Below are 41,724 nucleotides of genomic sequence, written 5' to 3'. Positions count from 1 at the left end.
TTGGACGGGGTACATATCCGTTTCTGCAGTCACGGCCGCTTATGGTTCCGCCCTTACGGCGGGTCACTTTTGGCAAACGCCCGGAATGCCGGCCCAGCCAAAAGTAACCAAAAGGTCTCGCCCCTGGCGTATGGCCTTCGCTGCGCTCAGGTTCCCTCGCTCCGGCGTCCCTCAGGGGGCATCGACTCCGGTCGGCTTCGCTTCGACCTCCATACGATGTCCTCGACTGCGTCGAGGGGCGCTGCGCGCCATCCCCCTGATGAACGCCTCCACTCGGCCTCCCGATGGGGCGGGTGGATCAAAGGCCAAAGCCAAAGCACAGCAAGAGCAAAGGCCAGGGCGGTTCGGTTTAAGGCTCTGGCAGCTCCATCGCCCGTTGTTCAACCACGTGCAACACATCGCATCCGTCCTGCAACAACAAGGTTGCCACGCTGGAGAAGCGCATCAGGTCGAGATCGTCGGCGTTGCGGCTGGTCATGCCGGACACGCTGTCCAGCATGTCCCGGGCAGCGCGGATACGCAGGCCGGCGTAGGTCAGCAGGTCAAGCAAGGGGGCTTGCGGGTTGATAAAGGCGACGGGGTGGTCGGTGGTGTTGGAGGAGGTGAGAGGTTGGAAATCCATAACGGTGACGCTCCATGAAGGAATTTTAGGGTGTGCTCATGGAGATTCGGACGGCCAAATCCGGTCGCAGCGTTGGGAGCGACGAAACGGAATATAGGAGGCGTATCGCGGGGTAACAAGCCTGGAGGGCATGTTTACACCAGATACAGAAACGCCTTACACGAACCATCATTAATGGCCGAATAAATGGGGGGGAGTAGCATTTATTTCAGGCCTGTTCTCTATCTCCTTGGTTCCAGATGTGTTGCCTATCCTCTGTTATCCCTCTCTTTCCCATGGCACACTCTTCGTGATTTTTCCGTTGTTATATATTTTGATCCGTTATAGCGGAATAAATGTCTCCTGAAATTACGCGAGGCGCCTTTTTAGGAACGGCTTATTCTGCTCAACCTTCCCTTTACTTAGGAGAACACCCCATGAGCATCACTCGCTACGGCACTGGCAGCACCGCAGGTGGTGGCCAGCCTCGTCCTTTCGCTCGTGCCGTTGAGGCCGATGGCTGGTTGTATGTGTCCGGCCAGGTGCCGGCGCTGGATGGTGAAATTATTCATGGCGGGATCGTTGAGCAGACCCATCAGACGATGCGCAATGTGGTGGCGATTCTGGAGGAGGCGGGGTATGGCCTGGAGGATGTGGTGCGGGTTGGGGTATGGCTGGAGGATCCGCGGGATTTCTGGAGTTTCAACAAGGTGTTCGGTGAGTATTTCAAGCCGGAGCACGCGCCGGCGCGGGCCTGTGTGCAGGCCGGCATGATGGTGGATTGCAAGGTTGAGATTGATTGTGTGGCTTACAAGAAGAAGTAGGACTGTGGACCGCTGATCGCGAGCAAGCTCGCTCCTACAGGGGCGGGTGGGGTTTGTTGTAGCCGCTGCCGAGCTTTGGCGAGGCTGCGATCGACCCCGTAGGGGGCGCGACGACTTCAAGAGCCTGCGCCCGCGTTGCGGTCGATCGCAGCCTCGCGGGCTCGGCAGCGGCTACGGGGATAGGGGCAATGCCGGGGTTTTGGGGCGCCGGAAATTTCGCAGTTTTTTGCAAAAGGCACAAAGATGACCGAAGACACCATCAAGCGTCGGGCCAAGGGGTTGGACCGGGCGTTCGATATTCTCGATTTCCTCAAGGAGATCGGCCAGCCGTTGCGGCCCCACGATATCGCCAAGGGTATCGGCAGCCCCAAGTCCACGGTGTACGAGCTGGTGGCGTCCTTGCTGGAGCGGCGGGTTCTGGAGCCGGTGGGCCAGGATGGGCATGTGTACCTGGGGCGGCAGCTGTACTTCCTGGGGCAGGCCCATCTGCGCCATTTCGACCTGACTCGCGAGGCCGACTCGGCCTTGCAGGAGATCGTCAGCCAGACCCGCGAGACCGCGCAGATGTGCCTACTCAATGGGCGCAAATACACGGTGGCGCTGATGAAGGAGGGCGAGCGGCATTTCCGCATCTCCTCGAATATCGGCGAGAACGCGCCGATTCCCTGGACCGCTTCCGGGCGGCTGCTGCTGGGGCATTTGAGCGATGAGCAGATCGTCGAGTTGATCGACGAGCGCGACTTCATTCTCCCTGACGGGGAGCGTCTGCCTGTGGCGACCTTCTTGAAGGAAATCCGCCAGGCCACGCAGGACGGTTTCTTTTCCTTCGACAGTGTGGCCGACACCTTTACCCATTGCTTCGCCGCTCCGGTGCGGGACGAGCGCGGGGTGTGCATCTGCACCCTGTGCATCGTCGCGCCACGGGCCGATGCCCAGAACAATTACGCCGACTACCGCCGGGTGCTGATCGACAGCGCGAATCGCCTGGCCCGTCGCATCAACGACTAATGCCAGCCCCTGTGGCTGCGCCGTAAGGAGTTCGAATATGTCTTCTGCCTTGATCAATGCCGCGGTGGAAAAGGGCGCCGCCCAACCGGGCGTCAGCCTGGTGCGCGATGTCAGCCTGCCGGCCCTGGTGCTGCACCGCGCGGCGCTGGAACACAACATCCGCTGGATGCAGAAGTTCGTCAGCGACAGCGGCGCCGAGCTGGCGCCCCACGGCAAGACCAGCATGACCCCGGCGCTGTTCCGTCGGCAGCTGGAGGCTGGCGCCTGGGGCATCACCCTGGCCACCGCGGTGCAGACCCGCGCGGCCTACGCCCACGGTGTGCGTCGGGTGCTGATGGCCAACCAGTTGGTGGGCACGCCGAACATGGGGCTGATCGCCGAGCTGCTGGCCGAGCCGACGTTCGACTTCTATTGCATGGTCGATCACCCGGACAACGTCGCCGACCTCGGGCAGTTCTTCGCCGCGCGCGGGGTGCGCCTGAACGTGATGATCGAGTACGGCGTGGTCGGCGGCCGTTGTGGCTGCCGCAGCGAGCAGGAAGTGCTGGACCTGGCGCAGGCGATCAAGGCACAACCGGCCCTGGCTTTGTGCGGCATCGAGGGCTACGAAGGGGTGATCCATGGCGATCACGCGGTGAGTGGCATTCGGGAGTTTGCCGCGTCCCTGGTGCGCCTGGCGGTGCAGTTGCAGGACGACGGGCTGTTCGCCATCGATAAGCCGATCATCACCGCGTCGGGGTCGGCCTGGTATGACCTGATCGCCGAGTCCTTCGAGGCGCAGAACGCCCAGGGGCGTTTCCTCAGCGTGCTGCGCCCCGGCAGTTACGTGGCCCACGACCATGGCATCTATAAAGAGGCGCAGTGCTGCGTGCTCGACCGGCGCAGCGACCTGCACGAAGGCCTGCGCCCGGCGCTGGAAGTCTGGGCCCATGTGCAGTCGCTACCGGAGCCTGGGTTCGCGGTGATCGCCCTGGGCAAGCGCGACGTGGCCTATGACGCCGGCTTGCCGGTGCCGTTGCTGCGCTACAAGCCGGGCGTGCTGCCGGCCAGGGGCGATGATGTCAGTGCCTGCAAGGTCACGGCGGTGATGGACCAGCATGCGTTCATGACGGTGGCGCCGGGGGTTGAGTTGCGGGTGGGGGACATTATTGCCTTCGGTACTTCGCACCCGTGTTTGACCTTTGATAAGTGGCGCACCGGGTTGCTGGTGGATGAGCGGCTGGATGTGCTGGAGAGCATGGAGACCTGTTTCTAAGGTGGGGCTGGCACCTGCTGCGCAGGTGATCGCGGGCAAGCCTCGCTCCTACGGATATGAGGCGTACACGCCTTGGCAAACGACACCAACCTTGTAGGAGCGAGGCTTGCCCGCGAAGACGTTCTTTCTCACAACAAAAAACTCTCAGAGACACCCCACCATGAACACCTGCACCACCGGGAAACGCATCGCCCTGATCGGCGAATGCATGATCGAACTGCAACACCGCGCCGACGGCAGCCTGCAACAGAGCTTCGGCGGCGACACCCTGAACACCGCCGTGTACCTGGCCCGAGAACTGGGCGAGGGCGCTTGCGTCGACTATGTCACCGCCCTCGGTGACGACAGTTTCAGCGATGCGATGTGCCACAGCTGGGCCGAGGAAGGCATCGGCCTGGGCATGGTCCAGCGCCTGCCGGGGCGCTTGCCCGGGTTGTACTGCATCCAGACCGACGCCAAGGGCGAGCGGCGCTTTCTTTACTGGCGCAACGAAGCGGCGGTGCGCGACTGTTTCACCACCCCCGCGGCCGAGCCGATCCTCGCGGCGTTGCCGACCTACGCGGTGCTGTATTTCAGCGGCATCACCCTGGCGGTGCTCGGCGAGTTGGGGCGCAAGAAGCTGATCGAGACCTTGGTTGAAGCACGCAAGCGTGGGGCGCAGATCGTCTTCGACAACAACTACCGGCCACGGCTCTGGGCCTCGGTGGAGCAGGCGCAGGCGGCTTATCGCGAGGCGCTGGCCTATGTCGATCTGGCGCTGTTGACGGTGGATGACGAGCAGGCGCTGTTCGGTTATGCCGACAGCCAGGCGGTATTGGCGGCCTACGCGGACACGCCGGAAGTGGTGCTCAAGCGCGGCGCCGAAGCGTGCCTGATCCGCTGTGGCGGCGAGTCGTTCGAGGTGCCGGCGCAGCGGGTGGAGCAGGTGGTGGACACCACGGCGGCGGGGGATTCGTTCAGTGCGGCGTATCTGGCGTGCCGCTTGAAAGGCGGCAGTCCGCAGCAGGCGGCGCAGGCCGGGCATCGCTTGGCGAGCCGGGTGATCCAGGCGCCGGGGGCGTTGATCCCAAGACCCTGAGGCCCCCCTGTAGCCGCTGCCGAGCCTGCGAGGCTGCGATCGGCACCGCAGGGGCCGCAAAACCTGGCGGCGCGGTCTACCTGAAAGATTGGGGATACCGCCCTTGCGCCGGCTGCGCCGTCGATCGCAGCCTCGCAGGCTCGGCAGCGGCTACAGGGGCGTGGTCGAAGCGTGGTGAGCGACGCGGTCAATCGCGGTAGAACACCTGCACCAGGTGATAGCCGAACTTGCTCTTGATCGGCCCGTGCACGGTGCGCAGGGGCTTTTTGAAGATCACCTGGTCGATGGCTCCGACCATCTGCCCCGGGCGCACTTCACCCAGGTCGCCGCCGCGTTTGCTGGAGGGGCAGGTGGAGTATTTCTTCGCCAGCACGTCGAAGGCTTCGCCCTTGGCGATGCGCTGCTTGAGCTGTTCGGCCTCTTCGGCGGTTTTCACCAGGATGTGGCGGGCTTGGGCTTTCATGGGGCAGTTACCTTGGAACGGTGCGGGCGGCGGGGGCGGATTATGCCTGAAATCAGCCCTGCCGGCCGATCATCTGACGAATCTTCTGGGCCAGCGCCTCGATGGAAAACGGCTTGGCGATCAGGTCCATGCCAGCGTCGAGAAAGCCTTGGCGCTCGGCGGCCTTTTCCGCGTAACCGGTCATGAACAGCACCTTGAGTTCCGGCCGCTGCTGGCGGGCGATCTCCGCCAGCTGCCGGCCGTTCATGCCCGGCAGGCCGACGTCGGTCACCAGCAGGTCGACGCGCCGCTCGGACTCCAGCAACGGCAGGGCGCTCTTGGCGTCCTCGGCTTCGAAGGCGCTGTAGCCCAGTTCGCTCAGCACGTTAAGCACCAGCATGCGCACCGCCGGGTCGTCCTCCACCAGCATCACCGATTCGCCGGCCACCGCGTACGGCGCTTCGACGCTGGCCGGTGCCGGGCTGGCGGTTTGGGCACCGCTGTACAGGCGCGGCAGGTACAGGCGCACGCAGGTGCCCTGGCCCGGTTCGCTGCTGATGGTCAGGTGGCCGCCGGATTGCTGGGCGAAGCCGTAGATCATCGACAGCCCCAGGCCCGTGCCCTGGCCGATGGGCTTGGTGGTGAAGAACGGGTCGAAGGCCTTGGCCAGCACTCGCGGGGTCATGCCGGCGCCGTTGTCGCTGACGCCGAGCATCACGTAGTCGCCGGCCTTGACCGGTTCCAGGGTGCCCAGGTCGCTGCCGTTGAGGTAGCTGTTGGCGGTCTCGATGGTCAGCACGCCGCCGTCGGGCATGGCGTCGCGGGCGTTGATCACCAGGTTGAGCAGGGCGTTTTCCAGCTGGCTGGCGTCGCTGTTGATCGACCAGACGTTGGCGCCCAGGTTCATCTTCAGCTCGATATGCTCGCCCTTGGTGTGGTTGAACAGATCGTGCAGCGAACGCACCAGCTGGTTCGGCTCCAGCGGCCGGCGGTCCAGCGACTGGCGCCGGGAGAACGCCAGCAGGCGGTGGGTGAGGGCGGCCGCGCGCTTGGCCGAGGACATCGCGGCCTCGGTGAAGCGGCCGATCTCCGCGCTGCGGTCGGCGTCGATGTAGCGCTGCATCAGCTCCAGGCTGCCGATGATGCCGGTGAGCATGTTGTTGAAGTCGTGGGCGATGCCGCCGGTGAGCTGGCCCACGGCTTCCATCTTCTGCGCATGGCGCAGGGCGTTTTCGGCGCGCTCGCGTTCGAACATCTCGCTCTGCAGGCGCTGGTTGGCGGCGGCCAGCGCCTGGGTGCGCTCGGCCACCCGTTCTTCCAGGGTTTCGTTGAGGTGGCGCAGGGCTTCCTCGGTCTGTTTGCGCTCGGTTTCGTCGATCACGAAGATGTAGAAACCATTGATCGCGCCGTCGGCGCCGTAGCGCGGCAGGTACTTCATCAGCGCATGCCGCGCGCGCCCGTCGCGGTGCGGCGAGTTGGCTTCGAAGCTGCAGGGTTTGCCGGCCAGGGCGGCGGAGATCTTGTCGGCGCGGGTGGCGTAGATCTCGTCCCCCACCACTTCGCGGATGGTCCGCCCGTACAGCTCCTGCGGGGTCAGGCCGTACCAGTCGAGGTAGGCGCTGTTGTTCAGGCGAAAGCGCTCTTCGTGGTCGACGTAGCCGATCAGCACCGGCATGGCGTTGATGATCAGCTGCAATTCGGTCTGGCTCTGGCGCAGCGCCTGTTCCATCTGCTTGCGGTCGGTCAGGTCCAGGGCGGCGCCGAGGAAGCGCACCGGCCGGCCGTGGTGATCCTTGTAGCAGCGCCCGCGGGCGAAGACCCAGCGGATCTGCCCGTCGGGCTGTTGCAGGCGGTATTCCTCGGCGTATTCGGTGCCGTGGGTGATGCAGTGCTTGATGCTGCGCGCCACCATGCCACGGTCTTCCGGGTGCACGCCCTTGAGGTAGTCGCTGATGGGCAGTTGCCCGGCCTGGGCCGGGTCGATGCTGTGCAGTTGGGCGAAGTGGGCGTCGGCGATAAAGCGGTCGTCGCCGATGTCCCAGTCCCAGGTGCCGACCGCGTCGGTCGCTGCCAGCGCCAGTTGCAGGCGCTCTTCGGTTTCGTGCTGGGCCTTGAGGCTGGCTGCCGAACGCTGCTCCAGTTCCAGGGCGATGCGCCGGCGCTCGTTGGTTTCAATACTGGTGACCAGGATCCCGGCGACTTCGCCGCTTTCGTCGCGGATCGGGCTGTAGGTCAGGTCCAGCCAGACGTCCGACTCGCGGCCCTGGCGCAGCAGGGTGAAGGGTTTTTCGCTGAAGGTGCGCACCTGGCCTTGCAGCACGGCGTGGTAGATCGGCGCGGTGAAGTCCTGGAGTTCCGGCCAGGTCAGGTGGGTCGACTGGCCGAAGGCGCCAGGGTGCTTGTTGCCGGCCAGCAGGGCGAAACCGTCGTTGTAGATCTGTGTCAGCTGCGCGCCCCACAACAGCAGCATCGGCATCGGCGAGTGGATCACGATGTCCACTGCGGTGCGCAGGCTCTGCGGCCAATGGTCGACCGCGCCCAGCGGCGTGGCGGCCCAGTCCAGCCGGGCAATCAGGGTTTCGGCTTCGCTGCCGGAGGGGGAGGCGTTCATGTCGGGGGTGTCCTGAGCGTGCATCACGCCGGCATTGTAGCCGCTGCCGCAGGCTGCGATCGACGGTGTAGCCAGCGCGAGGGCGGTTTTCCCGATCCAGCAGGTAGACCGGATCGCCCGGTTTGGCGGCCCCTGCGCAGCCTGCGGCAGCGGCTACAACTGGCACCGCGCCCAGCCCTTGTAGCCGCTGCCGAGCCTGCGAGGCTGCGTAAAGGCCCGCAGGGCCTTCAGCGGTCCTGAGATCGCGCCCCTGCGGGTCGTTCGCAGCCTGCGGCAGCGGCTACAGGGGCAACGATCAGTCGCGCAACTCAGGGCGATCGCGAAACTGCTCCAGCGCCTCGGGGTTGGCCAGGGCGTCGGTGTTTTTCACCGGCAGGCCGTGCACCACGTTGCGCACCGCCAGTTCGACGATCTTGCCGCTGATGGTCCGCGGGATGTCGCTGACCGCGAGGATCTTCGCCGGCACGTGCCTTGGCGTGGTGTTGGCGCGGATCACCTGGCGAATCTGCTCCTGCAGGGCGTCGTCCAGTTGCACGCCGTCCTGCAGGCGCACGAACAGCACCACCCGCACGTCGTTGTCCCATTGCTGACCGATGGCCAGGCTTTCCAGGACCTGCTCGAGCTTCTCCACCTGGCGGTAGATTTCCGCGGTGCCGATGCGCACGCCGCCGGGGTTGAGCACGGCGTCCGAGCGGCCGTGAATCAGCCAGCTGCCATGGGCCAGTTGCTCGGCGTAGTCGCCCTGGGCCCAGACCCCGGGGAACTGGCTGAAGTAGGAGGCGCGCAGCTTCTCGTGCCGCGGGTCGTGCCACAGGCCGATGGGCATGGCCGGGAAATGCCGGGTGCAGACCAGTTCGCCCTTTTCGCCGACCACCGCCTGGCCCTGGTCGTTCCATACCTCGACGGCCATGCCCAGGCCCTTGCCCTGCATTTCGCCGCGGTGCACCGGCAACAGCGGGTTGCCGATGATGAAACAGGAAATGATATCGGTGCCGCCGGACATCGAGGCCAGGCACAGGTCCTGTTTGAACGCGCGGTACACGTAGTCAAAGCTCTGTGGCGACAGCGGTGAGCCGGTGCTGAGCAGGGTCTTGAGGCTGGCCAGGGAATGGCTCTGGCGCGGCTCGATGCCGGCCTTTTCCAGGGCCACCAGGTACTTGGGGCTGGTGCCGAAGACGCTGATGCCTTCCTGGTCGATCAGGTCGATCAAGTGTTCGGGCGCCGGGTGGAACGGCGAGCCGTCGTACAGCAGCACCGTGGCGCCCACCGCCAGGGCGGAGACCAGCCAGTTCCACATCATCCAGCCGCAGGTGGTGTAGTAGAACAGCACTTCGCCGGCGCGCAGGTCGGTGTGCAGGCCGTGCTCCTTGAGGTGCTGCAACAGCACGCCGCCGGTGCTGTGGATGATGCACTTGGGCACGCCGGTGGTGCCGCTGGAATAGAGGATGTACAGCGGATGGGCGAAGGGCACGGCGACGAACGCCGGCTCGCCGCCGGGGCGGTAGAAGTCGTCCCACAGCGCGCCGCTGGCCGAGGTGCGAAAGTCTTCGGCGCGGGCTTCGGGCCGCGCGTACGGCACGATGATCAGCTGTTGCAGGGACGGCAGGCGTTCGAGGATCTCGTTGACCTTGGCCGTCTGGTCGATCTGTTTGCCGGCGTAGCGGTAGCCGGCGCAGGTGATCAGCACCTTGGGTTCGATCTGGCCGAAACGGTCGATCACCCCCTGGGTGCCGAAGTCTGGCGAGGAGCTGGACCAGACGGCCCCGAGGCTGGCGGTGGCGAGCATACCCACCAGGGTCTGCCAGGTGTTGGGCATGCAGGCCGCGACCCGGTCGCCAAGGCCGACGCCGGCGGCCCGCAGGCTCTGTTGCAGACCGGCGACATGGGCCGCCAGCTGGTTGTAGGTCAGCTGTTCGCGCTGGCCGTTCTCGTTGATCGCCACCACCGCGACGCCGTCGTCACGCCGCTTGAGCAGGTGCTCGGCGAAGTTCAGGGTGGCGTCGGGGAACCACTGGGCGGCGGGCATGCTGCGACCTTCGATCAGCACCGCGCTGGGGGGCGCATGGAACTCGACATCGAAGAAGTCGACTATGGCCTGCCAGAAGTCCTCGCGCCGCTCGATGCTCCATTGGTGCAGGGCGGGGTAGCCGTCGAGGTCCAGGTCGTGACGGTGATTGATCAAGCGCCGGAAGGCTTCCATGCGGGTCTTGCTGATGCGCTCGGCACTGGGTTGCCAGAGTAATTCGGACATGGGTGGCCTCTTGTTTTTCTAATGCACGCAAAGCGATTTTCAAACGCCCTGTAGCCGCTGCCGCAGGCTGCGATCGACCGGAACGGTCGTGGCGGTCTCAAGGTCGCGGAGGTCCTTCGGACCTATCGCAGCCTGCGGCAGCGGCTACAACGGTTTACTGCGCCAACCAGCCGCCATCGATATTCCACGCCGCGCCACGCACCTGGCTGCCGGCCTCACTGCACAAGAATAGGACCAACTCGCCCAGCTGCGAAGGCGTGACGAACTCCAGGGACGGCTGTTTTTCCGCCAGCAGGTCGTGCTGTGCCTGCTGCGGGTCGACCCCCGCGGCGATGCGGTCGTCGATCTGCTTTTGCACCAGCGGGGTCAGGACCCAGCCCGGGCAGATGGCGTTGCAGGTGACGTTGCTGGTGGCGGTCTCCAGGCCGACCACCTTGGTCAGGCCGATCACCCCGTGCTTGGCCGCCACATAGGCGGCCTTGCCCACCGAGCCGACCTGGCCATGCACCGAGGCGATGTTGACGATCCGCCCCCAGCCCTTGGCGCGCATGCCGGGCAGGCTCAGGCGGGTGCTGTGGAACACCGACGACAGGTTGATGGCGATGATCGAGTCCCAGCGCTCCACCGGGAATTCCTCGACCGCCGCCACATGCTGGATGCCGGCGTTGTTGACCAGGATGTCGACGCCGCCGAACTCGCGCTCGGCGTAGGCGAGCATGTCGGCGATCTGCGCCGGGTCGCTGACGTCGGCCGGGTGATGGCCGACCTTGCCGCCGCTGTCTTTGTTGAGGCGCGCGACCTCGGCGAGCACCGTCGAGGCATCGCCGAAGCCGTTGAGGATCAGGTTGGCGCCGGCCTTGGCCAGGCTCAGGGCGATCCCCAGGCCGATGCCGCTGGTGGAGCCGGTGACGAGGGCGGTCTTGCCCGCAAGATTGCTCATGAATACCTCACACAATGCCGGTGGCGTAGAAAGTGGCGATCACGACGAAGACGGCCAGGGTCTTGATCAGCGTAATGCAGAAAATGTCCTTGTAGGCTTGGCGGTGGGTCAGCCCGGTGACCGCCAGCAGGGTGATCACCGCGCCGTTGTGCGGCAGGGTATCCATGCCGCCGCTGGCCATGGCGGCCACGCGGTGCAGCACTTCCAGCGGGATGTTGGCGGCGTGGGCGGCGCTGATGAAGGTCTCCGACATGGCCGCCAGGGCGATGCTCATGCCGCCCGAGGCGGAGCCGGTGATGCCGGCCAGCAGGGTCACGGTAATGGCCTCGTTGACCAGCGGGTTGGGGATGCTTTTCAGCCAGTCCGACAGCACCAGGAAGCCCGGCAAGGAGGCGATCACCGCGCCGAAACCGTATTCCGAAGCAGTGTTCATCGCCGCCAGCAGGGCGCCGCTGACCGCGCTCTTGCTGCCCTCGGCGAGCCTGCCGCGAATGGCCGAGAAGCCGAACACCAGGACCATGATGATGCCCACCAGCAAGGCGGCCTGGACCGCCCAGATGGCGGTGAGCTTGGCGACGTCGGTCTGCACCGGGGCGGCCATGCCGGCCAGGGCCAGGCTGTGGGTCTTGCCGTACCACTGGGGAATCCAGTGGGTGAACAGCAGGTTCATCAGGCCCACCAGCAGCAGCGGCGACAGGGCGATCCAGGGGTTGGGCAGCTGGATGTCGGCGGCGGTTTCCGGCTCGTTGCGCAGGTCGCTGCCGTAGCCTTCACCAGCTTTGTGCGCCTTGTTGCGCTGGCGCTGGAGGAACAGCATGCCGGCGCAGAACACGAAAATGGTGCCGATCACCCCCAGCCAGGGCGCAGCCCAGGCGGTGGTGTTGAAGAAGGTGCTGGGGATGATGTTCTGGATCTGCGGGGTGCCGGGCAGGGCGTCCATGGTGAAGGAGAACGCGCCGAGGGCGATGGTCGCCGGGATCAGGCGCTTGGGGATATTGCTCTGGCGGAACATCTCCGCGGCGAACGGGTAGACCGCGAACACCACCACGAACAGCGACACGCCGCCGTAGGTCAGCAGGGCGCAGACCAGCACGATCACCAGCATCGCCTGGCGGGTGCCGAGCAGGCGGATGGCCGCCGCGACGATGGAGCGGGAGAAGCCCGACAGCTCGATCAGCTTGCCGAACACCGCGCCGAGCAGGAACACCGGGAAGTAGAGTTTGATGAAGCCGACCATCTTCTCCATGAACACGCCGGTGAAGGCGGGCGCCACGGCGGACGGGTCGGTGAGCAGGACGGCGCCGAGGGCGGCGATGGGGGCAAAGAGGATAACGCTGTAGCCACGGTAAGCAGCCAACATCAGCAGCGCGAGGGCTGCTAGGGCAATGATCACACTCATGGTGTGTCTCTCCAGGATTGTTATTTTTGTAGGGTGTTGCGGGTGTGGGAGGGGCTATAGCGAGTTTTGTGCCATATGGTTAAGTGTTTGATTTATAAGGGTATTATTATTTTTATTAGAAGGCTTTTAGGATTTTTGTCTCTGATCCGGGACGTGTTGGCCGGGAAATTTCTATCGCGAGCAAGCTCGCTCCTACAGGTACGCTGCAAACCCCCGTAGGAGCGAGCTTGCTCGCGATGAGCACGAAGCGCTCAAGGCTGTCTCTGCATAGAGATTGTTGTCTCTTTATTGAGACTCTTCGATCCCCAGCGCCGCCATCTTCTTGTACAGGGTCGAGCGCCCCAGCCCCAGGCGCGCCGCGGCTTGCCCCACTTTGCCGCCACAGTGCGCCAGGGCCGACTCGATCACCTGGCGGTCGAAACGCTCCCGCGCGGCGGCGAAGGTTTCGTCGGGCTGCACTTCGGCGGCCTGGGGGCTGGCCGCGCGCGGCACCGGGCTGAAGGTGCCGATGGCCGCGCGCAGGTCGTCGGCGTTGAGCATCAGGTCGTCGCTGAGCAGGGCGGCGCGTTCCAGGACGTTGCGCAGCTCGCGGATATTGCCCGGCCAGGCGTGCTGGCCGAGCAGGGCCAGGGCGTCGGGGGTCAGTTCGTGCTGGCTGCGCAGTTCTTCGAGGATGGCTTCGCTGAGGGCCGGCAGGTCGTCCAGGCGTTCGCGCAGCGGCGGCACCTGGATCGGCAGCACATTGAGGCGGTAATACAGGTCGGCGCGGAATTCACCGCGCTTGATCGCCGCTTCCAGGTCGGTGGAGGTGGCGGCGATCACCCGCACGTCGCTCTGGATCACCTCGTTGGAGCCCACCGGCTCGAACTCTTTCTCTTGCAGCACCCGCAGCAGCTTGCTTTGCAGCGGCAGGGGCATGTCGCCGATCTCGTCGAGAAACAGCGTGCCGCCCTGGGCGATCTGCAGCTTGCCGGCGCGGCCCTTGCGGTCGGCGCCGGTGAAGGCGCCGGGGGCGGTGCCGAAGAACTCGGCCTCCAGCAAGGCCTCGGGAATCGCCGCGCTGTTGATGCTGACGAAGGCCTTGTGCGCCCGTGGCGACGCGGCGTGGATGGCCTGGGCCAGCAACTCCTTGCCGGTGCCGGTCTCGCCTTGCAGCAGCACCGGCGAGTCGGCGCTGGCGCTGCGCCGGGCGCGGCGTTTGACTTCCAGGCTGGCGGCGCTGGTGCCGATGAAGTGGGCGAAGTTGTATTTGGCCTGCCGCGCCCGCAGCAGCGAGCGCGTGGAAGCAAGCTCTTCCTGCATGCTCAGGTAGCGCTTGAGCATCGGCGACAGGCTGCGCAGCTCGTCGAACAGGGCAAAGCCGATGGCGCCGATCACCGCCCCGGCGTCGTCGTGGATCGGCAGGCGCATCACCACCAGCGGGTCCTTGGGGGTGTCCTGCATGTCCAGCAGGATCGGCCGCCCGGTGCGCACCACTTCGCGCAACAGGCTGCCGGGGATCACGCTTTCGCAGGCCTTGCCGATGGCGAACGCCGCCGACTCCAGGCCGAAGCGCCGGGCGTAGCGCTCGTTCATCCAGACGATGTTGGCGTCGCGGTCGACGATCACCGTGCCCTCGCTGGATTGCTCGATGATCTCGAACAGCGAACGGATCGCCAGTTGGCGGACCCGCTGGTAATCCTTGAGGCTTTCGGTGTCGTTCATGGGGGAGGTCCTGAAGGGAGCGCGGCGCCGATTATGCCGGGAATCTTCACAGCGACGCGACCATCAGGGTTGCCGCTATCCCTGTAGCCGCTGCCGCAGGCTGCGATAAGACCCGCAGGGTCTTCCGGCGGCCTCCAGACCCTGCGCCCGCTTCGCGGTCGATCGCAGGCTTCGCCAGCGGCTACAGAGTGGTGCTTCTGTAGAAGTGAGGCTTGCCCGCGATGGGTTCGGCGCGGTGGGCCTGCAATACCGCGGTGCTTGCATCGCGAGCAAGCTCGCTCCTACAGGGGAATGCGGGTTCAGGCCGGGTGGGCGGCGGCCAGCAGTTCTTGGGTGTAGGGATGTTGCGGCGCGTCGAACACTTCGTGGCTGGGGCCGCGTTCGACCACCTTGCCGTCCTTGATCACGATCATGTCGTGGGCCAGGGCGCGCACTACCGCCAGATCGTGGCTGATGAACAGGTAGGTCAGGCCATGCCGCTCCTGGAGCTGACGCAACAGCGCCACCACCTGTTTCTGCACGGTGCGGTCGAGGGCCGAGGTCGGTTCGTCCAGCAAAATCAGCGCCGGCTTGAGCACCAGGGCCCGGGCAATGGCGATGCGCTGGCGCTGGCCACCGGAGAACTCATGGGGGTAGCGATGGCGGCTGGCCGGGTCGAGGCCGACTTCTTCCAGCACCTGGATCACCTGCTGCTCGCACTGCTGGGCGGTGGACTGGCTGTGCACTTCCAGGCCTTCGCTGATGATCTGCGCCACCGACATCCGCGGGCTGAGGCTGCCGAACGGGTCCTGGAACACCACCTGCATCTGCTTGCGCCACGGCCGCAGCTGCTTCTGGTTGAGGCCGTCGAGGGCCTCGCCCTGGAAGCGGATGCTGCCTTCGGAATCCAGCAGGCGCAGGATCGCCTGGCCGAGGGTCGACTTGCCGGAGCCGGACTCGCCGACGATGCCCAGGGTCTTGCCCCGTTGCAGGCTCAGGCTGATACCGTCCACCGCCCGCAGGTAGTGCTTGCGGCGGAACAACCCGCCGCCGATCTGGAACTGCACATTGAGGTCGTCCACCTGCAACACCACCTCGCGCTCGTCGCGGGGCAGGGCTTCGCCTTCCGGCTCGGCATTGAGCAGCACGCGGCTGTAGGGGTGCTGGGGCGCGCTGAACAGGGTTTCGCACGGCGCCTGCTCGACAATCTGCCCGGCCTTCATCACACAGACGCGCTGGGCGATGCTGCGCACCAGGTTGAGGTCGTGGCTGATCAGCAGCAGCGACATGCCCAGGCGCTGTTGCAGGGATTTGAGCAGCAGCAGGATCTTGCGCTGCACCGTCACGTCGAGGGCGGTGGTCGGTTCGTCGGCGATCAGCAGTTCCGGCTCGCAGGCCAGGGCCATGGCGATCATCACCCGCTGGCGCTGGCCGCCGGAGAGCTGGTGCGGGTAGGCCTTGAGCCGCTCCTCGGGTTTCTGGATGCCCACCAGGCGCAGCAGTTCGAGGATCCGCGCCTGGGCCGCCTTGCCGCCCAGGCCCTTGTGCAGCAGCAGGGTTTCGCCGATCTGCTTTTCGATGCTGTGCAGCGGGTTCAGCGAGGTCATCGGCTCCTGGAAGATCATGGCGATGCGGTCGCCGCGCAGCTTCTGCAAGGTCCGCGCTTCGGCGCCGAGCAACTCCTGGCCACGGTAGCGGATGCTGCCGCTGCTCTGGGTGTCGCAGTCGGGCAGCAGTTGCAGGATCGAATGGGCGGTCACCGACTTGCCCGACCCTGACTCGCCGACCAGGGCCAGGCACTCGCCGGGGCGGATATCCAGGCACAGGTCGCGCACCACTTTCTGACCGTTGAAGGCCACATTGAGGTCGCGGATTTCGATCAGGTTGTCAGTCATTTAACAGTCCGCTTGATTCAGGAGCGTGGATCGAAGGCATCGCGCAACGCCTCGCCGATAAACACCAGCAGCGAGAGGATCAGCGCCAGGGTGAAAAACGCCGTCAGGCCCAGCCAGGGCGCTTGCAGGTTCTGCTTGCCCTGGCCGATCAGCTCGCCCAGGGAGGCGCTGCCGGCGGGCATGCCGAAGCCGAGGAAGTCCAGGGCGGTGAGGGTGGAAATCGCCCCGGTGAGAATGAACGGCAGGTAGCTCAGGGTGGCGTTCATCGCGTTGGGCAGGATGTGCCGCACGATCACCTTGCGGTCGTTGAGGCCCAGGGCCCGGGCGGCCTTGACGTATTCCAGGTTGCGCCCGCGCAGGAACTCGGCGCGCACCACGTCCACCAGGGCCAGCCAGGAGAACAGCGCCATGATCCCCAGCAGCCACCAGAAGTTCGGCTCGACGAAGCCCGAAAGGATGATCAGCAGGTACAGCACCGGCAGCCCCGACCAGACCTCCAGCAAGCGTTGGCCCAGCAGGTCGACCCAGCCGCCGTAATAGCCCTGCAGGGCACCGGCGGCGATGCCGATCAGGGCGCTGATAAAGGTCAGGGCCAGGGCGAACAGGATCGACACCCGGGCGCCGTAGATCACCCGGGCCAGCACGTCACGGGCCTGGTCGTCGGTGCCCAGCCAGTTGACCGCGGTCGGCGGGCTTGGGGCCGGGCGGCTGAGGTCGTAGTTGGGTGTGTCTTCGCTGAACGGGATCGGCGGGAACAGCAGCCAGCCGCCGTCCTGGCGGATCAGCTGCTGCACGTAGTCGCTGCGGTAGTCGGCCTGGAACGGCAGCTGCCCGCCGAACTCCTGCTCGGTGTAGCGCTTGAACACCGGGAAATACAGCGAGCCCTGGTAGCTGACCACCAGCGGTTTGTCGTTGGCGATCAGCTCACCGCCCAGGGTGAGGATGAACAGGCCGATAAACAGCCACAGCGACCACCAGCCACGGCGGTTTTTCTTGAAGCGGTCGAAGCGCCGGCGCGCCAGCGGGGAGAGCTTGAGCATCAGGCGTTCCTCGCGGCGAAGTCGATACGCGGGTCGACCAGGGTGTAGCAGAGGTCGCCGATGAGTTTTATCAGCAGGCCGAACAGGGTGAAGATGAACAGCGAGCCGAACACCACCGGATAGTCCCGCGACACCGCGGCCTCGTAGCTCATGCGGCCGAGGCCGTCGAGGGAGAAGATCACCTCGATCAGCAAGGAGCCGGCGAAGAACACGCTGATAAAGGCCTGGGGAATGCCCGAGACCACCAGCAGCATGGCGTTGCGGAACACATGGCCGTAGAGCACCCTGCGCTCGCTCAGGCCCTTGGCCCGGGCGGTGACCACGTACTGGCGGGTGATCTCGTTGAGGAACGAGTTCTTGGTGAGGATGGTCAGGGTGGCGAAACCGCCGATCACCAGGGAGGTCACCGGCAGCACCAGGTGCCAGAAGTAGTCGACGACCTTGCCCAGGGTGCTCAGTTGCTCGAAGTTCTCCGAGACCAGCCCGCGCACCGGGAACCAGTTCAGCGAGGTGCCGCCGGCGAACATCACGATCAGGAACATGGCGAACAGGAAGGCTGGCATGGCGTAGCCGATAATGATCGCGGTGCTGCTCCAGATATCGAAATGGCTGCCGTGGTGCACCGCCTTGCGGATCCCCAGGGGGATCGACACCAGGTAGGTGATCAGCGTCGCCCAGAGCCCGAGGGAGATGGTCACCGGCATTTTCTGCAGGATCAGCTCGGTGACCGTGGCGCCGCGGAAGAAGCTCTTGCCGAAGTCCAGCTGCGCGTAGCTCTTGAGCATCAGCCACAGGCGTTCGTGGGCCGGCTTGTCGAATCCGTACTGTTTCTCGATGTCCTTGATCAGCTGCGGGTCGAGGCCACGGCTGGCCCGCGAGTTGCCGCTGATGCCGTCGCTCGAACCGCCGAGGTTGCCGCCACCGCCTATGCCTTGCAGGCGGGCGATGGCCTGTTCCACCGGGCCGCCGGGGGCGGCCTGGACGATGGCGAAGTTGACCAGCAGGATGATCAGCAGGGTCGGGATGATCAGCAGCAGGCGCCGCAGGATATACGCCAGCATCAGTGCGGCCCTCCGGGCTTGCCGCGCTGGACGCGCTCGGCCGCCATTTGCTCGTTGGTCAGGGGCGTGCGGCTCATTTCCCACCAGCTTTCGATGGCTTCGTCATTGCTGGCGGGAATGGCCGGCATGCCGAAGCGGTTCCACCACACGGTGGAGGTGCCCGGCGGGTAGTAGTTGGGGATCCAGTAGTAATTCCATTGCAGCACCCGGTCCAGGGCGTGGGCGTAACTCAGCATCTGCGGCTGGCTGGTGGCCTTGACCAGACCGCTGATCAGGCTGTCCACCGCCGGGTTTTTCAGCACCATCAGGTTGCTGGAGCCGGGGTCGTTGGCCGCCGCCGAGCCGAAGTAGTTGTACAGCTCCAGCCCCGGCGAGGTGGTCACCGGGTAGCCGGTGACGATCATGTCGTAGTCGCGGGCCATCAGCCGGTTGACGTACTGCGAGGCGTCGATGCGGCGGATCTCCAGGGTGATGCCGATCTGCGCCAGGTTGCGCTTGTAGGGCAGCAGCAGGCGTTCGATGCCGTTCTGGCTGTTGAGGAAGGTGAAGCGCAGCGGCTCGCCGTCGGCGTTGACCAGCTGGTCGCCGTCGGGTTTCCAGCCGGCCGCTTCGAGCAGGGCCAGGGCTTGCAGCTGTTTATCGCGGATCAGGCCGCTGCCGTCGGTTTTCGGCGCCTCGAAGACCTGGGTGAAGACTTCGTCGGGAACCTGCCCGCGCAGCGGTTCGAGGATCTTCAGTTCTTCGGCATCCGGTAGCGCCCGCGCGGCCAGGGCACTGTTGGAGAAGAAGCTCTGCTGGCGGATGTACAGGTCGCGCATCATCTGCCGGTTGCTCCACTCGAAGTCCCAGAGCATGGCCAGGGCCTGGCGCACGCGGCGATCCTGGAACATCGGCTTTTGCAGGTTGAACACGAAGCCCTGGGCCGGTTGCGGCGCTTCCTTGGCCAGGTGGGCCTTTTGCAGGCGGCCGTCGCTCAGGGCCGGGCTGTCGTAACCGATGGAGAAGCCGGTGGCGGAGAATTCGCGGTTGTAGTCGTAGGCGCCGCCGCGCAGCACCTGGCGAGCGACGTCGGTGTCGCCGAAGTACTCGATGCTGAAGCGGTCGAAGTTGTACAGGCCGCGGCTGACCGGCAGGTCCTTGCCCCACCAGTCGGCATCGCGGGTAAAGGTGATGCTGTTGCCGTTATCGACCTTGCTCACCTTGTACGGGCCGCTGCCCAGGGGGGCTTCGTAGCCACCGCCGCCGGCGAAGTCGCGACTCTTCCACCAGTGCTCGGGCAGTACCGGCAGGGTCGCGATATCCAGGGGCAGGGTGCGATTTTCATTGCTCTTGAAGTCGAAGCGGATCACCCGCGGCGACTCGACTTCGACGTCCTTGACGTCGGCGAACTGGGTGCGATAACGCAGGCTGCCCTGGGTCATCAGCAGGTTGTAGGTGTAGAGCACGTCTTCGGCGGTGATCGGCTGGCCGTCGGCGAAGCGCGCCTTGGGGTTGAGGTAGAAACGCAGCCACAGGCCGTCGTCGGCGCGCTCCATCTTTTGTGCCACCAGGCCGTACACGGTGTAGGGCTCGTCCAGCGAACGCTGGGCCAGGGGGGAATAGATATAGCCGTCGAGTTGCGAGACGCCGATGCCTTTGTCGATGTAGGGCAACACATGGTCGAAGCGGCCGATCTCGATGGCCGAGCGGCGCATGCTCCCGCCCTTGGGCGCTTGTGGGTTGGTGTAGGCGAAGTGGCTGAAGCCGGCGGGGTACTTGGCCGGTTCGCCATAGACGGTCAAGGCGTGTTGCGGTGCGGCGTCGACACTCGCGGTGCCCAGCAGCAGGGCCAGGGTGGTGAAGAGCAGGGAGGGGAAAAGCAGTCGCATTGTCAGCCTTAAGAGCCGGGTGATCGATGATCACGATTTGTACGCTACCGGCGCGCTGCTGACCAGCGCGGGCCGTAGCCCAAACACAACGGCCCACCAAAGGGCGGGCCGTCGTTCACGCAAATCGCGACAGGATCAGTCCTGGCGGCTGGTCACTTCCAGCAGGTGATAACCGAACTGGGTTTTCACCGGGCCTTGCACGACATTGACCGGGGCGCTGAACACCACGGTGTCGAATTCCTTGACCATCTGGCCTGGGCCGAACGAGCCGAGGTTGCCGCCGTCACGGCTGGATGGGCAAGTGGAGTTCTTCTTGGCGACTTCGGCGAAGTCGGCGCCGGCTTCGATTTCGGCTTTCAGTTCGTTGCACTTGGCTTCGCTGGCAACGAGGATGTGACGGGCAGTGGCTTTGGCCATGGGGAGTTGCTCCTTTCAAGAAAGTGGTGAGCCTACCGGATTGTGTAGCCTATTTCTCGTCAAAGTTCCGTCAAGGCATTGCAGCAAGGGATGGTCGGTCGATGGCATTTATTCTGTAGGAGCGAAGCTTGCCCGCGATAACGATGACGCGGTGTACCTGACTTGCCGCGTCGCCTGTATCGCGGGCAAGCCTCGCTCCTACGGGGGCGGGATCAGGCGGAGGCCGGAATGTCTTGCCGGCTGTTGCACAGTTGCCGGGCGGCATTGCGCAGCAGTTGCTCGGTGGCGTCCCAGCCCAGGCAACCGTCCGTCACCGAAACCCCGTAGCGCAGCGTCGGGCTCAGGGGCTGGCAACCCTCGAACAGATGGCTCTCCAGCATCACCCCGACCAGGGACGAGTCGCCCTGCAGGCGCTGCTCCAGGACCTCGTCGAACACCGCCGGTTGGCGCAACGGGTCCTTGCCGCTGTTGGCATGGCTGCAATCGACCATGATCCGCGCCGGGATCTTCAGTTTCTGCAAGTCGTGCTGCACCTGGGCCACGCTCTGGCGATCGTAGTTCGGGCCGCGATGGCCGCCACGCAGCACCAGGTGAGTGTCGGGGTTGCCCGGGGTCTGGATCACCGCCGGATGGCCCTGGCTGTCGACGCCGAAATGGCGGTGCGGGTGCGCCGCCGAGCGCATGGCGTCGCAGGCGATGCCGACGCCGCCGTCGGTGCCATTCTTGAAGCCCACGGGCATGCCCAGGCCGCTGGCCATTTCCCGGTGGATCTGCGATTCGGTGGTGCGCGCGCCAATGGCGACCCAGCTCAGCAGGTCGTCGAAGTAGCCCGCGGCCATGGGTTGCAGCAGCTCGGTGGCGATTGGCAGGCCCAGGCGGAGGATTTCGCGCATCAGTTCACGGGACAGGGTCAGGCCGCCGGCCATGTCGTCGCTGCCATCCAGGCGCGGGTCGTAGGCCAGGCCTTTCCAGCCGACGGTGGTGCGCGGTTTTTCGACGTAGGCACGCATTACCAGCAGCAGGTCGTCGCTGACCTCGGCGGCCAGGCTGGCCAGGTTGCTGGCGTATTCCAGGGCGGACTGGGGATCGTGGATCGAGCAGGGGCCGACGACGACCAGCAAACGGCAGTCTTCACCGTTGAGGATGGCGCGCACCGCCTGGCGATGGGCGGCGACTTGCTGGCCGAGGGCCGGGCTGAGCGGCAGTTGCTGCTTGAGCTCCAGCGAGCTGGGCAGGCGCTGGCTCAGGGTTTCGTTGGCGCAGTTGCGGGTGGACAGCGGCAGAGCGGAGACGGACGAGTTCATGTTCAAGGCTTCCTGGGCAGGCGGCGGGTAGTGTCCCGCGCGCGGCCCTACTGGGGTGTTCGACAATTGGCCGGATTGGCTGTGCAGGTGTGTTTGCCACCAGTAGGTGACCGATCGGAGGCGGCAGGCTGTCCCGAACGGAGGCTGCTAAATCGCCAGGTGGTGCAAGTGTCGTAACGGTAATAGGTGGCGTAGTTCATGGTTTCAATCCTCGGTAAGTTCGGTGTGTTGCTGAAAGTCGTGGTTAAAAATCGTTGGCCCAGAAAAACAAAACCCCCGGTCGGGAGGCCGACCGGGGGTGAGATTTTCTCTGGTAGGCGACCCGTTCAAGTGGGCGCCGTTTGGGTATCAGGCGCGCCAGTGGCTAAACCAATACCCAAAATAAAAGCTCGCCGGAGCGCAGGCGTTTTTCACCCAGGCAGCCGCACCGACGCGCGAGGCGCTGGCAGTGTGACGATGCATGGAAAGGGTGAGGGACGACATGCTGTTTCTCCGTGAAGTGGGCCGAGCTTACTAGAGGCCGGGGTGACGGTTCAATCAGAAATTCCTATTACCTGGCCAGTAAGTGCCTATGAGTGAAGCATTTTGAAGTTTTATGACACACTCGCCACGCCCTCATTTGTGCTCATTCAGGACGAATCATGACCTCCCTGACCCTTGCCGCCGCCCAATCGATTTCCGTTGCCGGAGACCTGCCGGGCAATATCGCCCGGCACCAGGCCTTTATCCGCGCCGCGGCAACGCAGGGCGTGCAATTGCTAGTGTTTCCCGAGCTGTCCCTGAGCGGCTACGAGCCCACGCTGGCGGCCGAGCTGGCGGTCTTGCCCCAGAGCCTATTGTTGCAACCGTTGCGCGACCTGGCCCGGGAGTTGGGGGTGACGGCGGTGGTGGGCATGCCCATTCGCCTGTCGGCCGAGGGGCCGTTGTTGATTGGCGCCCTGGTGCTGGCGGCCGATGGTTCGTTGGCGGTCTATAGCAAGCAGCATCTGCATGCCGGCGAGGAGTTGGTGTTCAGCCCAGGCACGGGGGGCGCGAACCTGAGGTTCGCCGAGGACCGGGTGGCCCTGGCGGTGTGCGCCGATTTCTCTCAGGCCAGCCATGCGCGTGCGGCGGCGCAGTCCGGCGCCGGCATCTATGCCGCCGGCGTGCTGATCAGCGAAAACGGCTACGCCGCGGACAGTACCTTGTTGCAGGGCTATGCCGCGGAGCATGCAATGCTGGTGCTGATGGCCAACCACGGCGGACCGACCGGGGGCTGGGTGTCGGCGGGCCGCAGCGCGATCTGGGGGCCGGATGGCGCTCTGGTCGTGGCCGCCGCAGGCTGTGGCGACGAGTTGCTGATCGCCCGGCGCGACGCCGGTCGCTGGAGTGGTCAACAAGTGACGGTCGAAGCGCCTTGAACGGTTTCCAACTGCGTCCGGCCAGCACCCCGGAGGATCTGCTGTTCGCCCGCGACCTGACCCGCAGCACCATGCTGGGCTATTACATCCGTCACGACCTGTTGTGGTTGGACGAAGCTTTCGATGTGGCCTGGGCCGGGCGGGAGAACCTGCTGATCTGCCAGGGCGCCGAGGTGCTGGGGTTCGTCAGCCTGAGTCGCGATTCCAGGGCCTTGTATATTCGCGAGTTGCATGTGCTCGAGGCGTTTCGCGGGCAAGGTGCCGGGGCCTGGACCATCGAACAGGTGTTGGCGATGGCGCGTGGTGAGCGGCGTGGGCTGCTGCGGCTGACGGTGTTCAAGGACAACCCGGCGCAGGCGCTCTATGGGCGTATGGGGTTGAAGGTGGTCGGGGAAGACGAGTGCTTTCTACGGATGGAGCGAAGCAGCGCCGCGGATGCGTAGCCGCTGGTTTTTGTGTGTCCCGAGCAGTGTGGCGACAGTCGAGGATCAGGCGGGTGTCTGATCGGGATCCTCCGGCTCGGCAAGGATGATGCCGTCTTTCATACCCAGCAATACGGCCACCTTGTGCGCCTCTCCGCGTCGCCCTTTCTTGCGGCCGGCCAATACCTGGTAGGTGGTGGCTGGGTCGACCCCGTGTTCACGGGCGAACTGTTGAACCGATTTACCTTGATGTTCAAGCCAGGCCTTGGCTTGTGCGGCAGTGCGGATACCGGGCATAGTTCAAAACCGTTCAAATTTGTTCAATGCTTGAAGGGTGTAACACCCCTAGGGGTGCATAAAAAAGGATCATACATCCAAATGAGTGGAATCGGTTCGCGGTTAAGACAGGAAAGGGAACGCCTGGGGTTGTCGCAGAAAAAATTTGGTGAAGTTGGCGGCGTGGAAGCCAATGCCCAAGGCAGATATGAAAGTGGAGACCGTGTGCCCAAGGCGGATTACTTGTCCCGGGTGGCGGCAAAAGGGGTCGATGTCCTTTATATAGTGACCGGCAGGCGGACCCCGACCAGGGCCGATAACCTCAGCCAGAGCGAAGAGAAAATCCTCGTCAGTTATCGGGCCTTGTACAAGGAAGATCAGGATGCGATCCGGCACCTGACCCATACCCTTGCCGAGCTTTCGGTTTCCAGCCTCATGAAAAGAAAAGCGGACGCCCGAGAGCCTTAGGGCAGGGCGTTCGCAGCGCATCAACCATCCACCGGATACCCCTGGTGAACAAGTGCTTTTTATATGGTGTTTGTCATTAGGTCAGCACGCTGCTTTTTTGCTAAGGTGTCCGGCAACCTATAAGACCAAATCGCGAGGTGTCTGCTTGATTAGGGTGCTAGTAGTCGATGACCATGATCTCGTTCGTACAGGTATTACACGAATGCTGGCTGACATCGATGGCCTGCAAGTGGTCGGTCAGGCCGAATCAGGGGAGGAATCCCTGCTCAAGGCCCGGGAATTGAAACCCGATGTGGTCCTCATGGACGTCAAGATGCCCGGGATCGGCGGTCTTGAAGCCACGCGCAAGTTATTGCGCAGTCACCCGGATATCAAAGTCGTGGCCGTCACCGTGTGTGAAGAAGATCCGTTCCCGACCCGCTTGCTGCAAGCCGGTGCGGCGGGTTACCTGACCAAGGGCGCGGGTCTCAACGAAATGGTGCAGGCCATCCGCCTGGTGTTTGCCGGCCAGCGTTACATCAGCCCGCAGATTGCCCAGCAACTGGTGTTCAAGTCATTCCAGCCGTCCAGTGATTCACCGTTCGACGCCTTGTCGGAGCGCGAGATCCAGATTGCGCTGATGATTGTCGGCTGCCAGAAAGTGCAGATCATCTCCGACAAGTTGTGCCTGTCTCCGAAAACCGTGAATACCTACCGTTACCGTATCTTCGAGAAGCTCTCGATCAGCAGTGATGTCGAACTGACGTTGCTGGCGGTTCGCCACGGCATGGTCGATGCCAGCGCCTGACAATGACCGACCCGTTTGATCCCAGTGCTTTTCTTTCCACCTGCAGTGGCCGTCCTGGCGTGTATCGCATGTTCGACAGCGATGCACGTCTGCTTTACGTCGGTAAAGCCAAGAACCTGAAGAGCCGCCTGGCCAGCTACTTTCGCAAGACCGGCCTGGCGCCGAAGACCGCTGCCCTGGTGGGGCGCATCGCGCAGATCGAAACCACCATCACCGCCAACGAAACCGAGGCCCTGCTGCTGGAGCAGACGCTGATCAAGGAATGGCGGCCGCCGTACAACATCCTGTTGCGCGACGATAAGTCCTATCCCTATGTGTTTCTGTCGGACGGCGAGTTTCCGCGTTTCAGCATCCATCGCGGGGCGAAGAAGCAGAAGGGCAAGTACTTCGGCCCGTACCCCAGCGCCGGGGCGATTCGCGAGAGCCTGAGCCTGCTGCAAAAGACCTTCATGGTCCGCCAGTGCGAGGACAGCTACTACAAGAACCGCACCCGGCCGTGCCTGCAATATCAGATCAAGCGCTGCAAGGCGCCGTGCGTCGGCCTGGTGGAGGCCGAGGTGTATGCCGAGGATGTGCGCCACTCGGTGATGTTCCTCGAAGGCCGCAGCAATGCCCTGACCGACGAACTGTCGGCGGGCATGGAGCAGGCGGCCAGCACCCTGGACTTCGAGAAGGCCGCCGAGCTGCGCGACCAGATTTCCCTGCTGCGGCGGGTGCAGGACCAGCAGAGCATGGAAGGCGGCAGCGGCGACGTCGATGTGGTGGCGGCTTTCGTCAACCCGGGCGGCGCCTGCGTGCACCTGATCAGCGTGCGTGGCGGCCGGGTGCTGGGCAGCAAGAACTTCTTTCCCCAGGTGGGTATCGAGGAAGAGGTGGCCGAGGTCATGTCGGCATTCCTTGGCCAGTACTTTCTCAGCAGCCCGGAGCGCGACCTGCCCAGCGAGCTGATCGTCAACGTGGTCCATGAAGATTTCCCGACCCTGATCACCGCGATCCAGGCCTTGCGCGGCCGTGAGCTGAGCATCAGCCACCGGGTGCGCGGCACGCGGGCGCGCTGGCAGCAACTGGCGGTGACCAACGCCGAGCAGGCCCTGAGCGCGCGGCTGGCCAATCGGCAGCATGTGGCCGCACGTTTCGAAGCCCTGGCCGAAGTGCTGAACCTGGACGAGCCGCCGCAACGCCTGGAGTGTTACGACATCAGTCACTCCAGCGGCGAGGCGACCGTGGCGTCCTGCGTGGTATTTGGCCCGGAAGGTCCGCTGAAGTCCGATTACCGGCGCTACAACATCGAAGGCGTCACCGCCGGCGACGACTATGCGGCGATGCACCAGGCCCTGACCCGGCGCTTCAGCAAACTCAAGGACGGTGAGGGCAAGCTGCCGGACATCCTGTTGGTGGACGGCGGCAAGGGCCAGCTGTCCATGGCCCGCGACGTACTCAACGAGCTGGCGGTGCCCGACCTGATCCTCTTGGGGGTGGCCAAGGGCGCGACGCGCAAGGCCGGCTTCGAGACCCTCTACCTCAACGATGCGGCCCATGAGTTCACCCTCAAGGGCGACTCACCGGCGCTGCACCTGATCCAGCAGATCCGCGACGAGGCTCACCGTTTCGCCATCACCGGCCACCGCGCGCGTCGCGGCAAGACCCGCCGCACTTCGACCCTCGAAGGCGTGGCCGGCGTCGGCCCCAAGCGCCGCCGCGACCTGTTGAAACACTTTGGCGGATTGCAGGAACTGTCTCGCGCCAGCATCGAGGAGATCGCCAAGGCACCGGGGATCAGTAAAAAGCTCGCTGAACTGATTTATGCGAACTTGCATAGCGAGTAGGGGAGAGCTCAGGGCCTGAAAGGGTCAGGCTGGCCGGGGCACTGTTTCAGATGGGCAATAACATCAGGGTCTGTTTTAGTGATGTCGATCTTAGCGCTCCCATCAAGGTAAATGCCCATTGTTCTCCACCGTTTTGGCGTGATGTAGATGCACCGGGCCGGGGTCGTATCGGCCCACCAATCGGGGGAAAATGTGCCCTGCATCATAGGTTGTCTCACCCGGCATCAAGTCTCTTAGGGTTTTTGATGACGCGCCAACTGTCTGATCCGATTTGCCCTACACCAGCACCGTCCAATAAGACACTCTCAGAAAGCCCACCTAGAGTGGGCCCAAAGACAACACCGCCGAAGGTGTCACCCGACCCGGTGATGATTTTCCCGCCGTGGCTGGTCGGGCTGCCCAGGTGAGCCATGGGACGACCATTCAGTTGCTCTTTCGAGGCGCTCAAAGTCTTGGAACAGTGTTAGACACGCTGTGCGAGAAGCCCGTAGAATGGCCGTGCCTACCTCATCTGCTGTCTTTTTCGAGTAGATTGCCAACTCACCTCGTAGCCAGTTGTGCCGATGAATATCCCTAATCTGATCACCGTTCTACGCGTTCTGCTCATCCCGATCTTCATTTTGCTGTTTTACCTGCCTTACTCCTGGAGCTACATGGCTGCCAGTTCTGTCTTCGCGTTCGCCGCGGCCACCGACTGGCTCGATGGTTATCTGGCGCGACGCCTGGAGCAAAGCACGCCGTTCGGGGCCTTCCTCGACCCGGTGGCCGACAAGTTGATGGTGGCGGTGGCCCTGGTGCTGCTGGTGCAAGAGCACGGCAATCTGTGGCTGACCCTGCCGGCGGCGGTAATCATCGGACGCGAAATCGTCGTTTCCGCCCTCCGCGAGTGGATGGCCGAACTGGGTGCCCGCGCCCAGGTGGCGGTGTCCAACATGGGCAAATGGAAAACCGCCGCGCAGATGCTGGCGCTGGTGATCCTGCTGGCCAACCCGCCGGCCTTCACCTTCTGGGTGCTGCTGGGTTATGCCTTGCTGCTGATCGCGGGAGGCCTGACCCTGTGGTCCATGCTGCAGTACCTGCGCGCCGCCTGGCCGCATCTGAAGACTGATGTGGAAAAGAAATAAAACTTTTTTGAATCAAGGGGTTGACGCAGTTTCGAATTTCTATAGAATGCACACCACCAAGACGCGGGAATAGCTCAGTTGGTAGAGCACGACCTTGCCAAGGTCGGGGTCGCGAGTTCGAGTCTCGTTTCCCGCTCCAAATATTGCGCTGCAGAGTTCCACTGAATTCTGTAAGTGATTGAAATCAGGACCTTAGGGTCCTTTTTTCGTTCCAGCGGGAACCACTGAAATCCAGCACTATCCGGTGCGTTTAAGTCCAGGATTAAGTCCAGGATTCTGACGCGTACGGAATCGGTTTGTTGCTGGAGCAGTTTGCGTGGCGAGATGAACATCTGGCCCTGACTCTGTTCAGGAGCTCGCGATGGCACTCTCAGAAATGTCTATTCGGCACGCCCGAATCACTGGTATTGACTACACACTCGGTGACAGTGACGGCCTCACGCTCAATGTGACGGCCAGCGGTGGAAAGATCTGGCTTTTCCGTTACTACTGGATGGGCAAGCAGAAGCGCATGTCCTTGGGTTGTTACCCGCAAATTAGCCTCAAAGAAGCGCGTATCCGTCGTGATGAAGCGCGTGCCTTGGTTGCCCAAGGCGTCAATCCCTATGAGCACCGTAAACAGCAGCGCCGTGCAGTTCGTTTTGCGACAGAGCATACCTTCGAGGCTGTGTTCGATCAGTGGGTGGAGTTCCGCAGGCTGAGCCTAAAGGAAGGGCGTCAGAGCACGCTCTCGCAAATCTTGAGAATCTTCAATAAAGACGTCTTACCTACACTGGGTGGGCGGTCCATCTACGATATCAGTCGTCACGATCTGCTGGATTTGCTAAGCAGGATCGAACAACGCAAGGCATTAACGACAGCTGAAAAGTGCCGGACCTGGTTCAACCAATTGTTCCGCTATGCGCTGGTGAAGATCGAGGGGTTGGAACACAATCCGGCTTCAGACCTCGATGTTGTCGCACTCCCCAAACCTCCGGTGTCACACAATCCGTTTCTTCGTATGGACGAGCTGCCTGAGTTGATGACTGCTCTCCGAAACTATGGTGGAGCGAACCAAACACGCCTTGGCCTTCGATTGTTGTTGCTGACCGGTGTCCGCACGGGTGAGCTACGCTTGGCGACACCCGATCAGTTCGATCTGAAGCAGCGGTTATGGATCATACCGGCGGAGGTGGTGAAGCAACTCCAGTTAGCTATGCGGAAGCCAGGCAAGCAGGTCCTCAATATACCGCCCTACATCGTCCCGCTCTCGGTTCAGGCGCTTGAAATAGTGCGTCACTTGTTGGACCAGGTTCTCCCTGCGCAACGATATTTGTTCGCGCATCGAAGTGACCTAAGCAAGCGCATAAGCGAGAACACCCTGAATGGAGCGCTACGCCGGATGGGATATGCCGATCAACTCACAGGTCATGGGATGAGGGCTACGATCTCGACGGCGCTTAACGAGATTGGCTACCCTAAGGTATGGGTAGACGCGCAGCTTTCTCATGCTGATCCAGACAAGGTGAGCGCGGCTTACAACCATGCGGAATATGTCGAGCAGCGTCGGACCATGATGCAGGATTGGGCAAATAGATTGGACCTTTGGGGGCAGGGTAAACCGAAAGCAGCAAGCTCTCCGTTGACTATTCGTTTAGAGGGCGCAGCTTCACTGCCCTTGCTGCAAAACGCGAACGCAAATGCTGTTCTGTATAGCCGCTTTCCACCGGCGACTGCCTCATCGACGATGCTGCTCAGTAGCGAGAAAGTCCCCATTAGGTCCAATCAATCGTCTGTTGTACCCGCTCCAATACGGACTGAAAAAGCTCACAACTCTCACGTGTCTGACATCCAGCGCGAGCGCGCCGAGATGCTAGCAACGTTTGAGGCCTCGAGTAGCTTGCCACTGCTTGTCTTCGCCAGGCTGGCAGGAAAATCCCGCGATCAGATCAATCGCGATATCAAAGCTAGACGTCTTCTATCCCTGAGCTTGGGAAATCGTGGTCAACGTATTCCCGATTGGCAGCTCGACCCATTGCGGCACAAGTTGGTTCTCTCGGTGCTGATGCAGTCACCGGATGCGGATGCATGGAGACTTTATGGCGCTCTTTGTAAGCCTCAGGAGCGACTAAAAGGTCGTTCGCCAATCGATGTGCTCACTCTGGAGAATTTTGACGTAACTGCACAGATCGTTTGCAGTGTTCTGGGCTCAAGTTGAAGTGCTGTCTTCGAGTGGTGGCAATGATGTCGTCGCTCGCTGAATGCATCAGGCGCGAGCTGCTTCTGGATATGTGAAATTCACAAGTCACCTGAAATGTTGAGATGGATTGGGAAGGGGCTTCTACTGCGCCAAATGACACCATTTGGCAATACCTTGCCCCCACATTCTCTTGTCAGCTCTCCATCCCTCTCATTTGGGGGCTGCGTCTTGGGTATGGTGGGTAACCCGGCCTCGTGCCGGCCATTTTCAATGACTTGGCTGAACACTCATTAGTTCAACAACCGCACCATCCACTCTGAAAACATTGATCTTGTCTGGTCTATTAGTGGTTGTTAGTAGGCGGCGTTGGTTTCATCCAGCCATCGTGATTGATTTATTTGCTCGCCGAGTCATTGGGGGGCATTTTCCTTTGGTCCATGATGCCAACCTTGTTAGCAAGGTGCTACGTATGGCGACGCGGACAATGCTGGGACAATGCACCAACGGAGCTATTTCCCGGCACATTGAAGTCAGAATGGGCCCCTCGCAGCGGCTATGACCCGAACGAGGTACAAACCAACATGGTGCGCTTCTTCATGTACTACAACCGGACCAGGCTTCATTGCTATAAAAACTACCTGTCGCCAGTAACCATGGAACAAGAGTCTGCATAAAAACCGTAACCGATGTTCGGAGCTATTAGGCCCGTACAGGCTTGCTCGTGAAGAGACCTACCACTGTATAACCTCCCACTTTTTACGTTTTATTTATACCCCGTCACACCCTTCGATCTCGCACCTTTACGGCCACTCTACGGACAATATACTCCGAACGCGGCAATACGCCGTAATAGGGGGAATTTCCATGAGTACTCTGGATGGGGTCTCACTGCTATTGGCAGTGGGACTGTTCATTTATTTGATGATTGCGCTGTTGCGCGCGGACCGGAACTAGGAGCGGCAATGCACAGTTATGACTATTGGCTGATCCTCGGCTTCTTTGCCTTGGTGCTGCTGCCCGCGCCTTTCCTGGGGCGGTTCTACTACAAGGTAATGGAGGGCCAGCGCACCTGGCTGACGCCGCTGTTGGGGCCAGTCGAACGCGCTTGTTACCGGCTTTCGGGCGTCGATGCGCAAAGCGAACAGAGCTGGCAGAAATACACCCTGGCCCTGCTTGCGTTCAACCTTGCGGGCTTTTTGCTCTTGTTCGCAATCCTGCTGTTCCAGGATCACTTGCCGCTCAACCCGCAGAACTTGCCGGGACAGGAGTGGACGCTGGCGTTCAACACCGCGGTCAGCTTCATGACCAACACCAACTGGCAGGCCTACAGCGGTGAAGCCTCCCTGAGCTACCTGAGTCAGATGGTCGGCCTGACTGTGCAGAACTTCGTCAGCGCCGCCACTGGTTTGGCGGTGCTGGTTGCACTGTGTCGTGGCATCGGCCGCAAGTCGACCAAGACCCTGGGCAACTTCTGGGTCGACATGACCCGAGCCACCCTCTATGGCCTGCTGCCGCTGTGCCTGCTGCTGGCCTTGTTCCTGGTCTGGCAGGGCGTCCCGCAAACTTTCGCCCAGTATGTCCACGCCGTGACCCTGCAAGGCGTCGATCAGGTGATTCCACTGGGCCCGGCCGCCAGCCAGATTGCGATCAAGCAACTGGGTACCAATGGGGGGGCTTTCTTCGGCGTCAACTCGGCGCACCCCTTCGAGAACCCGACGGCTTGGAGCAACCTGTTCGAGGTGGCCTCGATCATCCTGATCCCGGTGGCCCTGGTGTTCACTTTCGGCCACTACGTCAAGGACCTGCGCCAGAGCCGGGCGATCATCGCTTGCATGCTGGCGCTGTTCCTGATCGGCGGCGCGACCTCGCTGTGGGCCGAGTACCAACCCAATCCGACCCTGGCCAACGCCGCCGTCGAACAGACCGCGCCGCTGGAAGGCAAGGAAGTACGCTTCGGTACCACCGCCACCGTGCTCTGGTCGGTAACCACCACGGCGGCGTCGAACGGGTCGGTCAACGGCATGCATGACAGCCTCAGTCCGCTGAGCGGCATGGTCGCGCTGATCAACATGATGGTCGGTGAGGTGATCTTCGGCGGCGTCGGCGCGGGCCTCTACGGCATGTTGCTGAACGTGCTGATCGCGGTCTTCCTCGCCGGCCTGATGATCGGGCGCACCCCGGAATACCTGGGCAAGAAGCTGCAGGCCAAGGAAGTGCAATTGCTGGTGGTGACGCTGATGGTGATGCCGGTCGGCGTGCTGGTACTGAGTGCTATCGCCGCGAGCCTGCCGGGGCCGGTGGCCTCGGTGACTAACCCTGGCGCTCATGGTTTCAGCCAGTTGCTGTACGCCTACACCTCGGCCGGTGCCAACAACGGTTCGGCGTTCGGTGGCTTTGGTGCCAACACCCCGTTCCATAACCTGATGCTGGGCCTGGGCATGTTGATCGGCCGCTTCGGCTACATCCTGCCGGTGCTGGCCCTGGCCGGTAGCCTGGCGCTGAAAAAGACCGCGCCGATCGGCCAGAACAGCTTCCCGACCCATGGTCCGCTGTTTGTCACATTGCTGACCATGACCATTTTGCTGGTGGGTGGCTTGACCTTCCTGCCGACTTTGGCACTGGGTCCTATCGCTGAACACTTGAGCATGGGCTTCTGAGGACTATTGATGAATATGCCCGTAACTAAACCGGTCGTCGTCAAGGCGTCGGAACAACAGAAAACCTCGATCGCAGCCCTGTGGCGTCCGGCGCTGGTGCAGGCCTTCGTCAAGCTCGACCCGCGCCAGTTGCAACGTTCGCCGGTGATGCTGGTGGTCGAGCTGACCGCCATCTTCACCACCGTGTTGTGCTTCTTGCCGGAGACCACGGTCCCGACCTTCGTCGCCGCGCAGATCGCCCTCTGGCTGTGGTTCACCGTGCTGTTCGCCAACTTCGCCGAGGCTCTGGCCGAAGGCCGTGGCAAGGCCCGCGCCGACAGCCTCAAGGCCGGCAGCGAAGGCCTGAGTGCGCGCCTGAAGAAAGCCGATGGCAGCTTCCAGGTGATCCCGGCCGCCAATTTGCGCAAAGGCGATGTGGTGCGCGTCGAAGCGGGGGAAATGATTCCCGGCGACGGTGAGGTCATCGAAGGCATTGCCGCGGTCAACGAAGCGGCCATCACTGGCGAATCGGCTCCGGTCATTCGCGAGTCCGGCGGCGATCGCTCGGCCGTGACCGGCAATACCCGGCTGGTGTCCGACTGGTTGCTGGTGCGCATTACCAGCAATCCGGGCGAGTCGACCCTCGACCGCATGATCGCCCTGGTAGAAGGCGCCAAGCGCCAGAAGACCCCGAACGAAGTGGCCCTGGATATCCTGCTGATCGGCCTGACCCTGATCTTCCTGATCGTGGTCGTGACCCTGCAGCCGTTCGCCCACTTTGCCAATGGCAGCCTGCCGCTGGTGTTCCTGGTGGCATTGTTGGTGACCCTGATTCCGACCACCATCGGTGGCCTGCTGTCGGCCATCGGGATCGCCGGGATGGACCGTCTGGTGCGGCTGAACGTGATCGCCAAATCCGGTCGTGCCGTGGAAGCGGCGGGTGACGTGCATGTCCTGCTGCTGGACAAGACCGGCACCATCACCTTCGGTAACCGTCGTTGCGCGGCCATCCACGCAGCGCCTGGGGTCAATCACCAGGAAATGGCCGAGGCCACCTTGCTGGCCTCGCTGGCGGACGACACGGCGGAAGGCAAATCCATCGTCGAATACCTGCGCGGGCTTTATCCACAGCCCGAGCCGAGCGCCGAAATGCTGACCGCCGTGCCGTTCAGTGCAGAGACCCGGCTGTCCGGTGTCGACTATCAGGGGCGGGTCTATCGCAAGGGCGCGGTGGATTCGGTGCTGGCCTTCGTCGGTCTGCAACGGGGCGACCTGGCCCCGGCGCTGTCCCGGGAGATCGACAAGATTGCCCAGAGTGGCGGCACGCCGCTGCTGGTGTGTGCCGAGGGCAAGCTGCTCGGCGCCATTCACCTCAAGGACGTGGTCAAGCCCGGTATCCGCGAGCGTTTCGCCGAGTTGCGCAAGCTGGGGATCCGCACCGTGATGGTGACCGGCGACAACCCGCTGACCGCCGCCGCCATTGCCGCGGAGGCCGGGGTGGATGACGTGCTGGCCGAAGCCACACCGGAGAAAAAGCTGGCGCGCATTCGCCACGAACAGAACGACGGTCGCCTGGTCGCCATGTGTGGCGACGGCGCCAACGACGCCCCGGCGCTGGCCCAGGCCGACGTCGGCATGGCGATGAACGATGGCACCCAGGCGGCGCGCGAAGCGGCGAACATGGTCGACCTCGACAGCGATCCGACCAAGCTGCTGGACGTGGTGCAGATCGGCAAGGAACTGCTGGTGACCCGTGGCGCCCTGACCACCTTTTCCATTGCCAACGACATCGCCAAGTACTTCGCGATCCTGCCGGCGCTGTTCGCGGCAATTTATCCACAGCTCGGCGTGCTCAATGTCATGCAACTGAGCAGCCCGCAGAGCGCGATCCTCTCGGCGATCGTGTTCAACGCCCTGATCATCGTCGTGCTGATTCCGCTGGCCCTGCGCGGGGTGCGGGTGCAGGCGGCCAGCGCGGCCCATCTGCTGCGCCGCAACCTGCTGATCTATGGCCTGGGCGGGATCTTGGTGCCGTTCCTGGGCATCAAGCTGATCGACATGCTGCTGACGGCTTTGCATCTGGTGTAACCCCGCGACCCTGTAGGAGCCAGCTTGCTGGCGATGGCGTCAACCCAGTGCGCCAGACGCACCGCATCGCTAGCAAGCGGGTTCCTACGGAGTCCGGGTAAACCCGTTAACCGAATCGAGGATTTGATGATGTCCACTGTATTGCGTCCGGCCTTGAGCCTGATTGTGTTGATGACCCTGATCACTGGTGTGGCCTATCCGCTGGTGGTCACCGGCGTGGCCCAGGTGGCGTTCCCGAAACAGGCCAATGGCAGCCTGGTGCTCGATGGCGTGGGCCAGGTCCGTGGTTCGGCCCTGATCGCCCAGGATTTCAGCGGCGACAGCTGGTTCCACCCGCGTCCATCGGCGGGGGGCTTTGCCACGGTGTCCAGCAGTGCGAGCAACCTGGCGCCGAGCAACCCGGCCCTGGCCAGCCGTGTGATCGACGACGCCAACAAGCTGGCGGTGCCAGGGCAGGGGCCGGTACCGCTGGCATTGCTGACGACTTCGGGCAGCGGCCTGGATCCGCACTTGCCACCGGCGGCGATTAACTATCAACTGGCGCGGGTCGCGGCGGCGCGCAACCTGCCGGTCGCCACGCTGCAGCAGTTGGTGGATGCTCATGTCGAGCAGCCTCTGGTCGGCCCGCCGGTGGTGAATGTGCTGGCCTTGAACCGGGCGCTGGAAAAGCTCGCCCTGTAGCCAGCTGCTACAAGTTTGTATGTCGATGATTTGAGTCCAGAGAGAACAATGCATGAGTGATTCCGGCCGCGCCGATGCACTGTTAGCCGATCTGTCCCATGACGGCCGCGGCCGGCTCAAGGTCTTCCTTGGCGCCGCCCCGGGCGTCGGCAAGACCTACGCCATGTTGCAGGCGGCGCACACGCAATTGCGTCAGGGGGTGACGGTCCTGGCCGGGGTGGTGGAAACCCATGGCCGGGCGGAAACCGAAGCCTTGCTAGGTGGCTTGCCGCAACAGCCGCTGGTGCGTTCCGAATACCGCGGGGTCATGCTCGAAGAGATGGACCTCGACGGCCTGCTCAAGGCCAGGCATGGTCGGTGCTCATGGTGAGCCCATCGCGGTGGGCGAGGTAATTGAGGGATGTGGCACCTGGATCACCTTGTGCCTGCCGTTGCAGACTCAACCGGAATTGGAGAGTTAAGCCTGAACTCGCCTGCATTACTCTCGTGCTATCTCTTTGTGTTGATGTGAACTCATGAACCAGACCGCGACCATTTTGATCATCGATGACGAACCGCAGATCCGCAAATTCCTGCGCATCAGCCTCACCTCCCAGGGCTACAAGGTGCTTGAAGCCGGCACCGGCAACGAGGGCCTGGTCCAGGCGGCGCTGAACAAGCCCGACCTGCTGGTGCTCGATCTTGGCCTGCCGGACATGGACGGCCAGCAAGTGCTGCGCGAATTTTGCAAGTGGTCGACAGTGTCGGTGCTGGTGCTCTCGGTGCGCGCCAGCGAAGGACAGAAGGTCCAAGCCCTGGATGGTGGCGCCAACGACTATATGACCAAGCCGTTTGGTATCCAGGAGTTTCTGGCCCGAGTGCGCGCCTTGTTGCGTCAGATGCCGGTGGGTGAGGCTCAGGAAGCGGTACTCAGTTTCGGCCCGCTCATTGTGAACCTGGCTTATCGCCGGGTGCTACTGGACGGTATAGAGGTGGCGCTGACACGCAAGGAGTATGCGGTGTTGGCGCAACTGGCGCGGCATCCGGGGCGGGTGATCACCCAGCAGCAATTGCTCAATGATATCTGGGGGCCGACGCACACCGAGGACAGCCACTATCTGCGGATAGTGGTGTCGCACTTGCGGCAGAAACTGGTGGATGATCCAACTCAGCCACGATTCATCGTCACCGAGGCAGGAGTGGGGTACCGGTTGTTGAGTGAGGGCAACTGTTGCCGCTGACCGAAAACTGGCCTAGGGATTCTCCGATCAAGTTCAGCACAGGGCCCGTCTGCTGTGCTGAAATAGCCCACCCTTTCGGTCATGAGCAGCAGCCAGTCCCATGAGTCAGATGAGCTTTTCCGATTTCGAGTATGCCGGCAAACGCAAGCAGACCCGCCGCGAGCGCTTTCTGGCCGAGATGGAGCAAGTCGTTCCCTGGAGCGGGCTGGTGGCACTGATCGAACCTCATTACCCAAAGGCTGGCGGTGGCCGCAAGCCGTATCCATTGGAGACCATGCTGCGCATTCATCTGCTGCAGAACTGGTTTTCGCTGAGTGATCCGGCCATGGAAGAGGCGCTCTACGAAATCACCTCGATGCGCCAGTTCGCCCGGCTGACGCTCAGCGCTCCGATCCCCGAAGACACGACGATTATGAATTTCCGGCACCTGCTGGAGAAGCACCAACTGGCAGCGGGCATCCTGGACGTCATCAATCGCTACTTGAAGGACAAAGGTCTGTCGCTTCGCCAAGGCACCATCGTTGATGCCACGATCATTCATGCTCCCAGTTCGACCAAGAACAAGGAAGGCAAGCGTGACCCTGAAATGCACCAGACCAAGAAAGGGAATCAGTACTTTTTTGGCATGAAAGCCCACATCGGTGCCGACGTGGAGTCGGGCCTGGTACATCACATCCATGGCACCGCGGCCCATGTTGCAGACGTGACGCAGGTGGCCGAACTGCTACACGGTGATGAGAACGCGGTCTACGCCGACGCGGGTTACACCGGGGTGGAAAAGCGCGAGGAACATGAAGGCCGCAAGGTGATCTGGCAGATTGCTGCACGTCGCAGCACGTACACGAAGCTGAGCAAGCGCAGCCTGATCTACAAGGCCAAACGTGAAATTGAACGGGTGAAGGCACAGACCCGAGCCAAGGTCGAACACTCGTTTCGGGTGATCAAGCGCCAGTTCGGCCACGTGAAGAACCGGTTCCGTGGTTTGGTGAAAAACACCGCCCATCTCACCACGCTGTTTGCCCTGTCGAACCTGTGGATGGTGCGCAAAAAATTGATGGGTATGAGTGAATTGCGTCTTGGATGAACGAGGTGGGCTGAAAAGCCTGCCGACGGCTGCTTGAGCAATGCTTATCAGGCCGATATGACCGGAAAACACCCTTGGTGGTTAGCATCTACACGTCAGAAGCTAACTTGATCGGAGGGTCCCTAGCCTCGATTAATGGAGTGCACCGGGAACTTAAGCTTTTTCGACTTTAAGGAAAGGATTGTCGGGAGGTACAGATATAGTATCGAACAATAGTGTTGGTTTTTCTAATAGATAACCTTTGAGTTTTGCTTTCTTTCGAGGACCTTCGACCTGACAGATCCAGATGTTCAAACCATCACTCCGTTTTCTATGGATCTTCAGTTTCTCAAATTGCCTCTGCACCCAACGCCATTCTTCAATATCTTGGTCTGACTCCTGAAAAATACCAGGAAACTCCTGAGCAAAACGTTGAAAAATACCAGGTGTGACCAAAAAGACAGTGCCGCCGACAATGTGTACCTTGGCCTTGCTGTCATTGATGATCAGCTTGTGACTCTGGATACCTTCCTTGACCCAGTTCAGGAATACTTGACCAGAGGTATCTAACGAGGGATTTGATATTTCGAGGGCACTTGCGAACGATGCATGACTGGCCTCAGGCCTCTCTAACTCGAACATATCTAGCAGCGCGCTAAGGTAATCAGCATCCTCCATCACCATGGGGTCTGGCTGCGATTGACTTTGGCGCGATTCTGCAAAGGCAGTCTTGGATGGTGATGCCGATGTGACGGTTGGGTGGTCATCAAGTACCACATTTACTTTTCCGCTAAAAGCTTCTGGGCGGTCTTCGCTCCCCCAAATCAACGCTGGTTGAAAACGCAAAAAAGTAAAGCTCTGCTGCCAGTTTCCCTGCGTCACGAGCGCCGTCCAGATGGCTTTGCCTTCCGGGGTTGACTCGACTAATCCATGCGATTGCAGTTCGTCGAACACGGCAATGTTGGAGGAGGGGATGCCCTCAATCGATTGCGACAGCAGATAGGCTCGCAGCTTGTCCGTGAATGTTTTGCTGACGAGCCAGAGAGCATCTTGAGTCAACCATCCCGCGGCACCTGGCTGGTTGAGTTTCAGTTCGTGCTGAACCAAATGACGCAGTCCGCTGATCAAGTGGTGTTGCAGCGAATGAATCGGCGCTTGTAGCGCCTTGTTCGGGTTGCCACCAATGTTCTGCGCGGTGGAGACACGGTCGGCTTGAATCACCAACTCGCCCAGTACGCCGGCACGTTCGTACTGACCGGCCAGGACATACAGCAAGTTGGCCCAGAGCGACGGAAAGCCACTGAGCCAATCGAGTATTGGGCGGTCGATAATCTGGGTGTAGAGCAAACCGGCAGCGGCACCGTGCAGGTGGTAGTCACGACCTTTGATGTAACGAAAACGGTATGGCTGATCCAGCGGGCCCTGCCATGGATGCCAAAGACAACCATCTTGGCGTTCGACCTGCAGGTCCACGGCGATCTTGCCGATGTCATGGAGCAGGGCGCCATAGGCGATACCGGCGGACCAGGCGTCGGTCTGGGCGGCCTGATCTTCTGGGGCGGCACCGGTGGGGAGCAGATACGACTGGCGCAGCTTCAGACTACAGGCGACCAGCTCAAGACCATGGTCGAGCATGCCACCGAGATACGCATGGTGGTGTGTCTCGCTGGCCGGGAGTTGCTGGACCTGTTCGGCGTAGCGATGGATCGGATTTAAATAGAGTTGGATGAACTGCGCGTGGGAGAGGGCGGTGTATTGCCAGATGCGATCGAGCAACTGACGGCGGTGTTCCGCGGCTAACAAGCTGTGGGCCGACTCGATGGGCAGGTAACCTTCGGCGCCGTTCACGATCGGTGGTGGAGGGGGCTTCTGCCTTTTGCGACGAAACAGGCTGAGCATCGTGACCTCCGGGAAGTGGCTGGGTCAGTGGCCTTTTAGCCTTTTCGGATAGGGCTCTTACCCTTGACTCCCCATTCCCTTCTAACCTTTACCCGTCCTTTTGGCACCTGTCCCTTTGTGCGGCAATCGGAATATGGATTTTGCTAGGCATCGTTTTGTTGAGGGCTGGTACGAAAAAGAAAAGTGTCGCTACACTGCGGTGCCTATTTTTTGGGTCTTGCCATGAACCTCACTGACGCCACGCTCGTGCTACTGCTCGCGGCACGTATCCATGGGACCGACGAAGCTGTCAGAGCCTCGGCGAAGAGCGTGGTCAAGAAGTTGCCGCGCAGTAAGCGCGATCTGATCTACAAGGTGATCGATAGCCGAAGTCCGCTCGAGCTGGTGGATTTTCTGGCGCAGAACCTGGATGCGGAATGACAGGCTACGGGTGTGCGCCCCTCTCTCTGATTCTTTGCATCAGAGCTCCGCGGTATGGGGATTTTTCTGGGTGTAGAAAAATGGGCCCAACTCGCGTTGGGCCCCAGTGATGCGATTGCAGCGGTGAGGTAGCGATCAAACTCCATCGCTCATGCATCGTGAGTCATCCATTATCATCTGCTTCAGTTGCTACTCCAGGTAGAGCACATACTCCGAGGCGTTTCGGGCGTGACCACTGGCACGGAAGATCGCGCGTTTGTCTGCCTTGAGCAGGCCGAGCCAGGAGTCGATGTAGCCCTCGTGGCGCAACTCTCCCTGAATGCCGGCGTAAGCACATAAAAACGCAGCGCCCATTTCGGCAATCAACTCCTCGAACGCATAGCCTGGCGAGCCGAACGGACACGAGGACGTCACGCCTTCGCGCTGCAACCGAGTGTGATGCCCGGTCCAGTGCGTCAGCTCGTGCAGTGCGGTGGCGTAGTACCCACTTTCATCGTGAAATTGCGCTTTTGTCGGCAATTGGATGAGATCCCTGGTCGGATGGTAAAAGGCTTCGTCTGCAGATCGATGAACGATGTGTGCACCCGAACTTAACAGCAGATTTTCCGCAGCGCTGTTGGCCTGGAAGGGATCACTCGGTTCCGTCTTGAGCAGGGTTTCATCGAGCATTTCGAGTCCCTCTGTTTGCTCGATGTTGAACAGAAAATGCGTCTTGAGAATACCGAAGTGAGCGACCTTGGGCTGGCCGTTTTCATCGAGTACGGGTTGGCCTGACTCGGTCTGCTCCTCGCGCTCCATCGGCTTGTAGAGCACCGCCAGGGTGCTGTGCTCACCCTTATGGATGTGCCCGCCAGCTTTTTTGGCTTGGTTGAAGGTCAGCCAACGATCTTGTGTGAACCCCTGCAACCTGGCCTCGGCCCAGAGCAGCGGTAAATTGATGCCTGAATACGGACGTCGCGTGATGGCGTTGATGGGGTAGGGTTGATGGCCGATGTCAGCGGAGCCACTTGAGGACCAGGGTTTGATCCAGGGAGCAACGCCTTGGTCTAACGCGGTAACGATCTTGTCAGTCACGTCTTGGTAGATATCGCGCATGGCATTTTCCTCGAGAGAAAACGGAGGAACGCCTTGCCCGTCGGGGAGGGTTCCCCGGTTGGGTGATGGGCTGGATTGATGCAGGTCTTGCATGCCGTCCGAATGTGGAGGTGGGCGCCGCTGATGGCGCTTAGCGCTGGTGTTCTCCTGCTAGCGCTATCAGCAAGGCGTCAGGCTGACCCGGTTCTTGGAGTAGGCTCAGACTCAATTGCAGCAACGGGGCGTGGTCTAAGTGATCGGTTGGTTCAATGTGGATTACCTCGAACAGCACGTAGGGCTTGTGTGGATAGGCCAAGTGGGCTTCGAAGGCTGCGCGCAATACGTGGCTCAACCGATCGACCTGCAGCTTCTCAGCGTGATCGGATTGCTCGAGCAGTACTGCGCGTTGCCACGCGCCAGGGGTGAACACGATGGGTAACCGAAGGGTGTTCAGTGCTTCCAGTGTCAGTGAGTCGGGCATGGT

Annotated in this window: 35 protein-coding genes, 1 tRNA gene and 2 pseudogenes; 21 read left to right on the top strand and 17 right to left on the bottom strand. The window is 62.3% G+C overall.

Translation table 11 applies throughout. From position 1 onward, the window contains the following. Positions 1–349 precede the first annotated feature (349 nt). Positions 350–622 (bottom strand): hypothetical protein, encoded by a 273-nt coding sequence (locus AC07Y9_RS05175; protein WP_007927368.1) that lies wholly within the window; start codon positions 620–622, stop codon positions 350–352. Positions 623–1,038: 416 nt separating this feature from the next. Between AC07Y9_RS05175 and AC07Y9_RS05170 the strand changes: the two genes are divergently transcribed. From AC07Y9_RS05170 to AC07Y9_RS05155, 4 genes are all read left to right on the top strand, one after another. Continuing rightward, positions 1,039–1,425 carry a RidA family protein gene (locus tag AC07Y9_RS05170; RefSeq protein WP_102679553.1) on the top strand — a complete coding sequence of 129 codons (387 nt, stop codon included), beginning with the start codon at positions 1,039–1,041 and terminating at the stop codon, positions 1,423–1,425. Between the two features lie 243 nt (positions 1,426–1,668). Then, positions 1,669–2,433 (top strand): IclR family transcriptional regulator, encoded by a 765-nt coding sequence (locus AC07Y9_RS05165; protein WP_102679554.1) that lies wholly within the window; start codon positions 1,669–1,671, stop codon positions 2,431–2,433. A gap of 37 nt (positions 2,434–2,470) precedes the next feature. Further along, positions 2,471–3,688 carry an amino acid deaminase gene (locus AC07Y9_RS05160; RefSeq protein ID WP_102679555.1) on the top strand — a complete coding sequence of 406 codons (1,218 nt, stop codon included), beginning with the start codon at positions 2,471–2,473 and terminating at the stop codon, positions 3,686–3,688. A 160-nt stretch (positions 3,689–3,848) separates the two neighbouring features. Beyond that, positions 3,849–4,766 (top strand): sugar kinase, encoded by a 918-nt coding sequence (locus AC07Y9_RS05155; protein ID WP_102679556.1) that lies wholly within the window; start codon positions 3,849–3,851, stop codon positions 4,764–4,766. A 187-nt stretch (positions 4,767–4,953) separates the two neighbouring features. On the opposite strand, the gene AC07Y9_RS05150 is transcribed toward AC07Y9_RS05155, so the two are convergent. From AC07Y9_RS05150 to AC07Y9_RS05095, 12 genes are all read right to left on the bottom strand, one after another. Continuing rightward, complete coding sequence (locus AC07Y9_RS05150; RefSeq protein ID WP_102679557.1) at positions 4,954–5,229, bottom strand: peptidylprolyl isomerase; 276 nt, start codon at positions 5,227–5,229, stop codon at positions 4,954–4,956. Between the two features lie 52 nt (positions 5,230–5,281). Beyond that, on the bottom strand, positions 5,282–7,819 hold the full coding sequence (locus tag AC07Y9_RS05145; protein ID WP_102679558.1) for a PAS domain-containing hybrid sensor histidine kinase/response regulator family protein: 2,538 nt from the start codon (positions 7,817–7,819) through the stop codon (positions 5,282–5,284). A gap of 295 nt (positions 7,820–8,114) precedes the next feature. Beyond that, the gene (locus AC07Y9_RS05140) at positions 8,115–10,070 is read right to left on the bottom strand and encodes an acetoacetate--CoA ligase (RefSeq protein WP_102679559.1); all 1,956 of its coding nucleotides are present in this window, start codon (positions 10,068–10,070) and stop codon (positions 8,115–8,117) included. Between the two features lie 154 nt (positions 10,071–10,224). Next, complete coding sequence (locus AC07Y9_RS05135; protein ID WP_007924463.1) at positions 10,225–11,010, bottom strand: 3-hydroxybutyrate dehydrogenase; 786 nt, start codon at positions 11,008–11,010, stop codon at positions 10,225–10,227. Positions 11,011–11,017: 7 nt separating this feature from the next. Beyond that, positions 11,018–12,409 (bottom strand): GntP family permease, encoded by a 1,392-nt coding sequence (locus AC07Y9_RS05130; RefSeq protein ID WP_053261713.1) that lies wholly within the window; start codon positions 12,407–12,409, stop codon positions 11,018–11,020. Between the two features lie 285 nt (positions 12,410–12,694). Beyond that, on the bottom strand, positions 12,695–14,113 hold the full coding sequence (locus AC07Y9_RS05125; protein WP_087092733.1) for a sigma-54 interaction domain-containing protein: 1,419 nt from the start codon (positions 14,111–14,113) through the stop codon (positions 12,695–12,697). 299 nt (positions 14,114–14,412) lie between these two features. Further along, positions 14,413–15,987 carry an ABC transporter ATP-binding protein gene (locus tag AC07Y9_RS05120; RefSeq protein ID WP_102679560.1) on the bottom strand — a complete coding sequence of 525 codons (1,575 nt, stop codon included), beginning with the start codon at positions 15,985–15,987 and terminating at the stop codon, positions 14,413–14,415. Between the two features lie 17 nt (positions 15,988–16,004). Next, entirely contained in the window at positions 16,005–17,027 is a 1,023-nt protein-coding gene (locus tag AC07Y9_RS05115; protein ID WP_092421067.1) for an ABC transporter permease, read from the bottom strand. Then, the gene (locus AC07Y9_RS05110) at positions 17,027–18,088 is read right to left on the bottom strand and encodes a microcin C ABC transporter permease YejB (protein ID WP_102679561.1); all 1,062 of its coding nucleotides are present in this window, start codon (positions 18,086–18,088) and stop codon (positions 17,027–17,029) included. The genes AC07Y9_RS05115 and AC07Y9_RS05110 overlap by 1 nt, the downstream gene beginning before the upstream one ends. Then, entirely contained in the window at positions 18,088–19,956 is a 1,869-nt protein-coding gene (locus AC07Y9_RS05105; protein WP_102679562.1) for an extracellular solute-binding protein, read from the bottom strand. The genes AC07Y9_RS05110 and AC07Y9_RS05105 overlap by 1 nt, the downstream gene beginning before the upstream one ends. A 135-nt stretch (positions 19,957–20,091) precedes the next feature. Further along, positions 20,092–20,373 carry a peptidylprolyl isomerase gene (locus AC07Y9_RS05100; protein ID WP_007924449.1) on the bottom strand — a complete coding sequence of 94 codons (282 nt, stop codon included), beginning with the start codon at positions 20,371–20,373 and terminating at the stop codon, positions 20,092–20,094. A gap of 212 nt (positions 20,374–20,585) precedes the next feature. Next, a complete protein-coding gene (locus AC07Y9_RS05095) occupies positions 20,586–21,677 on the bottom strand; it encodes a 3-deoxy-7-phosphoheptulonate synthase (protein ID WP_102679563.1) in 1,092 nt (363 codons plus the stop codon). Positions 21,678–22,318: 641 nt separating this feature from the next. Between AC07Y9_RS05095 and AC07Y9_RS05090 the strand changes: the two genes are divergently transcribed. Both AC07Y9_RS05090 and AC07Y9_RS05085 read left to right on the top strand, forming a co-directional pair. Then, positions 22,319–23,077 carry a carbon-nitrogen hydrolase family protein gene (locus tag AC07Y9_RS05090; protein ID WP_102679564.1) on the top strand — a complete coding sequence of 253 codons (759 nt, stop codon included), beginning with the start codon at positions 22,319–22,321 and terminating at the stop codon, positions 23,075–23,077. Then, positions 23,074–23,520 (top strand): GNAT family N-acetyltransferase, encoded by a 447-nt coding sequence (locus tag AC07Y9_RS05085; protein WP_087092738.1) that lies wholly within the window; start codon positions 23,074–23,076, stop codon positions 23,518–23,520. The genes AC07Y9_RS05090 and AC07Y9_RS05085 overlap by 4 nt, the downstream gene beginning before the upstream one ends. 45 nt (positions 23,521–23,565) lie before the next feature. Here AC07Y9_RS05085 and AC07Y9_RS05080 read toward each other — a convergent pair whose 3' ends face one another. Continuing rightward, on the bottom strand, positions 23,566–23,796 hold the full coding sequence (locus tag AC07Y9_RS05080; RefSeq protein WP_087092739.1) for a DNA-binding protein: 231 nt from the start codon (positions 23,794–23,796) through the stop codon (positions 23,566–23,568). An 81-nt stretch (positions 23,797–23,877) separates the two neighbouring features. Between AC07Y9_RS05080 and AC07Y9_RS05075 the strand changes: the two genes are divergently transcribed. From AC07Y9_RS05075 to AC07Y9_RS05010, 14 genes and pseudogenes are all read left to right on the top strand, one after another. Then, positions 23,878–24,243 (top strand): helix-turn-helix domain-containing protein, encoded by a 366-nt coding sequence (locus tag AC07Y9_RS05075; RefSeq protein WP_007924437.1) that lies wholly within the window; start codon positions 23,878–23,880, stop codon positions 24,241–24,243. 145 nt (positions 24,244–24,388) lie between these two features. Then, positions 24,389–25,030 carry a response regulator transcription factor GacA gene (gene gacA / locus AC07Y9_RS05070; protein ID WP_020295157.1) on the top strand — a complete coding sequence of 214 codons (642 nt, stop codon included), beginning with the start codon at positions 24,389–24,391 and terminating at the stop codon, positions 25,028–25,030. Positions 25,031–25,032: 2 nt separating this feature from the next. Then, the gene (uvrC, locus tag AC07Y9_RS05065) at positions 25,033–26,856 is read left to right on the top strand and encodes an excinuclease ABC subunit UvrC (protein WP_007924433.1); all 1,824 of its coding nucleotides are present in this window, start codon (positions 25,033–25,035) and stop codon (positions 26,854–26,856) included. Between the two features lie 563 nt (positions 26,857–27,419). Beyond that, complete coding sequence (pgsA, locus tag AC07Y9_RS05060) at positions 27,420–27,980, top strand: CDP-diacylglycerol--glycerol-3-phosphate 3-phosphatidyltransferase (protein WP_007924430.1); 561 nt, start codon at positions 27,420–27,422, stop codon at positions 27,978–27,980. 63 nt (positions 27,981–28,043) lie between these two features. Continuing rightward, positions 28,044–28,119, top strand: a tRNA-Gly gene (locus AC07Y9_RS05055). A gap of 222 nt (positions 28,120–28,341) precedes the next feature. Then, positions 28,342–30,177 carry a tyrosine-type recombinase/integrase gene (locus AC07Y9_RS05050; RefSeq protein WP_102679566.1) on the top strand — a complete coding sequence of 612 codons (1,836 nt, stop codon included), beginning with the start codon at positions 28,342–28,344 and terminating at the stop codon, positions 30,175–30,177. 419 nt (positions 30,178–30,596) lie between these two features. Beyond that, a complete protein-coding gene (locus AC07Y9_RS05045; protein ID WP_404942489.1) occupies positions 30,597–30,833 on the top strand; it encodes an integrase core domain-containing protein in 237 nt (78 codons plus the stop codon). 190 nt (positions 30,834–31,023) lie between these two features. Beyond that, entirely contained in the window at positions 31,024–31,113 is a 90-nt protein-coding gene (gene kdpF, locus AC07Y9_RS05040) for a K(+)-transporting ATPase subunit F (protein ID WP_087092744.1), read from the top strand. 8 nt (positions 31,114–31,121) lie between these two features. After that, positions 31,122–32,816 carry a potassium-transporting ATPase subunit KdpA gene (kdpA, locus tag AC07Y9_RS05035; protein WP_102679568.1) on the top strand — a complete coding sequence of 565 codons (1,695 nt, stop codon included), beginning with the start codon at positions 31,122–31,124 and terminating at the stop codon, positions 32,814–32,816. 25 nt (positions 32,817–32,841) lie between these two features. Further along, positions 32,842–34,883 (top strand): annotated as a pseudogene (kdpB, locus tag AC07Y9_RS05030) (potassium-transporting ATPase subunit KdpB); the annotation flags it as partial. Positions 34,884–35,012: 129 nt separating this feature from the next. Next, complete coding sequence (gene kdpC, locus AC07Y9_RS05025) at positions 35,013–35,564, top strand: potassium-transporting ATPase subunit KdpC (RefSeq protein WP_102681565.1); 552 nt, start codon at positions 35,013–35,015, stop codon at positions 35,562–35,564. Positions 35,565–35,616: 52 nt separating this feature from the next. Continuing rightward, positions 35,617–35,904, top strand: a pseudogene (locus AC07Y9_RS05020) (histidine kinase); the annotation flags it as partial. 175 nt (positions 35,905–36,079) lie between these two features. Further along, positions 36,080–36,784, top strand: coding sequence for a response regulator (locus AC07Y9_RS05015; protein ID WP_087092587.1), 705 nt, complete (start codon positions 36,080–36,082; stop codon positions 36,782–36,784). A gap of 100 nt (positions 36,785–36,884) precedes the next feature. Then, the gene (locus tag AC07Y9_RS05010; RefSeq protein WP_102680972.1) at positions 36,885–37,868 is read left to right on the top strand and encodes an IS5 family transposase; all 984 of its coding nucleotides are present in this window, start codon (positions 36,885–36,887) and stop codon (positions 37,866–37,868) included. 153 nt (positions 37,869–38,021) lie between these two features. Here AC07Y9_RS05010 and mobH read toward each other — a convergent pair whose 3' ends face one another. After that, positions 38,022–39,746 carry a MobH family relaxase gene (gene mobH, locus AC07Y9_RS05005; RefSeq protein WP_102680971.1) on the bottom strand — a complete coding sequence of 575 codons (1,725 nt, stop codon included), beginning with the start codon at positions 39,744–39,746 and terminating at the stop codon, positions 38,022–38,024. Between the two features lie 222 nt (positions 39,747–39,968). Between mobH and AC07Y9_RS05000 the strand changes: the two genes are divergently transcribed. Continuing rightward, a complete protein-coding gene (locus AC07Y9_RS05000; RefSeq protein ID WP_007901093.1) occupies positions 39,969–40,166 on the top strand; it encodes a DUF7740 domain-containing protein in 198 nt (65 codons plus the stop codon). A gap of 189 nt (positions 40,167–40,355) precedes the next feature. On the opposite strand, the gene AC07Y9_RS04995 is transcribed toward AC07Y9_RS05000, so the two are convergent. Beyond that, entirely contained in the window at positions 40,356–41,261 is a 906-nt protein-coding gene (locus AC07Y9_RS04995) for an ArdC family protein (RefSeq protein ID WP_102680970.1), read from the bottom strand. Positions 41,262–41,391: 130 nt separating this feature from the next. Next, complete coding sequence (locus tag AC07Y9_RS04990; protein WP_102680969.1) at positions 41,392–41,721, bottom strand: hypothetical protein; 330 nt, start codon at positions 41,719–41,721, stop codon at positions 41,392–41,394. Between the last annotated feature and the right edge of the window lie 3 nt (positions 41,722–41,724).

It is taken from the genome of Pseudomonas sp. GW456-L12 (assembly GCF_059424045.1).
This window is presented reverse-complemented; position numbering and strand designations above follow the sequence as displayed.

Excerpts from the sequence above, each read along its gene's own strand:
- AC07Y9_RS05175 (WP_007927368.1), bottom strand. The coding sequence starts at position 622 with ATGGATTTCCAACCTCTCACCTCCTCCAACACCACCGACCACCCCGTC.
- AC07Y9_RS05170 (WP_102679553.1), top strand. The coding sequence starts at position 1,039 with ATGAGCATCACTCGCTACGGCACTGGCAGCACCGCAGGTGGTGGCCAG.
- AC07Y9_RS05165 (WP_102679554.1), top strand. The coding sequence starts at position 1,669 with ATGACCGAAGACACCATCAAGCGTCGGGCCAAGGGGTTGGACCGGGCG.
- AC07Y9_RS05160 (WP_102679555.1), top strand. The coding sequence starts at position 2,471 with ATGTCTTCTGCCTTGATCAATGCCGCGGTGGAAAAGGGCGCCGCCCAA.
- AC07Y9_RS05155 (WP_102679556.1), top strand. The coding sequence starts at position 3,849 with ATGAACACCTGCACCACCGGGAAACGCATCGCCCTGATCGGCGAATGC.
- AC07Y9_RS05150 (WP_102679557.1), bottom strand. The coding sequence starts at position 5,229 with ATGAAAGCCCAAGCCCGCCACATCCTGGTGAAAACCGCCGAAGAGGCC.
- AC07Y9_RS05145 (WP_102679558.1), bottom strand. The coding sequence starts at position 7,819 with ATGAACGCCTCCCCCTCCGGCAGCGAAGCCGAAACCCTGATTGCCCGG.
- AC07Y9_RS05140 (WP_102679559.1), bottom strand. The coding sequence starts at position 10,070 with ATGTCCGAATTACTCTGGCAACCCAGTGCCGAGCGCATCAGCAAGACC.
- AC07Y9_RS05135 (WP_007924463.1), bottom strand. The coding sequence starts at position 11,010 with ATGAGCAATCTTGCGGGCAAGACCGCCCTCGTCACCGGCTCCACCAGC.
- AC07Y9_RS05130 (WP_053261713.1), bottom strand. The coding sequence starts at position 12,409 with ATGAGTGTGATCATTGCCCTAGCAGCCCTCGCGCTGCTGATGTTGGCT.
- AC07Y9_RS05125 (WP_087092733.1), bottom strand. The coding sequence starts at position 14,113 with ATGAACGACACCGAAAGCCTCAAGGATTACCAGCGGGTCCGCCAACTG.
- AC07Y9_RS05120 (WP_102679560.1), bottom strand. The coding sequence starts at position 15,987 with ATGACTGACAACCTGATCGAAATCCGCGACCTCAATGTGGCCTTCAAC.
- AC07Y9_RS05115 (WP_092421067.1), bottom strand. The coding sequence starts at position 17,027 with ATGCTCAAGCTCTCCCCGCTGGCGCGCCGGCGCTTCGACCGCTTCAAG.
- AC07Y9_RS05110 (WP_102679561.1), bottom strand. The coding sequence starts at position 18,088 with ATGCTGGCGTATATCCTGCGGCGCCTGCTGCTGATCATCCCGACCCTG.
- AC07Y9_RS05105 (WP_102679562.1), bottom strand. The coding sequence starts at position 19,956 with ATGCGACTGCTTTTCCCCTCCCTGCTCTTCACCACCCTGGCCCTGCTG.
- AC07Y9_RS05100 (WP_007924449.1), bottom strand. The coding sequence starts at position 20,373 with ATGGCCAAAGCCACTGCCCGTCACATCCTCGTTGCCAGCGAAGCCAAG.
- AC07Y9_RS05095 (WP_102679563.1), bottom strand. The coding sequence starts at position 21,677 with ATGAACTCGTCCGTCTCCGCTCTGCCGCTGTCCACCCGCAACTGCGCC.
- AC07Y9_RS05090 (WP_102679564.1), top strand. The coding sequence starts at position 22,319 with ATGACCTCCCTGACCCTTGCCGCCGCCCAATCGATTTCCGTTGCCGGA.
- AC07Y9_RS05080 (WP_087092739.1), bottom strand. The coding sequence starts at position 23,796 with ATGCCCGGTATCCGCACTGCCGCACAAGCCAAGGCCTGGCTTGAACAT.
- AC07Y9_RS05075 (WP_007924437.1), top strand. The coding sequence starts at position 23,878 with ATGAGTGGAATCGGTTCGCGGTTAAGACAGGAAAGGGAACGCCTGGGG.
- uvrC (WP_007924433.1), top strand. The coding sequence starts at position 25,033 with ATGACCGACCCGTTTGATCCCAGTGCTTTTCTTTCCACCTGCAGTGGC.
- pgsA (WP_007924430.1), top strand. The coding sequence starts at position 27,420 with ATGAATATCCCTAATCTGATCACCGTTCTACGCGTTCTGCTCATCCCG.
- AC07Y9_RS05050 (WP_102679566.1), top strand. The coding sequence starts at position 28,342 with ATGGCACTCTCAGAAATGTCTATTCGGCACGCCCGAATCACTGGTATT.
- AC07Y9_RS05045 (WP_404942489.1), top strand. The coding sequence starts at position 30,597 with ATGATGCCAACCTTGTTAGCAAGGTGCTACGTATGGCGACGCGGACAA.
- kdpF (WP_087092744.1), top strand. The coding sequence starts at position 31,024 with ATGAGTACTCTGGATGGGGTCTCACTGCTATTGGCAGTGGGACTGTTC.
- kdpA (WP_102679568.1), top strand. The coding sequence starts at position 31,122 with ATGCACAGTTATGACTATTGGCTGATCCTCGGCTTCTTTGCCTTGGTG.
- kdpC (WP_102681565.1), top strand. The coding sequence starts at position 35,013 with ATGTCCACTGTATTGCGTCCGGCCTTGAGCCTGATTGTGTTGATGACC.
- AC07Y9_RS05015 (WP_087092587.1), top strand. The coding sequence starts at position 36,080 with ATGAACCAGACCGCGACCATTTTGATCATCGATGACGAACCGCAGATC.
- AC07Y9_RS05010 (WP_102680972.1), top strand. The coding sequence starts at position 36,885 with ATGAGTCAGATGAGCTTTTCCGATTTCGAGTATGCCGGCAAACGCAAG.
- mobH (WP_102680971.1), bottom strand. The coding sequence starts at position 39,746 with ATGCTCAGCCTGTTTCGTCGCAAAAGGCAGAAGCCCCCTCCACCACCG.
- AC07Y9_RS05000 (WP_007901093.1), top strand. The coding sequence starts at position 39,969 with ATGAACCTCACTGACGCCACGCTCGTGCTACTGCTCGCGGCACGTATC.
- AC07Y9_RS04995 (WP_102680970.1), bottom strand. The coding sequence starts at position 41,261 with ATGCGCGATATCTACCAAGACGTGACTGACAAGATCGTTACCGCGTTA.
- AC07Y9_RS04990 (WP_102680969.1), bottom strand. The coding sequence starts at position 41,721 with ATGCCCGACTCACTGACACTGGAAGCACTGAACACCCTTCGGTTACCC.